The organism is Bacillus sp. DJP31 (genome assembly GCF_049310945.1).
GTDB lineage: Bacteria > Bacillota > Bacilli > Bacillales > SA4 > Bacillus_BS.
Genome location: NZ_JBMERO010000003.1, coordinates 111,236 through 167,492, shown reverse-complemented (window position 1 = coordinate 167,492; position 56,257 = coordinate 111,236). Strand labels below are relative to the sequence as shown.

Below are 56,257 nucleotides of genomic sequence, written 5' to 3'. Positions count from 1 at the left end.
TGAAATACTCGTTCATTAATTCCACCATCATCAAAATAATGTTTAGGCAACACCTTCATTAGCCATAGGTCAACGACAATAACGGCAATTCCCATCATTCCACCATAACTCACGATTTCTACTACGTTGAGATCCCAAATATCCATAAAGCTACGGATATCAAATAAGAAAAAACCAAGTATAGAGGCAATCAGTAACAAAGAGAGCTGAGTTAAATATAGATGAAATAAAACCTCTCGATCTGTCATTTGCTTAATTAGTTCAGACTGATCTTTCATGGTTTTCCACTCTCTTTTAGGAAAATGGCATGTAATTCTTGTTCCCAATTGGTAAGAACATTGTCTTGTAAGGTTTCATTTGTTTTTTCGAATAAACTGTAATCAACCAAACAGATGTCGCAGCATTGTTTTACTGGGTGAACTAGCTGCTCATTAAAGATAGTGAGATAAGCTGACCTTCTACAAGTTGGAGAGTGAATCCACCTTTTCATCTCATCTAGCTTCCCATGCTTATAGGCTAATCTCTCTTGGATAAAAAAGGAGATTTCTTTTTGAGTTTCGGCAACATTCAGGTTCGTTAGTAACCGATCTTGTTGTATCATTCCTCGTATTTCCAACTGATACTTAATAAATCGCCACATTGTGTCATTGATTGTTGAATGGGAGAGAAGCCATTCCTCGTTTATAAGTTGGTCTTCTTGAAAACCATCCTTGAGTAAGGTAAGTAAATGCTCTAACTCATCCTTTGATGGAAACTCCTGTTGGATTAAGGCTTCAGGTAATTCTTGATCAGTTGGAGAATAAAGGAGGATCCCAAGACTGTTTTTCCCGTCTCGTCCTGCTCTTCCAATTTCCTGAATGTACGATTCCATTTGGGATGGTAGATGGAAGTGAATGACATATCTGACATTCGGTTTATTGACCCCCATCCCAAAAGCATTTGTACAACAGATAATTTGTAATTGATTAGCCAAAAATTGTTGTTGGATAAGCATTCGTTGCTCCGATTCCATTCCTCCGTGATAGTAAGCCACACTACCTATACCTTCAGATTTTAAAAATGAACAAATGCTTTCTGCCCATTTTCTACTTGAAAAATAAATCATCCCTGGCCCTTCAAGTCTTTGGACCCATTGCAAAAGCTGATTCTTTTTATCGTTAATAGTCGCAGTCTTTTCAACATTTATTGATATGTTTGGACGATCAATGGAATAGAGGTGATATTTAACTTCTTCTACATGAAGAGATGCGACAATATCCTTGATCACCTTCTCAGTTGCTGTTGCCGTTAATGCTAAACATGGCGGATTTTTAAATTGTTTAATAATGCCACTTAGCTTTAAATAATCAGTTCTAAACTCATGCCCCCATTGCGAAATACAATGGGCCTCGTCCACTACAAATAATGAAATGTTGATTTTGCGGAGTTTATTGATTAGATGGGTGCTTTGAAGCATTTCTGGAGAGACAAAAATGAATTTATATTGATGTAGGGTATCGAAGGTCGAACGCTTCTCCTCAAATGATAGAAAGCTGTTAATAGCGACCACTCTTTTTTCGCCCATTATTTGTAGCTGTTGAACCTGATCCTCCATTAATGATAATAAAGGAGAAACGATAATAACTGTGCCTTCTTTAAGGTAACCTGGCAGAAGATAGCACAATGATTTACCTGCACCCGTTGGAAGCATGGCTACAACATTCTTTCCAAGGACAATGTCAGAAATTATCTCTCTTTGTCCCTCTCTAAACGTTGAAAAACCAAATTTTTCATACAATATTTGTTCAAGTTGCATAAGGAACACCTACTTTTGCTAAAACGAGTCTAATTTCAAAATAACTTGCCGGGACAAGTAAACTTTGTTTAATTAGCTTTAATTGGTTTGTATTTTCCCTTTTTATACACTCACTAATTGATCTAAATAAATCTATATGAACAAATGGAGACACATCAAAATGATCATCAATTAAGGCAATTTCCACAATGTGGTCTTCAATTGTGTTTTTCTTTAATGATCTGTTTTCAGCTATCTCGATGATCGACATTCCATCTTTCAGTAGTTCATACGTTTTCTGTGTAGAGAGTGTCAAAACACTTTGATGGTCCTGTTGATAAGCTAGTTGGCCTAAAAGAGGATATTCTTGTTGACTCTCCTCTAGTAGTGACAATAAGTGATGGAGTGTAGATAAGAAGCATACTCTAACCTCTAATGGATCCATTGCTAAGTGATCGGCAATTTGTTCGTTTGTAAGGCCAACACGTTGATAGCTCGTTAATTTTTGCACGAGAATGGTAGCTTGTCTCTCATCAACAAGCTTTAGAGCAGCCAGTAGTTCTCGGTGTAAAAGCTCTCCGATTTCATCTCGACTAGTAGGTTGCTTTTTTAAAAAGTTCTTAACCCAGTTTAAAGTTTTAGGATCCCTATTTATTGGGATAAACCGTGTTTCATAACGTATCACATTTGACAAACATTGAGTGGTTAACGAGAGCCTGTCCCAAAAAACAGGTGTCGAATTTGCGTATTTCCAGCCATTTAAAGATCCTGGAAAATGGAATTGGGCTAGACTTTTCTCACCCTTAACTGTTAATACATACATATTCTCTCCACTAGATTGAATATCATCTTGAGAACACAATCTAATAATGGCCCGCTCTATGTCTTTCCTTTCCAAAGTTGGCACAACTCCAAACAAATGGGACAACTGAAAAAGTTTTGCATCTTGAATGGTTTGCGAGGATCGCTTCCCTTTAAACAGGTGATATAGAGAGTAAATACTTCTTTCAGCTTTTATTTTGTTTAATCCATATAAAGTAACGAGTATAAGATATTTCATAGGTAAAGATCCCTTTCCTAAGTTCTTACTTCTATTTTAACAGTTTTTAAAAGAAAGTGGTCTAGTTTATAATAAGGTGGCTAGTGTGCAAATATAAGCTAAACCCTTATGTGATAAGCATTCTCAATGATTTTATAGTTGAAAAGTTGGCCAAACAGTTTTACAATAATGAATGAGGAATGCATTTCCATCTAAAAATGTAACCATACAATAAAGGTGGGTCACCAAAAAGCGGTATTCTAGCATAGACTATTTGTGTAATATCATTCAGGAGGTTTTTTATTATGGCAAAGTATACAATCGTTGACAAAGAAACTTGTATCGCGTGTGGAGCATGTGGAGCAGCAGCACCAGACATCTACGACTATGATGATGAAGGTATTGCATTTGTAACACTTGACGATAACCAAGGAATTGTTGAAATTCCAGATGTACTTGAAGAAGATATGATCGACGCTTTCGAAGGCTGTCCAACGGACTCCATCAAAGTTGCGGATGAGCCATTTGACGGAGATGCACTAAAGTTCGAATAGTATTGGATTAAAAATACTTCGAGATATTGAGGGCACTGCTAAAGGGAATGATTTTTAAATCATTCCCTTTTTTGTTTTATGTGTGTAATCCACAAGACACTGACTAATGTAGTCAAAAGTTTTATATTAGAGCCTGTTCAAAAAGGAGGACAAAAAGAGCAAAGAAGTTCAAGGAAGCGAAGTCTTGAGCTTCCTGCACGTATGTTTTGTATACGTGAGGAGCGGAAAGACGAGCTGACAAGAAATTCGAAGCTATTTTTGCCGGAATTTTTGAACATCCTCTATTAGTATCTTTTTATACCAATTAGAAGAAATACCACCTTTTAGGTTCCAACTAGGTTCATCTATGTACACTTATTAACATTTCATCTTTCCTATAATCTGATTATTGACAAACTAAAAAGAAGCATTTGTTTTGCCCGATTTTTAAATGCTACGTTTTTCAATAAGTCCATCCTCTAGATAGTTGAAGAGGTAGTTATCCAGATATTCAGTTGCTACTGCAAATCAAAAAAACTTCATTCCCTAAAATTAAATACATAAATTACCAATGAATTGAATATATTTCAATTTAAGAGTACAAAAGTTCACCTCTACTCCAAACAAATCCTAGTGTATGAGAAATTACCCTTATTTTACTCGTAGTACTTGATTTGGGAATACAGTAGATTCTGATAAATTATTGAGATCTTTTATAATCTCAATTGAAACACCGATCTCATTTGCAATTTCGGGTAAGGTATCTCCACTATTTACAATGTAGATCTTCTCAGAATCTGTTTTCAACTTTAGCTTTTGACCTATGTCGATAGTATCTGATGTGAGCCCATTCCAATCTTTTATGGATTGAATGGATACACCAAACTCCTGTGACAGACCCCAAAGAGTCATGTTCTTCTTCACTTCTACAACCATACTATTTCTCTGGATGTCTGTTTGTTCGCTTGAGTCTATCTTGCTTTCAACCTTACTGGAAGAAACGATAACAGAACTAGCTAATTGTTGTTCGGATTTATTTGAGACGTTCCAGTTTGATAGATCCTGTTCCTCAAACATTTCCTCCAACGCAGCAATTTGTATCTCATTCTTCTTTTCATCCATTTCTACCTGTGCTTTAATTGCCATATCAACAGGCTCTGCCATTCTATGTAGTTCTGCGTAACCATCTATAAGATTGCCACTTTCATCGGTCATTTCTAAATGTAGATGAGGTCCAGTACTTCGTCCTGTGTTCCCGAGTTTCCCGATTACATCACCAGCCATTACATTTTGGCCAATCATTAAGGTGTCTGTTGATCCCCTCATTAAGTGAGCATATCTAGATAAAGTATGATCAGAATGCTGAATCTTAACCGTGTACCCTGCACCTCCATTATTCTTCTCTAACTCCACTACGATTCCGTCCTTGATTACCAGTATAGGATCACCCATATCTGTGTATCCAGCTTTGCTCAGATCAATTCCATGATGAATCTTACTATGACCACTGAAAGGATCTTTTCTAGTACCATACCCTGAAGTTAGTTCATAATTTGCTAAATAATAATAAGCAATACTTGCCGTTTCCTTTTCCAATGGTTCACCATTTGCCGGCCAAACGATTACTTCTGCATCAACCTCTATAGTAGAAGAATTCTCTTCTGCATTCACTATTTTCACACTAAGAAACATGCATGCAATACAAAAGCCCATGATCAATACAATTAAGAGACGTTTCGATAAATCTAGCATGTTTGTCCTCCTCAGGAATTTAATCTTTATTACTTTATGAGGACGGGCAGAAAAGTAGACCAAAAAAATAGAGGCAAAAAGCCTCTAGTTATTAGTTGGTAATTCAATCGGGTTTGGAGCAACAGGAACATCTACCAGTTTAGGTTTCCCATTTTCTATTAAAACAATTCCTCCAATTTGTTCTGGAGTGTTAATAAATGTGACAGTGGTGTAACCGAATTCTTTGGCCGTTAATAAAATGGCTTCGATCATTAATCGATACTTCGGATCATTCTGATCAATAGCCTCTTTTTTCGCGAAGGTGACAGTAACACTAGGACCATTGTAATTTATATATTCAATTTCAATAGGAACTGAGGGTTCTAAACCATATTCAGTCATACGTTCTTGCATTTTCAATAAAGCTTCTTCAAAGCTTTCACTTGGTTCTTTCGATGGAACTAAATAGGTCTTACCATTTTGAGTAGTATAGGTATAGTAGCCTAGTTTCATTTGTGTAGATAATTGAAATGGTCCAAAAAGGCCAATCGGGTCTATAAAGACTTGTTCTCCTTCAGGTGTTTGAAATTCTACCTCTGTATAACCCATCCATCTAAAGGTTTCTATAAAAGAATTCGTGAAAGATCCAATTTGAGCACTTGTACTCCCGGTCGTGTAATTTGAAGGTATAGTAATCATAACTTTTTTACTATCCACTTCTTCGAACACAAGTCCTTCTAACTTATTAGAATATAAGCCTAAATCACCTTCATTAAGATTTCGAATTATATCTTCTAGTAATTCTATCTTTGTTTTTGTCATGTCGTTGGATACTATACTTAATGGAACAACGTTCGAAGCATCTGTATCTGGAATACCAATGGTTACTAATGTCTGACCCTCTCCAACTACTGCCACCATATTGCTGGTGTTAGCCATATCCATGAGAAACATCGAATTTTCTTCAGTACTTTCTTGTGTATTTTGTGATTCTGCGCTATCTTTAAACTCTCCAGCACGTTCCTCTTCTGCTGCAGAAGATGCAAAGTCTTTTTTCATATCACTACTTGATGTGTCAAAAGCACTTTCCTGATATGTTCCACCCCCACCCGACAAGTTCAGGAAAGAAGGACTAATTATAATAAATAGGAGCAAGGCCGCAACAGCTGCAATGCTTGGGAGGATCCATGTCTTTTTCTTCGTGTCACTAATTTGTTCATTTTGCATTCGAGAACTTATTTTTTGAAACAGTTCGTCTGGATCTTGTCTATCTTTGACAGTAGGTAAATGTTGAAGTAACTCTTCAAGTCGCTTATCGCTCCACTCTGATTTTTTCAACTGTACTTCCCTCCTTTACCATTGATTGCTCCATAATATTTTTCAAGTTTTTTAACGCTCTATGTTGTGTTGTTTTTACTTTACTTTCGGTCCAATCTAACGCCTCTGCCGTTTCAGCAATAGATAGTGATTGCATATATCTTAAAATAATGACGGCTCGCTGGTCAACCGAGACTTGATCCAAGCATTGATACATAAGTTTTATCTCATCGTTTTGTAGGGCAACTTCTTCAGGTATGGGATGGTGATCTTTAACTTGCTGAGTGTTCCAATCAAACGTTTCTAGTAGTCTCTGTTTCCAACCCTTTTGCTTACGAAAATGGTCGATTGCCACATGTCTTGCAATTGAGAACAGCCAAGTTTTTTCACTACTCTTCCCTTCAAAGCGTTCGTATGATTTTAGGACTTTTATATATACTTCTTGAACTAAGTCTTCTGCTTGTTCTCGATTTCTCACCATATAAAAAAGAAACTGAAATAAGTCCTGGTGATACTTTTCATAGAGTTCTTGAAACACGGCGTTCATACCTTGCCCTCCCCGTACATTAATGTAGTCGTTATGTATCTAAAAAAAGTTACATTTATCCACTAATTTCTTCATCCAAATTTATTGTAGCATCTACTTGGTTGTTGTTTCTATAAAAATTTTCTATATGTGAAAAAGGTCTTTAACCAAAAAAAAAAGGAGGCCAATCCCCCTTTTTAACTTTGTCTAATCTTATGGAAATGCGAGCCTGTAACTTTCTTAATCGATTCTTCCATTGGGAGATTATAGCTTATTAGAACAGAGGTAGCAGGCCCAGATGATTGAATTAAATTAAGAGTGTCGCTTACTATATCCGTTGTCCATAGGAGTTGATTCCGATCACATAATAACTTCCATTCTTGATAAATACCCTTTGAACCAATCGGCACGATTTCATAGATCCCATTTACAGAAAGCAATTCATGGAAAAGCGACAGTGGAAGCACTAGGTCTTTTCGGGTAAGAACTTCTTCCCCTACTAATGGTACACCAATCACAGCAAACCCCGCAGAATCTGGAGTATAAATTCTCTTCTTTTCTGTTCTACCTAACACGGTAAGACCAAACCCAGATTGATGCAAAGAAAAATTCGACTCACTACTTCCTATTAATGGTAGTGGTGGTAAATTTAGTTCGTTTACGGCTCTATCTACTCCCTGTTTATAGGATGTCCAAGCAGAATCACCTGTGAAATTTTGAATGATAAGCGCAAATGGATCCCCACCAACACTTAAATTTTCCATAAGTGCTACTCTAGCTGTGTAGTAACCCACTATTTCATCCGGAGCCTTTACAAGATCTCCATCCTTTAATCCTATCCCACCTGAACTATCTGTGGTTATGACGAGCTCTGTCTTTTCATCTAATAGATAAAACAGAACATCACGCATAATGTGCACTCTTTTTTAAAAAGTTTTGCAATGGCGTATGTATGAAAACAGCTATTCCTACGTTACATAACGAGCTAAGTAATAATGAGAGAACCAACGGCCAATAAAAAGCAGGACTTATCAAAAAATAAAATGGGATTGGAGCTAGAGCAGAATTACAGATGATAAAGAATCCTAAGCTAAAGATCGGTTTACAAAATTTGAATAATAATCCAAATAAATAGAGTATTCCTGCCATTTCTACTGCTATTAGTGCATGAAACGGTCCAAGTGGTAATCCACCAAAGAACGCTGACAGTAGGTGCCCTAATCCTCCTACTATTGCTCCATATATGGGTCCTAAAATAATGGCTGCAAGCAATGCTGGAGCACTATCCAAGGCAAGACTAGAGATTCCGAGCGGTATTTTGATTCCAGCTCCCACAACAGATAGTGAGAGAAACATCACTAAATAAGCATAAATTCTTGTCTTACTCATCTTTCTCTTTTCTTTTCCCACCTCGAAAGACAATTGCGCTTCTTTCATATTCAACATCCTTTACTCCTTGTCTAACATTTACGACACGTGCTAGGGCAAAGAAATAGTCAGATAAACGGTTTACATATTGTAGAGCGATTTCATTTACGCTTACTTCTTTCGCTAATGAAACAATATGACGTTCTGCTCTTCTTGTAATCGTTCGGGCAATATGAATGGTTGAGGAAGCAGGTGTTCCCCCAGGTAGGATAAACCTTTCAAGTTCAGGTGCCTCAGCGATGTAAGCATCAATTCGTTCTTCAAGGAATGTGACCATATCGTTTGTTACTTTGTAGGGATATTTTCCTGCTACGGTTGATAAATCTCCACCACAATCAAATAATTCATGCTGTATTTTTTCAAGTTCTGCTAAAACATCAGAGAAAACTTTTGGAGAGAGCTGTGTCATGGCTTGACCTACAAACGAATTGAGCTCATCAATCGTGCCATAAGCATGTACTCGAATATCATCCTTCTCCACTCGACCTCCTATTATACTCGTTTGACCCTTGTCACCTGTTCTTGTATAGATCTTCATTATTTTTCCTCCTTTAAGGTTTCTGCTAGTCCACACCAGACTCTTACAACTATGTCTGATTTGCCAGCAATGTCCTGATATACCCAACCAACTACATCTCGCCATAAACGATCTTCTTTGTTCATAGGAACTACGCCTAAGCCTATCTCACAACCGATAATAATTAGTTTATTCGTCTCATTTTGTTTTTCCCAGTTGCGCCACAATACCAGCATATGATTCCAATACTCTCTTGAATACCGATCCAATTGTTCACGAATTAAGTCTTCCATACCCTCAATGACTACAATATCCGCCATTTCAAACTGCTCAACAGAATAATCTTGCTGCCTATAACCATCTATCCATAAATGATTTCCTTTAGTATCCAAAAGTAGCTGTTTTACCCATTTTTGTTTACCTTGAAAGGCACCTCCAGTAACGAGATACACCGTTCATTCCTCCTTAGATGTTCTGTTGTGGTTTCTAATGTGAAGCCTGTTCCGTGAACAACCTCCCATTCCCAGAATTCTCTTTTTAAAGGAGCATAATCTGATAGTATTTTTCGAATCGGACCGCCATGAGTTATAATGACTATTTGATTGACCGTATCAGCTAAAAATAGCCTTGTAGCATGTTGCCAGCCAAGTAATACTCTGTCACTAAAGGTTGAATAATCCTCTCCGTTTGGTATCTGGGTAGTTTTCCAATCTTGTAGCCAGCTTTGATAGTTGACGTCCCCCATCAGTTCCTGGTGTGTCTTTCTTTCCCAGTCTCCAAAATTATTTTCTCTCCAATTGGTAGCGTACTCAATCGGGATCTTTTGATTATGACCAAATAAGATTTCACGTGATTCAGCGCATCTTTTTAAGTCACTGCAGATGATATAATCGGGTTCTAAGCTATGGCTTTTAAATAGATGAAGCTGTTCCCTTCCTTCTACACAAAGGTCGGAATCACTCCATCCAATGAATCTTTTCTCTTGGTTATCCTCTGTTAAGCCGTGACGAAGTAAAGTAATAGCCACAGTACGAACCATAAAAAAGTTTCTCCTCCTTCTAAAAGAGCTCCAAGCGTGTCTCCATTCATTCCACCGAACTGTTTTTTACAGAAAGAATAGAATCCAATCAGAAAAAGGATGGAAGCTACTAATAGGAGTATCGTAACCCCTATTTGGTGTAGGAAGAATCCTATACTAGCAGCGATTACAAGAGTAATAAGTGCTGATACCTTAAATAGATGTGAAGAAACTCCCTTTTGAAAAGCCGCTGCTAAGCCTGTGTCTTTTGCAAGCTTTCCCTTTATTAACATAAAAACAACCATACCTCTTGAAAGAACAGGTATGAGTAATACGGCTGAAAAGGTAAGGGCACGATTTAGCTGGATTAATTCATAGATAAATAGAAACCGAAACCCCAATAAAAACAGCACCGAAAAAACAGCAAAGGATCCCACTCTCGGATCTTCCATAATCTCTAGTCGCTTATCTTGATCGCGATACGAAAAATAGGCATCACTACAATCCATCCAACCGTCTAAATGAAGACCTCCCGAAATAGCTACAAAATAAAAAAGAATCCAGAATGAAACAAATAGAGAACTGAGAGGTGTGATGGTAGTCAAGCTCCAAAGCTGAATCCAACCTATAACTCCAATGATTAGTCCAATTAATGGAAATGTGAGCAAGCACCATTGAATCGTCTTTTTTTCCCATGGTATTTCTTTCTTATAAGGGATAATAGTAAAGAATTGAATACAAAGTAAGAGACCACTTTTCATTTCTTTTAACAAAGGAGTTTCCATTTCATCTCTTTTGGAATTCCATGTGTAACTTGGTAAGCAAGATCTGACATGTATACAATCTCTTGATGAAGATCTCCTAAAAGCTTCATGTAAGTGAAAGTGCCTTTATCTCTTGGAACACCATTCGAGAATAGATCATTTGAAACGATGACTAGTAGTTTTACATGCAGAAGCTTCTTTACGCCATGTACTATTTTTTTATGAGTCGTAACTTTATCTTGAAGTTGATTATCTTGAAAAAGCTCATTAGCTGTTAATATGGTTAAGCAATCAAGTAAAACCGTATCCTTGTCTGTGAAATGGTCCTTTAGTTTGTGAAGGTCTGAAGGTTGTTCCCATGTTATCCATTGATTCCCTCTACTTTTCTGATGGTGTGAAATTCTTGTTTTCATTTCAAAATCTGTTAGACGACTTGTAGCGATATAATGAAGTTTTCCACTTTTAGAGTTACTCTCTACCAAATGCTCTGCAAATGTACTTTTCCCACTTCTCGCTCCACCGGAAACAAAAATTAGCATGATTCTTTCCATCCCTTTAAATGCTGAAGTAATAGATTATTGGACTCATGATCCTTTACAGCTAAACGTATGTATTTCCCGTCCAAGCCTCTGAAATTATAAGTATGCCTAGGAACTATTCCTTTTAATAAAAGATACTGAATGAGTAAATCGATCTTTTCAGGGTTAGTAGGGTCACAGAGCAAATAAAAATTAACACTTGAGTTAGAAACATAGAAGCCTAATGACCTCAGTTCTTGGCTAATTCTATCTCGTTCTTGTTGAATATTCTTCATAATGCTTGCTGGATATTGTGGAATCGACAAGACATCAATTGCTAATTCTTGTGCGAAACGATTCACACTCCACGGTGGAGAAAATCTAGAAATCTCCTTAATGATTAAGGGTGAGGCCACAACATACCCGAGACGAATTCCCGCTAATTTATACATCTTGGTTAGAGAACGTAAAACGATCAGATGTTGATTTGTTTGGGCTAAATGCGCGACAGAACAAGGAACGGAACTAAAATCATAAAAAGCCTCATCAACAATAAGGTAGGTGTCGGCTTCTTTAGCCCATTGTATAATTTCTTTCATCGTGTCTAAGTTTAACACGATTCCAGTAGGGTTATTAGGGTTACAAATAAACACTACATCGACTTCTTCTAAAAATGCACGTATTTGTTCAGTACGAACAATCCAATCGTCATCCCTTGTCAATACTAACTCTTTTATAGTGCATCCGAATAATATAGAAGCTTCTTTATATTCAACAAAGGTCGGCTGGATAATCCCAACCGTCTTCCCACGAAAGTACTGTGCTAATAGGAAAATACATTGTGATGCACCGTTACCGATAAACAGATGATCCCTTGTAATAGCATTTGTAGAACAGATCACTTTATTAAGTTGAGTTATGTTAGGATCCGGATAGTGAGAAATCCATTCTTCAAACTGATCAGAGTAGCTTGAAATAGTGTAAGGAGCTTCAAATGGATTTACGTTTACACTAAAATCATTGATACTTCCAGGCATTTGAACCTTAAATTTTTCAAAAGTATATAAAGGATTTGCCCCATGTGATGGATAAAACATATAGAACACCCCCAAAGATAGCAGACAAAATAAGAAACAGATAAACCGTTCGATTCATAATCGATATAGAAGTAAGAATGTGCTCTTGTTGCAACAATCGGATAGAGACACCCATTTTAGGCCGATTGGAAACTAGCCCAATATATGTATTCATTCCACCAAGCTGAACCCCTAATAAGGCAGCCATTGCTGCTTCCCCCCAGCCACTATTTGGACTTGGATGGTTTCTAGAATCCCTAAAAAGAACTCTAAATGCCTTTCTTATTGGAAGTGCTGAAACATGAAGACTCCCAAGTATCATACATAAACCTGTTAACCGGCTTGGTATTAAGTTCATCCAATCATCCCATTTCGCTGAAGCTCTTCCAAATAACAAATATTTTTCATTTTTATATCCAAGCATGGAATCTAATGTGTTGACTGACCGGTAAAATATAGCTAAAGGGGCGCCACCGATCACGGCATAAAAAATAGGTGCCGTAATCCCATCACTCGTATTTTCCGCAACGGTTTCGACAACTCCACGGACAATTTCTCCCTCGTCAAGGTTCTCAGTATCTCTCCCAACAATCCAACTTAGCTTTTTCCTTGCTGTTTCAACTTCTCCGTCTTTTAATGGCAGGTAAACATCCATAGCCGCTTTGGCTAAGCTATTTTGAGCAATTGTTGTAAAAATAAGAAAAGCCTCAACAATAATGCCTGCCACGATATGAAATTGATAGGAGTAATGGGTGAGTAAAATTGCCATCATAAACGGAACAAGTGTAACGATAAACGCAGTACATGTTCCCTTAAGCACCTTTTGTGAGCCTTTGTTCAAAATTCTATCTAGTTTGCTTATCATCCACCCCATACCTCTAACAGGGTGAGGAAGCCATTGGGGATCACCAAGAAGCTTATCTATACCTATAGCCAGTAATACAGCTGTCAGATGAGCAATCATCATTCACCCTAGCTTTCTTTGTTTATAGTTTTGAATAGCCTCTCTTGTCGCTTCATATACTAATTTCCCTACCCATTTTCCAATGGGAGTGAGAGGTCCTCCGTATTCATAAGAAATTGAAGTTTGTGTCGCAGCGATGCAAATACTATCAGTAGAGGTTCCAGTTGCTGCATTTTTAGTTGTTACGTCGATAATTTTTTCCTCAAAGATTGCTCTCGTCTTTGCCTCAGTTGCAGTTGTTAGGATTTGGACGAATGCTGCATCTGTCAACTTCGCTTGTACAAGAACGAAAATGTTAATTGTACCAGGATTACTTGGGATATATTCGTGTTGATACGCATGAGCTGAATCAATCGCATTACCAGTTCCAGCTGTAACCATCACAAATACGGTCCCTTCAGGGTGCTTTTCTTTCTTCATTACTACATCTTCTAGACATACAGCTGTCATCATTCCGACGGTATTACTAGGATCTATTTCATTAGTAACAAGATACTCTGTCATCTCTGTTTTTGCATCCTCACAAGCATAATGAAGATCAACATGACGGTTCACAAAGGTGTTGCACCAACGAATTCCTCCACCGATTAATGAAGAAGATAGTGCTTTCATTTCAACACCCGAATGAATGATGATATGGTTTTCTGTTGAAGTAATAATAAGCTCATCTAAAATAGCTAGAACGTCTATTTCCTCTTTTTCTGGAATGAGGCCAATCATTGGCTTAGCTACCTCTGGATGCTCTTTTCTTACAATAGCTGTATCGTATACACGCTCTAATATGGCAGATTGCATCACTTGTTTTGGAGTACCTAACTGGGCAATCTTCCCTCCTTGCAGCAACATGATTCGGTCACAGTACAAGCTCGCTAGGTTTAGGTCATGAAAGATGGCAACAACCGTCAGCTGCTTTTCTCTTTTCCACTTTGTTAATCCGTCAAATAAACTCATTTGATGGGACACATCTAGATGATTGGTAGGTTCATCTAACAGCAGCAATTGTGGTTGCTGTGTCAGTGCTCTCGCCAAAAAAACTCTTTGAAGTTCTCCCCCACTTAGCTCTTGTAGGCTTTTGTTTTGCAAATGTTGAAGAGATGTTTCTTGAAGTGCGCTTTGAACTATTTGTTCATCCTCGTTAGACCATGTGGGAAAAAATCCTGATTGATGAGCATACCTTCCCATCTTGACCGTTTCTATTACACTATAGGAAAAGGTGGAATCGACTAACTGAGGCAATACACCCACCATCTGAGCATACTCTTTATTAGAAAAAGAAGACAATTGCTTTCCATTTATTGAAATTACTCCAGCTGGACTGGCTAACGTTCTTGATAATAACTTTAATAAGGTTGTTTTCCCACTCCCGTTTGGACCAAGGATTCCAAATATCTCACCTTTATTGATTTCAAAGGACAATGAGTGTAGTGTTGTTTCGTTGCTATAGGAAAAGGTTAAACCTTCAACCTGTATCATGTCATCACATCCTTGCTTTCTTTCGATAATAAAGAATAATCGCAAATACAGGTGCCCCAATTAGAGACGTAATCACACCGATGGGTAATTCTCTTGGTACAATAATCGTTCTCGCAAGAAGATCTGCCAATACAAGGAACGCTCCACCATAAAGCATAGACAAAGGTAGCAGACGAACATGGTTTGCTCCAAAAAGTAATCTCGTCAAATGTGGAATAACTAAACCAACAAAACCAATCGTACCTGAAACAGCAACAGATGCTCCAGTTAATAGGGAGGCACTGCTTAAAATCATAAACTTTCTGAACTGAACATTCATTCCCAAGTTTTGTGCAGCCTCTTCACCAAACGAAAGAAGATTTAACTCTTTACTTTGTGATAGAAGTACAAGTGAACCGACGATAAAGAAAGGTAGTAATAAGTAAACGTATTCCCACCCTCTCATAGATACACTGCCTAATAACCAAGTAATGATTTGACGAAGCTCTTCGCCTGTTAAAGCAATCATTAAGGAAATGAGAGAACCTAGAAAAGAACTAAAAATAATCCCCGTTAAAATGACAGTTTCAACCGACATACGTTTATCAACCATCTTTGCAAAGGCTACCACGATCAGTAAGGTGAGAAACGCTGCAAAAACACTAATGATTGGAAGTGTAAAGGCACCTAAGAAAGGAATTTGTATGGAGAAGAACAAGACTAAAACGGCTCCGACAGATGCTCCAGAAGAGACACCTAATGTAAAAGGATCAGCTAATGGATTTTTTAATAGTCCTTGAAATGCTGCACCTGAAAGAGAAAGTGATGCACCAATTAAGAACGCTAATAGGACTCGAGGTAATCGAATGGTCATGACAATATTGGTTAGAGTAGGGTCTACGGATACTGGAAGTGGTGACCCGAATAGATGGTGTTGAAAAATAGAGATAATAGCAGAAAAGGGAATCGATAGTGTACCTATCGATATCCCCATAAATAAGACCGTTAAACAGATTAAACTACTCAATACATATAAGAATAGTTCATTATTTCGCAAAGATTTCAGGGTAAACTGCTTTTGCAAGTTCCTCTACTCCTTCAATTAAACGAGGCCCTGAACGTGTGACTTTATCTGAATGGACATCATACACACGTTCATTTTTTATCGCTGTTACCTCGCTCCATGCTGCTCGAGCTAACACTTGTTGCTTTGGATTTTCTACATAATATCCATAAGTAGTTACGACAACATCTGGATTTAAGATAACCGCATCCTCTTCGGTAAACATAACCCATCCTTCTTGATCACCTGCAGCATTAGTTGCTCCTATTGTTTCTAATATTTCATGAATAAATGTACCTCTACCCGTTGTATAAATTTCAGGTGCTGGAGATACTTCCACCCATACGGTTGATTTTTCTGTTACAGCTGATGCCTTTTCTTTTATTTCTTCAAGTTTAATTTGCATATTTCCGACTATTTCTTTAGCTTTATTTAATGTACCTGTAATTGTACCAATTAATTTTATAGAATCATAAACTCCTTCAAATGATGTTGCATCCGGCACAACCACAACAGTAATTCCTGAACTACGAAGCTGATCTAAACCACCCTGCGCAGTTCCCGCACTTGATTCATGTGCTAATACTAAATCCGGCTTTAGAGATATGATTTTCTCTACATTAAATTCCATTCCACCAATTTTCTCTTTTGTCGTCACTTCTTCTGGGTAATTATCAAAATCAGATACTCCTACTAATTTGTCACCTGAATCTAACGCGTATACAATCTCCGTATTGCTCGGAATGAGTGATACGATTCTCTCAGGTTGATTTTCTATAGTTATCTCAATGTCTAGTGCGTCCGTAATGGTAACAGGGAAACCCGCTACTGTTACTTCCTCCCCTTGCGTTTCGGTCTTTGCAGGTTCTTTCGCCTCATCAGATCCACAAGCGGCCAATGTAAAAATGGTCATGATAGCTATCATAGATGAACATAAATAATGCTTCACTTTTTGCATGTTTTTTACCCCTATTCCTATTTTTTATGTAAAAGCATTGTGCTAGTTACCAAATAAAAAAACTCGCCCTATTATTGGGCGAGTTTAGAAGACGATCAAAAAAGAAATAGAACTTAGTACAATGCAAAAGCAAAGCTAGTTGACCGTTCCTTCTTCTCAGATCCCCGAAGATTCTTGAAACATAAATTAAAGGCAGGTCTACTGACTTGTGATCCTCCTACTCTGAAACCTTCCCATATAAAGAACAACAAGTCTGTCATCCAGTTATACAGTGGATATTTTCATTTCGTCAACACTTACAGTTGCGGGGACAGTTCTGGACTTTTACACCAGATTCCCTTTTAAGCCCATGATAGAAATCACTGAGCACCTTTAATTCTTGAAATATTAAATTTTCAATAGTAAATCCTTCTTCATCTTACACGGAGGACATTTTTAATTCAAGAACTTTTTTCATAACTCTTCAAATTGCATCAAAAATTGTTTCGTATGAAACAAGAAACTTCGGCAAAAATAGTGGGATTTTCGCTATTTTCGAGGTAAAACGAAGGAAAATGTCGTTCCTTCGTTTATTTTGCTATGAACAGAGATTTGCCCAAGGTGTGCATCAATAATATTTTTGACAATCGCCAAACCTAATCCAGTACCAGCCTTACCTCTTGTTCTTGCTTTATCTGCTTTATAGAATCGTTCGAAGACAAACGGTAGGTCTTCATTCGGTATTCCTGATCCAAAATCTTGTATGTCAACTTTGAGGCCATTTTCCAACATATGAACCTTTACCGCTACCAAACTTGAATTTTCTGTATGTCGAATCGCATTATCAATTAGATTGGTAAACACTTGCTCCATGCGGTCAGGATCAAAGGTGAAAAACTCATGGCAGTTTGTACAAGAATGTGTCAAAGTAATCGATTTTTCTTTTGCTAATCCTTGAAATTTACGAACAACTCGTTCAACGAATTCCTGAAGATTGACTGGCTCCTCACGAAGCTGAATGTGACCAGCCTCCATTCGAGCAATGTCTAGTAGTTCATTCACTAATCGTCCCATTCGTAACGATTCTTCGTAAATGACGCCTGTAATTTCTCTTTTTTCTTGTTCGGATCCTGCAATGTCATCTATGAGTGCTTCACTATAGCCTTGCAACATTGAAATGGGAGTTCTTAGCTCATGAGAGACATTGGCAATAAAGTCCTTCCGAAGCTTGTCCAGACGTCGTTCCTCTGTCATATCTCGAATGACTGCAACCGCTCCACGGATTAGGCTGCCGTTATATAGCGGACTCATCACAATGACCCATGTACGTCCTTGAAAACGCATTTCAATCATTTGTTCACTTTCAAACGAGACAACACGCCCAAAGAGCTCTCTCATTTCTACTGGAATTTCCTTGTCAAGACTTTGTTCCATTCCTTGCTCATAATACCAAGCCTGTAAAAATCGTTCGGCAGGAGGATTCGATACTTGCATGACTCCGTGGCGGTTTATAGTGATTACACCGTCTGCCATACTACTCAAAATGCTAGATAACTGTTCCTTTTCCTGTCTTAATTCATCAATATTAAGCTTTAGTTTCTTCCCCATTTTATTAAAAGCAGTACCAAGCTCACCAATTTCATCATGTGTTAAGACAGGAAGCTTTGTCTCGAATTTCCCCTCTGCCATTTGAAGGGCTGCTTCTCGCATTTTAATTAGTGGCGACGTTATACGTGAAGAAAGAAAAAAGGCAAAAAAAGTTGTCAGCATAAAGGCAATACCCGCGGCAAGGAAGATAAGATTGGTTGTTTGTTCAGTTGTTTTTTTGACAGCATCCAATGATTGGTACAAAAATACTGCATTTTGATCCCCAGCCGTTGAGGTAAAAGGAACACCTACAATAATGACTTCATTAAAGGAATCCTGGTTTTTCATGATAGATGAATATTCTATTTTCTTCATGATTGTTTCTTTATCTTTTAGTACTTTAGATAAATCCTCATCTTTTTGGATAAACGATAAAGGAATGTCAATCATGTCATTCTTTGAAGGTGAATACCAGTAATGTTGATTATCTTGAGCTATAAGTACCTTTGTCAAAGGATCTACAATCTCCCAAGAAATAGACCTAGCGAGCTGCAGGTCATCATGTTCTTCCATAATCTGAGCGATTTTATTTGCGACTTGTTTCAAGTCCCATTCAGCTTCATTTTCATGGTACTGTTCAAAAAACTCTAATAGCATAATGGTTAGGATTAAAAGCACGAAAGACACTAGAAATAGAATGGTCATCCATAGCTTTCCAACCACACTTCTCCAGAGCTTCATTATTCGACGACCTCAAATTTGTACCCTACTCCCCAAACGGTAATAATCATTTTGGCAGAAGTCTCTGATACTTTATTAAGCTTCTCACGTAAACGCTTTACATGAGTATCCACAGTACGAAGGTCACCAAAAAATTCATAATGCCATACTTCTTTAAGTAGTTGTTCTCTATCAAATACTTTATCAGGTGACTTTGCTAGGAAAAAAAGCAGTTCATACTCCTTAGGTGTCAAACCAACTTCAAGACCGTCTGCTGTCACACGGTGTGCATCATTGTCAATGGTTAAGTGCGGAAAAACTAGTACATCCTTCGTGTTCGTTTCTGTATGTAGATAAAGTGTTTTAGTGGATCTTCTAAGTAGTGCTTTCACACGCAATATAACTTCTCTTGGACTAAAGGGCTTTACAATATAATCATCCGTGCCGACCTCAAAGCCTTGAACACGGTTCACTTCTTCACCTTTTGCTGTAAGCATAATGATCGGAGTTGCTTTAAATTCTCGAAGCTCCTTACAAACTTCAATTCCATCTTTTCCAGGCATCATTACGTCTAAAAGAATGAGATCATAGTCCTTTGCCATAGCCTTGTCTAAAGCTTCTATTCCATCTTCAGCTTCTTCAGTTTGATAGCCTTCTCTCTCTAAATACATTCTTAATAATCTTCTAATACGTTCTTCATCATCTACTACTAGAATTGTAATTGCCTGATCCATTTAATGACACCTCATTATAGATTAGTTTTATTTTCAAAAAAGCCTTCACACATATGGTGAAGGCCTTTTTTTTACGCGTACGAGTGTAAGCCTGCAATCACTAGATTTACAACAACTAAGTTAAACATGATGATAGCAAATCCTAAAACGGCTAACCATGCAGATCTCTCTCCATGCCAACCTTGTGATAGGCGCAAGTGTAAAAATACGGCATAGAATAAGAATGTGATAAGTGCCCACACCTCTTTTGGATCCCAGCCCCAAAACCTAGTCCACGCAACCTGTGCCCAAATCATGGCAAAAATAAGTGCTCCAAGTGTGAATATCGGAAATCCAATTGCAACCGATCGATAGGTAATTTCATCAACAAGTTGTGGTTTTACATTTTTAAGAAGGGGTTGAATGGCCGCAGCAATTCGTTTTCTAAGTAGTAATCTTATTCCCCAGTAGAGGACTAGACCTGATAATATAGACCAAAGTAAAGTATTAAGCTTCTTCGGTGCATTTTCACCCTTCATCCATTTGGGTGCATCAAAGATAGGACTCATTTTATCCGTTGTGATTTCCTCTCCACCAGGTGGTCCAACGATTGGCGGGAGATTGTAAACAAGTTCAACTTGCTCCTCTAAATTCGGATCAACCCATTTAAACGTAGCTTCATAGTTTGAAGCTGAGAAACCGACTGTTACAGCAATAAAACCAACCACACTTAATAGACTATATAAAACAAATTCCAACCAAAATGTCCGCTTACTTTTAACAGTTTGATCAATAACACGAATAAGATAAATAAGTCCAGAGGCAAAACTTACAGCTAAGACAGCTTCACCTAATGCCGCAGTAGTTACGTGAATATGAAGCCAATAACTCTGCAGAGCAGGTATTAAAGGTGCCACGTCGCGAGGAAACATACTGGCATAAGCAATGACTAGCAAAGCAACAGGTAAAGTAAACAAGCCAAGTACACTACTTTTATACATAAAATAAATGACAATAAAAGCTAAAACGAGCATCATTCCAAAAAATGTAGTGAATTCGAACAAATTACTTACTGGAGCATGTCCAGAAGCAATCCATCTCGTAATAAAATAACCAAGTTGTGCTATAAATCCAACGATGGTAATGATAATTCCAATTTTACTCCATTTGTTAATGTTTGATTCACTTTGCTTATCTCGAATCGCTCCTCCAAAAAAGAAGGTCGCTATTAAATAAAGTACAAATGCAATAAAAAGTAAGTTACTACTAATTTCAACCATTTATATCCTCCTTTTTCACACAATTTCGGGCTCATCCGTTCGATCATCTGGTACAGAAATTCCTGTCCCGACAACAAGTACTTCTAGTTCTTTCTTAATTCCATACCAATTTTTATTCGTATGAGCCGCAACCCAATATCCATCCTCTTTTTTCTGAACCCAGATTCGACGATGATTCCAATACATTCCTTGAGTGACACCAATCATAAAGATGGCACCACCTAATGCTAGGATCCAAAGCGTATAATCTTTACGAACAGTCAAACCAGATACATTTTTTGTTTCAATACCCGCAAATTGCATCTTAAATTGATTCTCACCTAGAGGCTCAAAATTTTCTTTTATCGCCACAAAACTGACTTCACCATCTGGTGTATTTGGTGTAAACATTTTAAAGACAAATGCTGGATTATTAGGTACTTTGGACTTTGTTGCAGGATCTCCATCGTCATCAAAATAAAAGTCCGGAAAATAACTCATCAATTCAACTCGATAACCATTTCCAAAATCATAATCCGAAGCGGGATTTAATAAGTCGACTTTAAAATTCCCGAATTCATTTTCAGAAGTTTTTTCAATTAGATTAAATGACATGGTGTTGAATTCATTTAACTTATAGTCTACTTGATATAAAGCATATCCTTCATGCTTTATAGGTTCGTTTACACGAATGGGATGTTTTTTAATTTCTTCTAATTCAGGATCTGCTCCGTGAATAATTTCACCTTTACGCTCAAATAAAATAGCATTCGTTTGATAATTTTTCGCGACAGTTCCTACCTTATCAAGTGCTGCATTAAAGACATCTGCATCCTTTTCTTTATCATAAACCTCAAGTAAAAACGATTCATTTGTCAAATAGTATTGCCCTTCAGTTCCTGGGATTACTTTTGTTTCTCCTTCACGAATCCATAATACTTCATCCGTGTACATTTGTGGCACAAAACGAAGCATGGCTCCAATTAAAAAGATAATTAATCCAACATGATTAACGTAAGGGCCCCATCTTGAAAAGCGGTTCTTTTCAGCAAGCAAGCTTCCATTTTCTGTACGAACTCGGTATCTTCGCTTTTTTAAGTTCATTTGAAGTCTAGTAAAGGCTTCCTCTTTGTCTGAATGAAGAATAGTTACCCCATATAAACGCTGACGCTTCATAAAACCTTCATGACGAATAACACCTTGTTTTTTTAATGTTCGATACAAAGGAACGACTCGATCTAGAGAAGCAATAACTAAGGAGATTCCTATCGCTGCAATTAACAGCATATACCACCATGAACCATATAAATCATGGAAACCAAGTTCGAAGTACAGCTTTCCGCTCCAGCCATATTGCTCCTCGTAAAATTCACTTGGTGAGACAGTCTGTGGGATATACATATGCTGCGGATAGATGGTTCCAATTGCTGAAGCTGATAAGGTAAGGGCAATTAACCATACCCCTACTTTTACAGATGAAAAGAAGTTCCAGATTTTATCGACCATTGTTTTTTTATAAACCTGTGATCGTCTAGCACTCCCATCATAACGCATATCTGCTAATATTTTAGGTGCTTGTTCTTCTTGTTGAGGCTTTCCACATGATTCACATAAGATAGTACCTTGTGGATTTACGTGGCCGCATTCACATTTTACGATTTCCATTTCCCCTCACCTACTTGTACCTAAGGCTTGATCATATTCATATAATCATTGACCATTTTTTCTGTCATTGAGCCTGTTATAATTTTTAACACTTTTCCATCTTTATCAATTAAAAACGTAGCCGGTAATCGTCCTACATCATAGGCATTTAACACCTGCGAATCTTTGTCTACTGGAATAGGGAAAGTTAACCCATGTCGATCTGTGAATTTTTCTATAACTATCGGAGCTTCGTCCAGATTTATAGCCAGGATTTCAACACCTTGTTCTTTAAAATGCTTATATTGGTTTTGCATAAAAGGCATTTCCCTTTCACACGGCTTACACCATGTACCCCAAAAATTAAGAAAAACACCTTTTCCACGAAAACTCTCTAGTTCATATTCCAAGTCATCTAAATCCTTAAGTATAAAGTTTGGTGCTGTGCTGCCTACTCGTACTCTTTCTTTAGGAGAAAGGAAGTTTGCGTAAAGCGTGTAGCATACCGCACTGGCTAAAATAAGTAAGATGATCGTTCTCATCCATAGTCGTTTATTTTTCATGTCACTCTCTCCTTAGAAATAGGAAGAAAAGAACAGTAATAACCTATCATTCCTATACATTTAACTCCTTCATTATAGCACTCTAGTCTGAAGCTACTAAACGAAGAATATGAAACTTATGTGACATCTATTTATTTCTTATTGGTTAGCAATGATTGAGATCTGAGTTGCTTTACCTCATACGGGGTTAATTCCCTTGATTCACCTGCATTGAGTCCATGAAGTGTTAAAAATCCATATTGTTCTCTTTTTAACTTAATTACCGGACAATCAATAGCTTCAAACATTCTTCTTACCTGTCTGTTTCTACCCTCATGTATCGTAATCTGAATAATCGACGTATTCTTATTCTTATCTGAGGTGATCACCTTCGTTCTAGCAGGTGCTGTTACTCCATCCTCTAAGCGAATTCCTTTATCCAATAATTTTAATTGATCTCTCCTAGGAATCCCTTTCAATTTTGCAATATACACTTTATTCATTTCATGCTTAGGGTGCATAAGTAAATTGGCAAACTCTCCGTCATTGGTCATGATTAAAACGCCAGATGTATCATAGTCTAATCGACCCACAGGGAAAATTCTTTCTTTTCGGAGTGGAAAAAAGTCTGTGACCACTTTTCTACCTTTATCATCAGATACGCTTGAAATTACACCAGTTGGTTTATATAGTAAAAAATAAACAGGCTGTTCTCTTTGAAGAGGAATCCCATTCACTTCAACTCTTTCATTTGGCGACACTTTTGTACCAAGCTCCTTAACAACTATACCGTTAACTGTTACACTTCCTTGCACGATCAATTCTTCTGCTTTCCTTCTAGATGCAACTCCTGCTTGCGCAATTACTTTTTGTAAACGTTCCATTCTATTCACCTCACTCTACATATTAGCTTTTCCATCAAAAATAAACAAGAAACAAGAAATGTCAGTATACTGTAAAAACAAAAAAAAGCTCGGTAAGAATACGAGCTTTTACCCAAATACAATGGAAACCATAACTATTGCAACTATAATTCCGAAAACGTCAGCTAGCAGTCCAATCTTTAGGGCATCCCCCATTTTTTTGATCCCAACTGCACCAAAATAAACAGTTAATACATAAAACGTTGTGTCTGTACTCCCCTGTAGAACAGATGCTAATCTCCCGATAAAAGAATCGGGTCCATATGTGGCAATCAGATCGCTAGTCATCCCGAGAGCTGCCGTTCCAGAGATGGGACGAATTAAGGATAACGGAACAATTTCGACTGGAACTCCAATCATTAAAAAAAATGGTTTGATTAGGTTGGTGAATGACTCCATGGCCCCTGATGCACGAAAGATAGAGATGGAAACGAGCATACCTACCAAGTATGGAATAATGGAAAATGCGATTGTTATTCCCTCTTTCCCACCCTCGACAAAGCTTTCGTAGGTTGGTACCTTTTTTATGGTTCCATAGACTAAGACAAACCCTATTAGTAGAGGGATAAACCAAAGAGAGATCGTTGACAATAGACTCATTTTCGATTCCCCTCTCTTCTTACTCTTCTGTGATAATAATATCGGTCGATGAGAACGGCACCTATTGCCGATATCAAAGTTGTAATAAATGTAGTGCCTACTATTTCAGTTGGGCTAGCTGAGTCATATTGCATCCGAATAGCGATCACAGTTGTCGGAACTATGGTTAAACTTGCTGTGTTAATGGCCAGGAATGTAATCATCGATCGACTAGCCGTATCCTTTCCCCCATTTAATTCTTTCAACTGCTCCATAGCCTTAATTCCCATTGGGGTCGCAGCGTTGCCCAGACCAAACATGTTGGCGATCATGTTCGAGAGCATATAACCCATCGCAGGGTGCTTTACTGGAACCTCTGGGAAAAGTCGCCGAACAATGGGTTGAAAAGCTTTTGCCAAAATTTCTAGTAACCCAGCATTTTGTGCAATTCGCATGAGCCCTAGCCAAAAAACAAGGACACTTATTAATCCTATACAAATAGTAACTGCCTCTTTTGCACCACTAAACACAGCTTCGTTTACTTGTTCCATCGTGCCGTTTATCATTGCAAATATGATGCCTATTACTGTCAGAAGCATCCATATGATATTAACCATAGATTTCCATACCTAGAAAGGTGAAAAACAAGCTTTTGAATAGTTCAAGTAAGGATTTTTTTGGAGGTGAAATACTAGTTGTATCAAAGAAAACAGATTGTTCTCCAATTTTTTCATCATTCATATAGATGAACGCCTTCCCAACTGGTACAGGAACATCTTCTGGTGATTTCCACTTAGATTGATCGGCTTTCACTAAATTTATTTTGACACGGATCTTTTCCTCTTCCTTTTCAAGCAAAGGATAGAGAAAATCATGGTTATAATATACCTTGTCTTTATAGAAAGGGTCCTCCATTTTAGAAATGGTTCCTTTTCCTAGTACTTTTACAAGGTCAAATTGATTATAGGCAAAGTCAAACATACCAATATGATCGTTCCAATCGCCTGGAGCATTTAAGGTGACAGCAATTAAATCCATTCCATCCTTAGATGCAGTGGACACTAATGTTCGCTTCGCAAGCTTCGTGTACCCTGTTTTTCCACCTGTTGAATGAGCATAAAGCCCTGTTACTAATTTGTTTTTATTTTTCCAAACCCGATCCCACTTTCCATCAGGATGAGGAGCACGGTAGACTTTCGTACCTGAAATCTTTTGATATGTTTCATTTTGCATGGCGTATCTAGTCAAAATGGCCATATCATAGGCAGTTGAAAGATGAGTATTGTGAGTATCTAAGCCATGAGGGTTTGTGAAAAGAGTGTTTTTCATTCCAATTTGTTCTGCTTTTTGATTCATCATATAGACAAAGCCGTCTAGACTTCCTCCTACATGCTCTGAAATCGCAACCGCTGCGTCATTTCCAGACCTGAGCATAAGCCCATAGACCAAGTCTTCAAGCTTGATTTTCTCCCCACCAACTAAATAAAGGGATGAGCCTTCTGTTCCTTCAGCATTCTTACTTACTATTACCGTTTCATTTAATTTTTCAGACTCAACAGCCAATATAGCCGTCATAATTTTTGTAATACTCGCAATTTTCCTCACTTCATGCTCATTTTTACCAAATAGAACTCTACCCGACTCTTGCTCTATTAAAACAGCACTCCTAGCACTAACTCCAGGTGCTGCACTAGCATTGTTTACTGGTATGATCGAAATAAAAAAAGACAATAGCAATATGTATATGAGAGATATTCGGATCCTCATTCTGTGTCCCCCCGCTTCTTTTCCATGTTTTGTACAAGTTTATGCGGGACAATCACGCTTATGATTGAAAATTGATTTTTACTAGCAAAAGAATATGAGCCATAGATATAAAATCTAAAAATGCTTTTAGAGTCTGTTCAAAAAGGAGGACAAAAAGAGCAAAGAAGTTCGAGGAAGCGAAGTCTTGAGCTACCTGCGCGTATGTTTTGTATACGTGAGGAGCGGAGAGACGAGCTGACGAAGAAATTTGAAGCTATTTTTGCCGGACTTTTTGAACACCCTCTTTTAAGGTCTGAGTTTGAAAACATGGCGATTCTAATCAATATTGATGCGTTGTTCGCGAAAAGAAAAATGAGTATAACAGAACTATCCGAAAGAGTAGGGATTATAATGGCGAAACTCTCTATTTTGAAAAATGGAAAGGCGAAAGCTATTAGATCATCAACTATATATAAGGTTTATAAAGGAGAAAGGTTAATTAGTTTGAAGGTAAAACATTTATACAATCATTTATTTTTTAGTTTTTAGACTTATATTCTTATGTTATAGCATTTCACCATAAAATTTCTTGTAAAAAAAACTTAGACGGTCAAACTAACACAATTATTGGTTTAGTGATCGTTTAGAAGGTGTTAATAACAATAAGAAAATCCTACTAACTACAAAAAAGTTGATTGGAACGGATATGCTCGAACTCCTTGCTAAGAGCAGCGGGACAGGTGAGACCTAGGCTTTTTCACGGTAGTGAAAGCCTTCCATTCCTTTGCGCTTAAGGAGGCTCACCGCCCGCCCCGGGGAATGGTGCATCCTGGAGTGGAAATCAACAACCATTGTGTTTAACAATAAACCAAGGTACTGCGTTGTTTTTACCGTCTAAGAAAAAAAAAAAAACGCGACTCAAGTCGCGCCCCACCTTCAAATTTAATAAGACACCCATTTTAGTTTCGAGGCCTCATCAAATCTCATTTCAACTTCATCCCAGTTCACGACATTCCACCATTTTTCAATATACGTATCTTTGTCAGCTTTATACTGAAGGTAATAGGCATGCTCCCAAACATCTAAAACAAGTATCGGAATTGTATCCCATTGTGTCATGAGTTGATGCTTTTCAGTTTGCAAAATTTCTAACCGGTGTGATCTTGGTGCCCATACAAGTATGGCCCACCCCACACCTTCCACTTTCTTTGCAGCTTCTGTGAAGTGTTCCTTAAATTGTTCAAAGCTTCCAAAATCCTTTTGAATTTGACGCAATAAACCACCTATTGGTGTTCCACCACCATTTGGCTTCATGATAAACCAGAAAATCGTATGCAAGTAATGACCCGATCCATGGAATGCAGCTTCTCTTTCCCAATGCTTTAATAAATCATAGTTATTCGTTGTTCGCGCCTTTTCTAACATTTTCTCTGCTTTGTTCAAGCCATCCACGTAGCTTTTATGGTGCGTATCATGATGTAGCTTCATGATTTCCTCTGATATATATGGTTCTAGAGCATTATATGAGTAGGGTAATGGAGGCAAGACATGTTCTCCGATAGGAACTCTACGATTCGGACTTTTTCTACTTTCAATTTCACATGATACTATTTTGGCCTCATTAGAAATTTTTTCTGTCATTTGTTGAATTTCTTCAATACCTTCCACTGTTATAGGCTGATTCTCTCTTACCTCTTCCAACCTAACTAGTAAATTTAAAATTTCTTCATTCAAACTTTTCTCCTGTCTGTGCACAATTACTATTTGCTCCATTTTCCTTGCCCAATTATTCACTTCTTCCAAATACGAAAAATACATTCTCTGTTCCATTCAATCCCTCCTAAGTTGACGAGCGTCCTCACTATCCTATTCGTTTCTTAAGAAAGAGTGCCTATCTAACACGCTTAAGTGTTTCAGTCATTATAGATCAAAGTTGAAATCACCCTACTTTATTATCCGACGAATTCTTTAAAGAAATATAAGTATGCAAAAAGGGATGGCTTGTAGGCCATCCCTTTTACGATTGCAGCATCTTTGTTCGATAATCTGTTTCATAGTATTCAAGCTCTTCTCGAATTCCTTGGAATTTCCCTTCCAGCTTTGAAAATAGTAGCTGGATTGATTCAGGAGCTTTCTCAGAAAAGGTGATGGCATTTTTCCCAGTATAAGCAGCACGACTATTCTCAGCCCAAACATCACTCTTTGGTGAGAAGAACTCTTCTATACATTGATGGTAAATTCTATAAAGCGTTTTCTCAGCAACTGGTTTTAAGAATGAGTTGTTCAGCAAGACAACCTGACAGGCATCAAGTCCTTCTTCACAATTAACCACGAGTTTTCTAAGCCCAGATAAAAGTAATTTATAATACTTTTCTTGCTCTAGCGAACCCTCATTTTTCAAGGATGAGATTGTTGTCTCATTTAAAAAATCAGACACAAGAACGACTGTATCCTTTAGGAATTGTTCAACTTGTTCTATTTGACTGTGGACGATATCATTTCCCATTTCCTTGTTCCTCCCATTCACACCTTATCTGTATTATGTATGAGTTTCTACGGCTGTTCAATGAGTAAAAGTGGTGATGATAAATCATAGCTTCCATTTTGAGTAACTTGCTGTACTAGCTCCTGAAGCATTTCATAATTAATCCCAGAAAAATATTGTTCAAATTCTCTTTGGTTATTAATATATGCCCGTTTCCGATCACGAAAAGCAGGATTTTTGATCAAACAAACAATTCCTACTATATCCCGAAAAAATATTTCTTTCTCACCGAACTTGAAGATAGGATCCTGCTTAAATGGTGTAAACTGAGTAAACATTTCATCAAAATATCTAATGTACAAAAGGTGAAACGTTTTTTCAACACCATCTTCCACAAACCTTACAACAGATCGATTAAAAAAATCTTCAGAGGTATTAGGCTGTTCTTTTTCAAGCTCATGACCAATACATTCTATAATTTGCATACTCTCACCCTTCTATCTTTTCTTTCTTTCATAGTACCATACGTCTAAGGTAGATCCTCAAATGCTTCAACAAATTTCTCGAAAAATAAATCAGCTTCTTCTTGAACCGATTCTTCAGATGTATTTTCTGGAAGCTTAGGAAGCTCTTCTATAGATTTTAATCCAAAATAATCTAAAAACTCTTTTGTTGTACCGTAAAGTATTGCCCTTCCTGTCCCTTCAACTCTGCCCACTTCTTTAATAATTGTTTTAGTCACCAGCGTTTGGATCGGACGTTCTGTCTTCACTCCGCGAATATCTTCAATTTCAGCTCGAGTAATAGGCTGCTTATAGGCAACAATGGCTAATGTTTCTAGGGCTGCCTGAGACAAGGTGTTATTCATTGGGGTCTCCATTATTTTTTTAAAGTATGGAGCATGCTCTTTCTTCGTCGCTAGCTGATAGACCCCTGCAATTTCAATGATTCGTATCCCTCTACTCTCTGATTCATAATCCAACTTCATTTCATTAATAATATCATCAACAGTCTGGGCATGTAATTCGAGAACAGAACAAAACTGTTTACTCGTTAGCCCTTCATCTCCAGCTGCAAAAAGCAGTCCTTCAATAATTGCTTTCCAATTATGAATATTCATTACTTTATTCTTCTCCTTCCATTCTGTAACGAAGGCATAGTTTCTTGTTTTAGTTCGGTTTTAGCTTTGTGCTATGTCCACTATCCACCAAATATACTTCTCCATATCCATCCGTTTGTCTTTAACTAGGTCGGAGCGAAAGAAAGATATCCGAGAAATTGTCTTCTTGTTCCAGTAGGATCGTGTTCGTTTTCATTAATTCAAGTAATGCTAAAAAAGTAACCACAATATGATCTTTATCTTCATATGGGAAAAGATCCATAAAGTTCCTTCTCTCATTCGGTAGCAGGGAGACTAACTCCTCTAAGATTTGATCCATCCTGACGTCAATCGGTATCTCTTGCCTTGTAATTTTAGTCTGCAGGGGCTTTTGGAGCTTTTTCCGACGTAGTAGTTTTTGGAATGCACCCAGCATATCGTAAAGGTTGACATCTAATTCAACTTTTTCTGGTACATCTGTATTGAACTCGCTTAAATCACTTGGAGCTCTTGTAAACATTTGGCCCCGATCCTCTTCTAATTGCTTAAAATCTTGGGCTGCTTCCTTGTATTTGCGATATTCAATAAGCCTCTTCATTAGCTCATCACGAGGATCCTCGTCGATTTCATACTCTAGGTCATCATCAAATAACTCTTCCTCATGCTTAGGGAGAAGCATTTTACTTTTTATTTCTAATAGCGTTGCTGCCATTACTAAATACTCACTCGCATTATCGAGCTGTAATTCCTGCATCGCATAAATGTATAATAAATACTGCTCAGTTAACTCAGCCATAGGTACTTCATATATATCCACTTCATATCTATTTATCAAATGCAACAGCAGGTCTAAAGGACCTTCAAACGCATCTAGTTTTACATTGTATTGCACAATCATCCCACCATCTATACTTCTAAACTATCCTAAGTATAGTCGATATCCTAGTCTAGTCCAATAGATTTTTTGTAAGTAAATATTTCAATAAAAGGGCGTTAAAATTTCATTAGAGTAGACAGATGCCTATACGAGTTTTTAGTTGCCTGCATATGCTATCTATGTAATCAGGAAAATTAAAGGAGGAAAACAACATGAGTGAAACTTGTAACAACAACAATAGTGGTGGATTTGTTTTAATCGTAGTATTATTTATTTTATTAATTATCGTAGGTGCTTCTTGGTATTAAGCAACATCATGTGTGTCTAGCTTTCTGCTAGACACTTGTTTTATGATACACTTAAAGAATAAAAAGTAAGGGTGATCGTATGTATCCACAAGCTTACATAGATTATTTAGTTCATTTTCACGGTGATCGTGATTACTTTGAATGTCATGAGGTTCTAGAGGAATATTGGAAAGAGGATGAAACAGGGAATCGTAAAAAATATTGGGTTGCCTTTATCCAGATAGCCGTTTCACTCTATCATCAAAGAAGAGGAAACTATAAGGGTGCCTTACGTATGATGCAGAATGCTTCTTTAATTTTGAGAGAAGAAAAGAAAGCTGTTATTGAGCTTGGCCTAGACTACGAGGATCTGTTGGTAATCATACAATCCAGAGTTAACGAGATACTAAATCAACAACCCTACTCAAGCCTATTTCTACCGATTCAAGATGAGAATTTGTTGATAGAATGCCATAAAGGTTGCCAAGACAGGGGATTCATTTGGGGAACTGCTAGTAACCTAGCTAACGATTATTTGATAAATAAGCATACATTACGGGACAGAAATGAAGTAATTGCAGAGCGTCTTAGACAAAGTTTACTTAAGAATCGAATATCAAACAAATGAGTTATGATACTAAAAAGGCTGCCTTTATAAGGGCAGCCTTTACTTGTTAGTCTATTTATCTGTCTTATCTATATTTTCATCACAATTCTCTAAAGATTGATCGCATTTCTCGAAGAATGAAGCCGTTTGCTCTGTAGCAATAATATTCTTATCAAGCATTGCTTCTTTTACTGCTTTCACCATCTTCTTACCAATCCCTTGATGCCTATGAGATGGATTAACACAAATGTGGTGGATTTCAATATTGCTATCGTCCTTATTGAAAACTCCTATTATTCCGATAATGTCGTCGTCTTTCCAGAGAAATAATTGCCAATTTTCGTCAATTTCATATTGCTTCATTGATTGCTGCAGTTTCTTTAAATCCTTCTCTGTTGGCATAAACGAAAGAAGACCCATCGCAATTTTTTCAAAAGTTTTCTTGTATCGAATTAACATAGTAACCCCTCATTACCCGAAATAACTTTCCAACGTCAGTTTAGAAAAGCACAGTGTATTCATTCTTTTGGCCACTGGAACTAGACTAAGAACCAATCAGAGAAAACTCTTAAATAAAATATAAGAAGTATAAAAACATTACTTTTTTATATAAGATAATTGATTATTAAAATAAAACATCCTTAATATCCTAGTATAACTTTAAATGAACGTATTTATTCATTAAGATTGAAAAGAACGAGTTAGATTAGCCATTTCAATTGCAGAAACAGCTGCCTCCCAGCCTTTGTTTCCAGCTTTTGTTCCTGCACGCTCTACGGCTTGCTCTATTGTATCTGTAGTCAATACTCCAAAGATTACCGGAACACCCGATTGCATTGTAATCGAAGCCACACCCTTAGATACTTCGCTACACACATAGTCAAAATGTGGTGTAGAACCACGAATGACAGTTCCAAGTGTGATCACTGCATCATACTTGTTTGTCTCAACCATTTTTTTAGCAATTAACGGAATTTCAAAAGCACCTGGTACCCAAGCTATATCTACATCTTCTGCATCCAAACCATGTCTTCTAAGAGCATCCTCGGCACCACCAAGAAGCTTACCTGTAATAAATTCATTGAATCGCCCAACGACAATCCCAACCTTAAGTCCTGTTCCAATTAAATGTCCTTCAAACACTTTACCCATAATCTATGTTTCATCCCCTTAAAATGTGAATTGTCGAATGATGTATGTTGTTATCATACAAAATCCTTTCTAGTAACGCAATATCCAAGATTTCTTAAAAATGAAGCATATGCCCCAGTTTTTCATGCTTTGTCTTTAAATAGCTTTCATTTTCTTTCTTCGACGGCACTTGTATGGCTACTCTATCTATTACTTCTAGTCCATAGCCCTTTAACCCTGCTATTTTCCTAGGATTATTTGTTAATAAGTTCATTTTTGTAATTCCTAAGTCCTTTAAAATTTGTGCACCGATCCCATAATCTCTCAAATCAGGTGCAAAACCAAGCTTTTCATTCGCTTCAACGGTATCATAACCTTCTTCTTGAAGCTTATATGCTCTCATTTTGTTTAAAAGCCCAATACCTCTCCCTTCCTGGCGCATGTATAAAAGTACGCCCTTTCCTTCTTTTTCAATCTGAGCAAGGGCCGCATGTAATTGTGGACCACAATCACAACGATATGAACCAAATACATCCCCTGTTAAACATTCAGAATGAACGCGAACAAGTACGGTATCATCCTCAGTAATCTCACCTTTAACTAATGCAACATGTTCTTGATTGTCGATCACGTTTGAATAGCCAATTGCTCGGAATTCGCCGAATTCACTCGGTAGCTTAATATCTATTTCCCGATTGATTAGCTTTTCTTTTTTTCGTCTGTATGAAATTAGGTCTTTAATCGTCACCATCTTAAGGTCAAATTCGTCTGCTATTTTCCTTAAATCAGGCACTCGTGCCATTGTTCCATCTTCATTAATAATCTCACAAATAACACCTGCTGGCTCAGATCCACATAATCTCGCTAAGTCAACAGCTGCTTCCGTATGACCTGCTCTTCTAAGTACACCGCCATCTTTTGCAACTAAAGGAAAGATGTGCCCAGGTCGCTTGAAATCTCCCGCTTTTGCATGTAGGTCAATAAGTCTTCGTATTGTCTCAGATCTTTCATGAGCGCTAATTCCAGTTGTAGTTGTCTTATAGTCCACACTAACCGTAAATGCCGTTCCATGAGGGTCGGTATTCCGACTTACCATCGGTACTAATTCCAATCGTCTAGCTGTTGCTTCCGTAATAGGAGCACAGACGAGCCCTCTACCGTGCTTAATCATGAAATTAATGACCTCAGGGGTTGTCTTATCAGCTAAGGCGATAAAGTCCCCTTCATTTTCTCGGTCCTCATCATCACATACGATTACGATGTTTCCTTGCATTAGCTCATATATGGCTTCCTCTATTCGATCAAACATCTATACACCATCCCTTTTTCATACTTCTCAGCCATACAAGTTCATTACATGTATCCATTTTCTCTTAAGAAATTCTCCGAGAGACTTGTTGACTTTGTTTCTTTTTCTCTAATCATAACGAATTGCTCAATATATTTCGCGAGCATATCACATTCAAGATTTACGATATCTCCAGCATCCTTGTTGCCTAGGATGGTTTCTGAAGAAGTGTGTGGAATAAGTGATATTGTAAAGGTTTTTTCTGTCGTACCAAAAACGGTTAAGCTTGTTCCATCCACACAGATTGAGCCCTTAAGTAAGATATACTTTCTTAATGCTTCTGGTAAATCGATTTCAAAGTATACTGCATTGGAAACTCTTGTTTTTTTCATAATTGTCCCAACACCGTCAACATGACCAGATACGAAGTGACCGCCAAATCGTCCTTTTGCCGCCATGGCACGCTCCAAATTAACTTTTGAACCTACCCGCAAGGATTGTAGCGAAGTTGCACGAACAGTTTCAGGCATAACATCTAAGGAAAACTTATTGTTAGTAAATGAGGTGACGGTTAGGCAGACACCGTTAATCGCAATACTGTCACCAAGTTTGACATCTTCTATTACTGTGCTTGCTTGAATCGTTAGTTCAATGGCTTCACCTTGCTGAACCATTCGATTGACAGTGCCGATTTCTTCTATAATTCCTGTGAACAAACAATCACCTCTTTTTAACGACTGGAATTGCAATAATTTTTATATCTTCACCTAGTTGTTCCATAGATTTAAATGTAAGTTGTGTTGCTTCATTCATACTAGCAATCCCTTCCCCACCAATAAAACCTGGAGCAAGTCTTCCACCTATTAACTTTGGAGCGATATAGGTAATCACTTGATTAAAGGCATTCTCTTTCAAAAAGCTGCCGTTAACCTCGGAACCACCTTCAACCAAAAGGGACGTAATACCAAGTTCACCTAGCTTACTCAACACGTCTTGAATTTGAATGGTTTCCTCTTCAAACTGAATTAACTTTATTCCTTTTGAAAGAAAAGGAGCTTGTTTAGCTTTTGTAGCAGAAGAACTTATCACAATCCATGTTTCCGATAAATTGTCATTAACTATCTTCGAATGGAGCGGTGTTCTTAACTTATGGTCTAAAACAATTCGTATAGGGTGTATGCCACCGTTAGGTAAACGTGTAGTTAAGCTCGGGTTATCCTGAATAACTGTATTTACTCCCACTAAAATAGCATCATGGGACTGACGGTATCGGTGAACATCCTCTCTTGCTTTAACACCCGTAATCCATCGACTACTCCCTGTCCTAGAAGCTGTTTTCCCATCAAGTGTTACAGCTGTCTTTAAGGTTACATATGGTGTTTTCGTTGTGATGTAATGAAAGAACATTTCATATAGGTCATCTGCTTCTGATTGTAAAAGTCCAATCTCTACTTCAATTCCGGCATTTCGTAATTTGACAACCCCACCTCCAGCTACTAGTGGATTAGGATCAGTTGTAGCAATCAAGACACGGCTTACCTTGCTTTCGATTAATAGATCCGCACAAGGGGGCGTTTTACCAAAATGACTACAAGGTTCCAACGTTACATAAACAGTGGCACCTTCTGTTAACGTTCCCGCCATTTTAATCGCTTGTGCTTCTGCGTGTGCTTCCCCAGCTTTTAAATGAGCACCCATTCCAACAATTCGCCCATTCTTCACAACGACTGAACCTACTGGGGGATTAGGACTCGTTTGCCCTTTCACGCTTTTTGCGAGCACTAAAGCTAGATTCATGTATTCTATATCGGTCATATGAAAACCCCTTTTTAACTAAAAACCCCTTAGGAAAGAAGTCCTAAGGGGAGATATGCATTACACGAATAAAACAAGGACACTCCGAATCCGTTTGAATCGCCACTTTTAGAAGTAGACAAATAAACACCGAATTCCCAGTTTTAATATGGAAATTTGGACATACGGACAGAATTTGTTCTTTTTTTAAAAAAGAACAGCCTATTTCATTGTGCTCATACATCCTTCTCCCATCCAGACTATACTGTCGGCTTTGGAATCACACCAAATCAGCGATTTTAGAGTGAACTAAAAAGGCTCACGGGCTTTGAATCACTTCGGATCCATCACCGCCGGTAGGGAATTACACCCTGCCCCGAAGGAATAATAGTAAGCATTATTAATTTTTTTCCATTATACCATAGAACGAAGGTTTATTGTCTAGTTTGGAGATTCATTTGAATTCGTAGCAAAAAAAAAAGCCCTTAAAAGGCTTTTTTACTGATTGGCAACCCCTGTTGGACCTACTTGACGAATATGTTCGTTTTCTTTACTTGCCTTTTCGTTCACTAGCGCTTTTTGATCTACTTCTTTGGATGCTTTTTCATTTCGTTTTACCATTTGAGTTTCACTCCTTTTTGATTCATTCCTAAAGTAGTTTGTGCAACAACCGTTTAATTCACCCTTACAATTTTTGATTTTTTCATAAAAATGTTATGATGTAAGTTGGTTATGAATAGCTATCTAAAAGGAGATGTTTCAATTGTCGAAAAAAGGATATTTCTTAATGCAAAATGGAGAGAAAATTGAGTTTGAATTGTATCCAAATGAAGCACCAAACACTGTTTCTAACTTTGAGAAGCTGGCTAACGAAGGATTCTACAATGGCGTAACATTTCACAGAGTTATTCCTGGATTTGTCAGTCAAGGCGGCGATCCTACTGGAACTGGTTCAGGCGGACCTGGCTACTCGATTAATTGTGAAACAGTAGGAAATCCTCATAAGCATGAAGCAGGAAGTCTTTCAATGGCACATGCTGGAAAAGACACAGGTGGAAGCCAATTTTTCGTCGTTCATGAGCCTCAATCTCATTTAAATGGAGTACATACTGTTTTCGGAAAAGTTACTTCTGGTCTTGAAACAGCTAAAGCAATGAAAAATGGAGACACCATGGAGAAAGTCGAAGTTTTTGACGCTTAATCATTCTTTAAAAACAACAAGAGTCCTTACTATTTATCTAGTAAGGATCTTTATTTACCTTACCAAATACTAGGACATCTTCAAATCTTTTTATGGTATAGTAAATTATGGTTTATATTCTATCAATTTGGTGTATATAAAATTGGCATTATTAGTTGAAAGGAGAGATTTCCTTGAAAAAGCAATTTTCATTCGTTTTAGCATTGTTCACTTTATTACTTCTTCCCATTCAAGCACTAGCAGATGCAACTGTTGGGGATCGGATTGTCACTTTAGGAGAAAGCTTAACAGAAGAACAGAAGAAATCCATTTTAACCGAAATGAATGCACCTGAAGATGCACAAATAATTACTGTAGCAAATGAAGATGAGCATAAATATCTAGGTGAATTTATTCCGAAGGCTCAAATCGGGTCAAAGGCAATTTCGTCTTCGATCATTACGATTACTGAAGCTGAAAGCGGGTTAAAGGTTGAGACTACTGATAATATTACCTTTATAACGGATGATATGTACACAAATGCTCTTATTACAGCTGGCGTAAAAGATGCAACTATTTATGTTACTGCTCCCTATAAAGTTTCAGGAACGGCAGCATTAACGGGTTTAATCAAAGCGTATGAGCTATCATCCGATCAAGTCATTTCAGAGGATGTAAAAAAAGTTGCAAACGAAGAAATGATCAAAACAGCACAACTTGGTGAAAAAATTGGACCAGAAGAAGCATCTGCTCTAATGGCGCGCATTAAAGAAGAAATGGCAAAAAACACACCACAAACCGATGCGGATCTTCGCGCAATTATTGAAGCAGCCGCAACTGAGTTAGGCATTACTCTATCTGAAGAAGATATTACTAACCTGATTGCCCTTTTCAATAAAATGAAAGAACTAAACATCGACTGGAATCAGGTTGGTGAACAATTAAACATCGCCAAAGAAAAGCTTACAACCTTCCTACAATCAGAAGAAGGACAAGGCTTTCTAACGAAGCTTCAAGATTTTTTCGTTAGCCTAATCGATGCAATTAAGTCATTATTTAGTTAAGTCTATTTTATTTTAGTAAGATTACTTAGAGGTGTTGGGTTCCCTGCCACGAATAGGCTTCTCCCACTCCCCACTTGAATGGTACATTCAAGCGGGGAGTGGGAGTGGCTCTTATTTTTGTTGTATCATTTGCTTAAGTGGAACATCTAATTTTATTAAATCCTCATAGCTTTCCCTCTTTACAACCAACTCAACATTGCCATCTTCCACAAATAAAACCGGTGGTCTTGGAATACGATTGTAATTACTTGCCATCGAATAACCATAAGCACCCGTACAAAAAACAGCTAGTACATCGTCAGAAGAGCTTTTAGGAAGCGATATATCCCAAATGAGCATATCACCTGATTCACAGCACTTACCCGCAATGGACACAACCTCTTCATGATCATCGTTCACTCGGTTTGCCAAAACTGCTTCGTATTTAGCTTCATATAAGGCTGGACGAATGTTATCACTCATTCCACCGTCAACAGCTACATATTGGCGCACATTCGGTACTTCTTTTCTTGACCCTATCGTGTATAAAGTAGTTCCAGCATCTCCTACGAGTGATCTGCCTGGTTCAATCCAAATTTCAGGCATATCAATCTCTAATTCTTTAACCTTCACCTTGATCGTTTCTACTATCTCTATTACATATTGAGAAACTGGAATCGGGTCATCTTCAGCCGTGTAACGAATGCCAAATCCCCCTCCTAAATTAACAACTTTAGGCACATATTGGAGCTTATGTTTCCAGGACTTCATTTTTTCAAATAGCTTTTCTGCAGCCATGATGAAGCCAGTTGTTTCGAATATTTGAGATCCTATATGAGAATGAACACCTAACAATTCAATGTGTTCAAAGGTTTTAATGATTTTTATCGCTTCATCAGCTTGGCCACTTAGGAGATCGAAACCAAACTTAGAATCCTCTTGTCCTGTTAAAATATAATCATGTGTGTGTGCCTCAATACCTGGGGTCACACGGATAAGTATTTTAGCCCTTTTTTTTAGCTCGCGGCACATTTCTTCAAGTAGGTTTAATTCGTAGAAATTATCCACGACAAAACACCCTATCCCCGCATTCAACGCCATTTCAATTTCATAAGGACTTTTATTATTCCCGTGAAAATGAATGCGTTCCACTGGAAACCCCGCCGCAATCGCAGTATATAGTTCACCGCCTGAAACAACGTCTAAACTAAGACCTTCTTCTTCTATAAGCTGAAAAATTGCGATAGATGAGAAAGCCTTACTTGCATAAGCAACCTGTGCTTTAATATTCAGCTCTTCAAACGTTTTGCGGAACCCACGAGCACGCTGCTTAATTAAAGCAACATCATAAACATATAAAGGTGTTCCATATTCTTTTGAAAGAGTAATTGTATCTACTCCACCAATTTCTAAATGCCCTAGTTCATTAACTGTACTCGTTCCATGTAAAAACATTGTCCTCGCCTCGTCCCTATTTTAAATTACTCTAAAAAAATAGTTAATAGCTTGGCTGCTATTAACTGTCAACATTCATTTCACTTTATTTCAATAGAAAAACTTTATCACAGTTACTCTCCCCTTGCAATACTCACTAAGATGATCTTTTCCTATTTTGGGGATTAACAATACTCGGGCGAAGTTTTGATCCCGGGACACTTGACCTGATGACAATTTTAAGGAAACCGATCGGGTCAAATGGAATAAACGGCCATAAATAGGGGGTATTAAGCGATTTAATGCTAGCTAAGAATAATATATATAATGTAGACCCCACAATGAGGCCTGGCACATGGAAAATAGCGACTAATATGAGAATAAGGAGCCTGGCCATTTTATTAGCTATACTTAATTCATAGCTTGGTGTTGCGAAAGTACCGATTGATGAAACAGCAACATAAAGAATAACCTCTGGAACAAAGAGACCGACATCGATTGCAATTTGTCCAATTAAAGCTGCTGCTATTAGACCCATTGCTGTTGATAATGGGGTTGGGGTATGAATGGCAGCCATCCTTAAGAACTCAATCCCAATGTCTGCTAGAAAAATTTGTAAAACGACTGGTATATTGGTTTCTTCACTTGGGCCAATAAAGCTCAAAGCCTCTGGTAATAAATGGGGCTCTAATACGAATAAAAACCATATGGGTAATAGGAATAAAGAAGCCGCTATTCCAAGGAAACGAACCCATCTTACAAATGTCCCTACTGCTGGGGCCTGGCGATACTCCTCAGCATGTTGAACATGATGAAACATTGTGGTGGGTGTAATAATTACACTTGGAGACGTATCTACCAAAATTAATACATGTCCTTCAAGTAAATGTGAAGCTGCAACATCTGGTCTTTCCGTATAACGAACTAGTGGATAAGGATTAAATCCTTGTTTTACGATATACTCTTCTATTGTCTTATCAGCCATTGTTAATCCATCTGTTTCTATAGCTTTCAATTCTTTTTTTATTTTTTCAACTAACCCAGGGTCTGCTACATCTTCTAGATACGCGATACAAATATCAGTCTTGGAACGCTCACCGACTTGCATGATTTCGTGTCTTAATCGTTCATCACGTATTCGTCTTCTTATTAGGGCAGTATTTACAATGATGTTCTCAGTAAATCCGTCTCTTGATCCTCGGATAACCTTTTCAGTGTCAGGCTCTTGGGGAGACCTTCCTGGGTAGCTTCTTACATCAACAGCAATTCCTTTTTCTTCGCCTTCAATAAGAAAAACAACCAAGCCAGATAAAACTTGATCCACTACTTCATCTAGGTTTCTAACAGTGGAAACCTGTTGATGATTAATCCTGTTTTGAATAATTTCTATTGCATTTCCTTTAGCTTCTTCTTTTTCATTGAGATTGACCACTTCTCTCAATATAGTCGTGATGAATTGGGTGTCACATAACCCATTTGTAAATAGTAGGTAAACATTCGTTTTTAATATCTTAAACTTGCGAATACCTACATCAAAGCTAGTTCCAAATCCTACTCGATCCTTTAAAAATTGTTCGTTTTCTGCAAGACTTGGAGAGATCGGTTTCTTTTTACTCGTTTCTTCGGTCATGATATCCACTTCTTTCTAGAATAATCTCCACAGCCTTCATTGTAATAGGACACCCTACTCTCAAATCATCTCTGCCTGCCATTTTTCCAATATCTCCGATGCCTATAATAACTGGTACATCTAGTTGATCTAAGCAATACACTGTATCACCATTTATTCTTCCAACTTCTAGTTCTTGTAGTCCATATTTATCAATGCCAAACTCTGTTAATTCTCCAAACCGATCAATACAAACATCCACTTTAGCCCATTCTACTTGGTGAGAGTTCGAGGCAACTGCAATGACTCCTAAAACGTCTATTTTTTCATGTTTCGCAACATATAGTAGTGCTCGTTCTCCGGCCCCTTCCCCTATGTAGCCACAATCATCAAATAAGACAAACACAGGATCATTAGGAGTTCTTAAGATTAGGTTAACGAGGCTTTTTCCAGTTAGTAAAGATGGATTCCCTTGTGATTGCGAAATGCACCGTCCTCTTACTCGCTTTGCAGCAAGTTTAACAGCCTTTAACGCGTATTCGTCACCGTCCGTAACTAAAATAACCTGCCTCTTTTTCTCCATTGCTAATTATCCTTTCGGCTTAAAAATTAATGCTACAAGAAAAGCAAATAAAATTGCTGATGATATTCCAGCAGATGTGAGCTCAAAAATCCCCATTCCTATACCTATAAATCCTTGTTCATCTGCCTTTTCCATCGCTCCATGCAATAATGAATGACCAAAGCTAGTAATCGGAACCGTCGCTCCTGCACCTGCAAACTCAATGAGCTTGTCATATAACCCAAAGCCATCAAATACTGCTCCTGCGACAACAAATATGCTCATGACATGTGCGGGTGTTAACTTTGCAAAGTCTAATAATACTTGTCCAATCATACAAATGATTCCACCTACAACGAAGGCAATAACATACTCCATCAGTACTCACCTTCTTGAACAGATTCAAATACTACACCGTGAGCAATGGTAGGAATGGTTTCTTTCTGCTGGATCATGATTGGGCTCAAGAGCGCACCCGTTGCTACAACTAGAATCCGTTTGTACTTTTTTTCTTTCAAGTGATTCAGTAGGTAAGCAAATGTCACAACTGCAGAACAAGCACAGCCACTTCCACCTGCAAACACATCCTGTTCAGGGCTGAAAATCATTAATCCACAATCATTATGAACACTAGAAATGTCAATATTCTCCTCTAGGAGCAATTGTCTTGTAATCGGAGACCCTACAGTCGATAAATCACCCGTCACAATTAAGTCATAATCCTCTGGGGTCCGGTTTAAATCTTTTAAATGCTGACTAATTGTGTCAGCAGCAGCAGGTGCCATAGCACTTCCCATATCTAAAGGGTTTTTCACTCCGTAATCAACCACTTTTCCAATTGTTGCACTTGTGATTCGGATTGGGCTCTTCTCCTTACTTACAAAAATGGCTCCTGCTCCAGTGACCGTAAACGTAGCCGTATCAGGCTTTTGACCTCCATATTCAGTTGGATTTCGAAATTGTCGTTCTGCCGTGCAATTATGGCTACTAGTCGCAGCTAAAATAGTATTTGCAAATCCACCATCAATTAGGGCCGACCCTACCGCTATTGTTTCCATTGATGTTGAACAGGCACCAAACAGGCACAAAAAAGGAATCTGTTGTTCCCTAGCTACGTAATTGGCGGTAATATTTTGATTCAATAAGTCTCCTGCTAAAAATAGGTCAATGTCTTTTGATGTCTTATTGGCCTTAGCTAGACATGCTTCAATGGATTGGGACATTAGATGGCGCTCAGCTAATTCCCAATTATCTTGCATGCAATACAAATCAGTATGAGTCTTATCAAAATACTTCCCTAGTGGGCCTTCTGCTTCTTTAGGGCCCACTGCTGTTCCGACGGACTGAACATATAGCTTATTCTGAAATACCCATGTTTGGCTCCTAGTTAGTTTCGTTCGTTTCATGTGTATCCTCCTGACTTAGACCGAAATGAATAGCAATTGCATCTTTTTAAGTAAACACAAGCTTTAGAAGGTAGCGAATCACTCCCACAATGTAGGCTGCTACGACACCGAACACAATCACGCTCCCTGCTAGCTTGAACATATTGGAAGCAACACCTAGTACAATTCCTTCACTTCGGTGCTCTAAAGCAGCACTTGTCAATGCATTTGCAAAACCAGTAACAGGGACTGCAGAACCCGCTCCGGCAAATTGTCCAAGTTTATCATAGACTCCAATGCCTGTGAGGATGGAGGAAAGAAGAATTAAAGTCGCTACCGTTGGATTTCCCGCAGTTTTCTCAGTGAAATGGAATACATTTATGAAAAAATTCTGAATAACCTGTCCAAATGCACAAATAGCTCCACCTACTAAAAAGGCCTTGATGCAGTTCGAAATATATGGTGTCTTAGGCTGAAAGGACTTTATTTGATTCAAGTAATCCTTTTTCATTTTTGATTCTATTGCCATGCACATGACTCCTTTCTATAAGTCAACGAAGTAAACCCAATGAAAAATTGAGCCAAATACTTTCCCTAATACAATCGCCATTAAAAGGATGAGGATTTTTTCAAATACCCCTATTCGCTTTGACAATATCGGCAAGACGTTCAAGACCTCTGTTAATGCTGCAGCAAGCATCCCGATAAAGACACCGCAAAACAGACCCAGGGGTATTAGCCAATAAGGAGAGATTCCAAAGCTATAATCTCGTAAGCTTAAAATCCCTCCAGTTATGGAACCAAGTACGATTCCCCATTCATAGGGCTGAATGAACGAGGTTGTTTTTGTTAACTGAGTTAACCTAGGTATTAATCCTAAGACTGTTAAAAAGGCTACAAACCCTGCTCCCACAGCTAACCCACCTGCAACACCAATAAACATGACGATAACGGGCTTAATGATCATGAATCTTTTTCGTACTTTCTTTATTTTCGTTCAACATGACATATCGATCTAAATCTTGTTGATAGTTAAACATCTCCACTTCTAGTGGACTCGGTTCTTCATTAATCCGTTTTTTGAAAAGGTGATTAAAAAATAGAATCATTCCAAGCCCAAGTCCGATTGAATAGGGGATTTGAAGCAATAATGGCTTTTCAACGATATCTCCCGTAATAATGTAGTAAATTCTTTGATGTACTTCTCTCATACTAACGTCTTCGTGGAAATTCATAATGGCTAATGCAGCACCTATAAAGAGTAATAACCACACACCTACAAAATAAATAGGCGAGAAATTCCGTTTCTTATATTCAATTTCAACAATTGTCTGTGTAGCTCCCATCGTTTGAATATCAATATCCGAGGTTGTCGATCTTATATGTTCAATGACCGTCATGACATCGATTACAACGATGTTTTTATCACTCATATTGACATGGTAGACGATCTTTTTCTCAATTTTCTTCTTTAATTCTTCACCAGAAATTATTTGTGCAAGGTCACCAATGGAAACGGTATGATTTGGCAAAACTTGAATTTTATGGCGCATACGTAAATATAATTTTTCTTCCATCAATCTCACATCCTACACAAGAATTTCCTTGTAGATGTAGTATGCATGTTCCGTTCCACTCTAATTCTTTGTTCATCTGAACACCAGTAATTACCAAACTGATTTTTTTTATAAACACATGAAGCATATTCTTCTCGAATTGGGTACATTAAAGATAAAAAAGACCAAACAGGCTAAACGCCCATTTGGTCTTTCATTTGTTGCAATATTTTTTTCTCAAGCCTTGATACTTGAACCTGAGAGATCCCGAGCCTGGTGGCTACCTCGGATTGGGTTTGGTCTTTATAATAACGTAAGTAGACAATAAGTCGTTCACGTTCATCTAAGTCTCTAATGGCTTCTTTTAAAGCGATCTTATCAAACCAACCTGTTTCTGTGTCATCGGCAATTTGGTCGAGTAAGGTAATAGGATCCCCATCATTCTCATACACCGTTTCATGTATCGAGGATGGCGCCCGACTTGCTTCTTGTGCAAGCACAACGTCTTCTGGTGAAATTTCAAGCATAACCGCAATTTCTGAAATGGTAGGAACTCTTCCAAGTACTTTTGAAAGCTCATCTTTTGCTTTTCGGATTTTATTTCCCATCTCTTTCAGAGAGCGACTCACTTTAACGGTTCCATCATCACGAATAAAACGCTGAATTTCTCCAATAATCATTGGTACTGCATAGGTTGAGAATTTTACATCATACGATAAATCAAATTTATCAACTGATTTCAACAAACCGATACAGCCAATTTGAAAGAGATCATCCGGTTCATAACCTCTATTTAAGAAGCGTTGGACAACCGACCAAACGAGTCGCATGTTTCTTTGAATGATTAAGTCTCTAGCCGCTTGGTCACCCATTTGACTGCGTTTTATTAGCCCTTTTACCTCATGATCCTTTAAGTACGTCTCAATCTTCTCTTTTTTTACCTCCACATCCATATACAGTTCTCCCTTAATTACAAAGCGCTTTGCTCTTCGTTAGATGCTTAGTTAGACGGATGGTAGTACCCTTTAATTCGTTAGATTCGATCACACAATGATCCATAAAGTTTTCCATGATTGTAAAGCCCATTCCGGAACGTTCTAGCTCAGGTTTTGTTGTAAATAATGGCTGCCTAGCTTCCTCAATATCCTCTATTCCCATTCCTTCGTCTCGAATCATTAGGTGAACCGTACTATCATCCATAGTGACTGAAATATAGACGATACCCTCTGAATTGTTTTCGTATCCATGAATAATGGCATTCGTAACGGCCTCTGAAACAACGGTTTTAATTTCAGTAAGCTCATCCATTGTTGGATCTAATTGAGCAATAAAAGAAGCCACCGTTACCCGTGCAAATGACTCGTTTTGACTTAGTGCTGAAAATTGAAGGTGCATTTCATTTTTCATGCTACGCCACCCCCAATGTCTCAAGTGCAAATTGTTCGCTTTCTACAAGACGGATAATTTTAAATAATCCTGACATATCAAATAGACGCTTAACAGCAGGTGAAATGGAACAAACCACCATTTCTCCTCCACTATTTTTGATTTGTTTGTACCTGCCTAAAATAACACCAAGACCAGAGCTATCCATAAAAGCTAAATGCTCTAGATTCAACACCATATGATTGATTTTATTCTTCTCTAATGAAACTGTGACCTTTGAACGTAGTTCCTCCGCCGTATGGTGATCCAGCTCACCTGCAAGTCGGATAAAGAGTACACTATGTTTTATTTCTAAGTCGATAGAAAGACTCACTACTTATTCCTCCTTATTCTTAAGCTAGTGAGTCATTTCTCTATTTCTAAGGTGGATTCCTTCTTGGGTGACAAAACTAGTGTTTTTTCGTGTAAATTAGTCATCTTTCTACGCAGTCTTCGTGAATGCCCCAAACGTTCGTTTAAATAACTGCCACCAATTGGCCATCTCAATATCTTCAGCTGCGACAATTGGACTTTCGACAATACTTTTATCACTTCTCTTTAATCGAAGCATACCTACTTCATCGCCCTTTTTTACAGGCGCTTGAACATTGTCATTTAACACTACTTCTTGAGTAACATCATCAACTGTTTCACCCTTCTTCGTTAAAACAGAAATACTTTCAGAAGTTACAACATCAACAAATTTCTTACTACCTTTGCTAATTTTGATTTTCCCCACAATTGCCAATCGATCCAGCATAGGATGTGTTTTGTAATGACTAAATGCATAATCTAACATCTTTGAAACTTGTGCGTTTCGTTCCTTAGGCGTTGGTGCACCCATCACTACGGCAACTACACGCATGTTGTCCTTTTTAGCTGTGGCTGTTAAACAATACATGGCCTCTCTTGTAAAACCTGTTTTTAAACCATCGACACCAGGGTAAAACTTTACTAATTTATTTGTATTGACTAACCAAAATTTCTTATCTGTATCTTGACGAAGATAGTCTTCGTAAAGACTCGTGAATTTTGTAATTAATTCATATTTTAAAAGCTCCTTAGACATTAGAGCCATGTCGTGAGCCGTACTATAATGATTCTCTGCCGGAAGCCCAGTTGGATTAACAAAGTTTGTGTTTTTTAGTCCGAGATCCTTTACTTTCTGATTCATCATTTTTACAAATGCTTCCTCAGACCCTGCGATTCTCTCAGCCATAGCCACTGACGCGTCATTTCCAGATGCAATGGCAATTCCTTTTAGCATTTCTTCTACCGTCATTTCCTCGCCTGCTTCAAGAAATATCTGAGATCCACCCATGGAAGCAGCATACTCACTTGTTCTAACTTTTTCATCTAAAGTTAAGCTACCGTTGTCAATTGACTCCATTATTAAAGTCATCGTCATAATCTTGGTCATACTTGCAGGTGGTAGTTTCTCATCACTATTTTTGTCATAAAGAATTGTTCCAGTATCTCGTTCAATTAAAATAGCAGACTTTGCACTTTCAGCTAAATTCACTTGTGATTCTTCAGCCATTGCTAAAGTAGGCAGAAACAATGATATAGCAAGTGTTATATATACAATTCGACGTAAAGATTGTTTAATCATTACAAAATCCCTCCATTCTTTATAACTTACATATTTTCCATATTGAGGACATTTATACAAACTTCTTGGAAATAGAGGAAAATTTTTGTTAAGTGGATTGAAAGAAAGAGTGGGAATTCTACTTAAAATAGAGAATTAGTTGGTGGTAAGGTTAGCGGAAATGTAGCAATGTTTGGGGGGATTTGGCTTAACACTGATATATTTTATTATTGACACTTCCCCTAGCTAGAACATAAATCAATGAAAGCATTCTGTCCCAAATAACCGAGTATGTTCCCGGAAAATTGCACAATCAAAAAGGAAAAAAGCAAATCAATTGCAAAAAAACGATTTTCAACACTAAAAAATCGTTCACACATAAAAAACCGAGGATCTGCTTCATCCTCGGTTTTACTATTTAAGTAGGCTCTTTTCTAAAAGATTGTTGTTTTTGTAGTAGGTATTGAAAAGACAAACCTTATATAACATCGTTCATTCTCGCTGCAGGTGTGAGACTCCTGCTTAGAGCAGCGGGACAGGTGAGACCCCCAAGCCGAGGAGGCTCACCGCCCGCCCCGGGGAATGTGGCATCCTGGAGAGGAAATCAACCACTATTGTCAAAAGCAACAAAGTTTCGAAAACAGCCTTTAATTAAGATGTAATCGTATCGTAAATTAATGTTGGAGCTGCTACAGTCTCAGCTGAGACCGCTATTGAAGAATAGATTCTCTCTTTAATATCCTCCACTTTTTCTTTGTTGCTGTGGATGGTTACTAACGACTCACCTTTTCTGACTGAGTCACCTATTTTCTTGTTTAATACGAGTCCGACTGCCAGATCAATAATTGACTCCTTCGTCGCTCTACCTGCCCCGAGAATCATGGCTGCAGTCCCAATTTCATCAGCAATAATTTCTGAAACATAACCGTCTTGTTTTGCCTCTACCTCAGAAATATATGTTGCTTGTGGTAACCTGTTTGGATTGTCCACAACCGAGTCATCACCACCCTGACTCCGCAAAAATGTCTTAAATGTCTCTAGGGCCTTACCGTTGTTCATTACTTCAATCAATAGTTCACGTGCGTGTTCTAGAGAGTCAGCTTTATTGGCTAAATAGACCATATAACTTCCAAGTACGAGACAAAGCTCCTCTAAATCCTTTGGCCCCTTACCCTGTAAAGTATCAATGGCTTCTTTTACTTCTAGTGCATTCCCAATCGCAAATCCTAGAGGTTGGCTCATATCTGATATAACGGCCATTGTTTTTCTACCTACATTGTTTCCTATTTCAACCATTGCTTTGGCTAGTACCTTTGCATCGTCTATATCCTTCATAAATGCACCAGCACCTGTTTTCACATCTAAAACAACAGCATCTGCACCAGCAGCAATTTTTTTGCTCATAATTGAGCTCGCAATTAGTGGAATCGAATTCACAGTTGCGGTTACGTCTCGAAGGGCATAAAGTTTTTTATCAGCTGGGGTGAGATTTCCGCTTTGTCCAATTACGGCGATTTTATTGCGATTCACTAACTCGACAAACTCTTCACTTGTGATTTCAACTGTAAATCCGGGAACCGCTTCCAATTTATCAATGGTTCCACCCGTATGTCCGAGACCTCTGCCCGACATCTTCGCAACAGGGACACCAACGGAAGCTACTAGTGGACCTAATACAAGTGTAGTTGTATCACCAACCCCACCAGTACTATGTTTATCAACCTTTATACCCTCAATCATTGAAAGATCAATTTGGTCCCCTGATTCCGCCATGGCCATCGTTAAATGAGCTCGTTCTTCACTATTCATATCTTGAAAATAAACAGCCATTGAAAAAGCACTCATTTGATAGTCAGGGATATCACCCTTTGTATACCCTTGGATAACATGTTGTATTTCTTCCTTCGTTAAGGAACCACCATCGCGTTTTTTTTGAATTAAATCAACCATTCTCAAATGTATTCACCCTTTTTATAGTAGATATTAGTTTAGATCATCATCTTAATACGACAAAAAGGGCTCCAAAAGAAAGCCCTTTATGAGTTAGACAGCAGAAACAAATTCTTTGACAAGTTCAATAAACTTCGGTTTTGCACGGTTCGCAACCTCTACCACTTGAGCATGAGTTAGTGGTTCAAGTTCTTCACCGATTGCCATATCCGTTACACATGAGATCCCTAATACCTTTAGTCCCATATGACTAGCTACGATAACCTCTGGAACAGTTGACATGCCAATCGTATCCGCTCCTAAATTACGGAGCATAATCAGCTCAGCCGGTGTCATATATGTTGGACCCGTAATACCTGCATATACACCTTGTTGAATTTTAAGATTGATTGTTTCGGCCACTTTCTTGGCTGTCTCTAAATAGGATGGAGTGTAAGCGCGACTCATATCTGGGAATCGTGGACCAAACTCGGATTCATTTGATCCAATCAGTGGGTTTGCTCCCGTCATGTTTAAATGGTCCTCAATTAACATTAAGTCTCCTGGTTCGAATGCTTTATTCATTCCACCACATGCATTTGTCACTACAATCGAATGTACACCTAAACCTTTCATCACTCGAACTGGAAACGTAACCTCTTGCATGGAGTAGCCTTCATAGAAGTGAAAACGTCCTTGCATGGCAATCACATTCTTGCCTTTTAGCTTGCCAATTACAAGCTTTCCAGCATGGCCTTCTACTGTTGAAACGGGAAAATTAGGGATATCACTATAGTCGATCTTTACTGCTTCTTCAATTTCATCAGCAAGCTCACCCAGACCTGAGCCTAAGATTAAACCAAATTCTGGTTTCATACCACTTGTTTGACCTTCAATATATTTCACTGCTTCCTTCATTTTTTCTAATAAGTTTTCCATAATTAGTTCCCTCCAATTTCTTTTACTGTCCCTTTAACAAGCGAAAGAAAACTTGATTTTGCCATATCCGTTGTTTCCATAACCTCATCATGTGTAAGTGGTTGATCCAGTATGCCTGCTGCCATGTTGGAAATACAAGATATTCCGAGTACCTTTAAGCCTGCATGCCTTGCAATGATAACCTCGGGTACTGTCGACATCCCGACTGCATCTCCACCTAATTTTCGAATCATCCGAATTTCTGCTGGTGTCTCATAAGAAGGTCCTGTATTTCCGAAGTAGACACCTTCTTGGATATCCAAACCTAACTTTCCAGCTACTGATTTTGCTTTATCTCTTAACTTTGGACAATAGGCAGCAGACATATCAGGGAAACGAACACCCAGTTCTGAATCATTTGGACCAATCAACGGATTTTGACTCATATTGTTAATATGATCCGTAATTATCATTAAATCTCCGGGTTTAAAAGTTGTATTCACACCTCCGGCAGCATTTGTAACGATGACCGTTTCAACACCAATTTCCTTCATTACTCTTACTGGAAAGGTTACTTTATGTAAACTGTAGCCTTCATAGAAATGAAATCTACCTTGCATCGCAACAACTTGAACACCTTCTAATTCCCCAATCACCAATTGTCCTGCATGTCCTTCGACTGTCGAAACAGGAAATTCAGGTATTTCATGATAAGGAATTTTAATTGGATTTACAATTTCATCAGCTAAAACTCCTAGTCCAGAGCCTAAGATTAACCCGATTCTAGGTGTAGATGTAAGTTTCTCTTTAATAAAGTTAGCTGACCGCTCAATCATCTCTTTTTCCAAAGTGATACCCCCTATTTTAACTCTTTCAAAAAGCTTGTTCCATGTTGTGGCAATGGAAGTTGAAAATTATCGGCAATCGTTGCACCAACGTCTGCAAATGTTGATCTTACGTTAAGCTGATCGACATTTTTTAAGCTTGGACTGTACACAAGGAGAGGAACATATTCTCTAGTGTGATCTGTTCCAGGAAAGGTAGGATCGTTTCCATGATCGGCAGTGAGAATAAGTAGGTCCTCGTCATTCAATTGCTTGAGTACCTCAGGTAGCCTTGTATCAAATTCTTCAAGTGCCTGCCCATAACCATCTGGGTCTCTACGATGTCCATATACTGCATCAAAATCAACTAAATTCAAAAAACTAAGTCCAGTAAAGTCCATCATTAAAGTTTCATTTAACTTGTCCATTCCATCCATATTAGACGTTGTTCGGAATGTTTTTGTTACGCCCTCACCATCATAAATGTCAGATATTTTACCGATTGCTAAAACATCAAGCTGTTGATCCGCCAACTCGTTCATAACGGTACGACCAAAAGGTTTTAGTGCGTAATCATGGCGGTTTGAAGTTCTCTTGAAGCTCCCTAGTTCACCAGTAAACGGACGTGCGATGATACGTCCTACCATATATTTTTCAACTAAAGTAATTTTTCTTGCATACTCACATATTGCATATTGTTCTTCAATCGGAATTATATCTTCGTGAGCCGCAATTTGCAGAACTGAATCAGCAGAAGTATACACAATAAGTGCACCTGTCTCTATATGTTGGCTACCTAATTCATCAAGAATCTCAGTTCCAGATGCAGGTTTATTTCCAATAATTTTTCTCCCTGAAAAATTTTCTAGATCTTGAATTAATTCGTTTGGAAACCCATCTGGGAAGGTTTTAAATGGTGTTTCAATATGAAGACCCATAAGCTCCCAGTGTCCAGTCATTGTATCCTTACCATTAGACGCTTCTTGCATTTTCGTGTAATAGGCAAGCGGGTGTTGTGCGACTGGAATGCCCTTTATTTCTTTTATATTACTTAAACCCAGCTTTGCCATATTTGGCATATGTAAGCCATTTCTATGTTGTGCGATATGCCCTAAAGTATCAGATCCAATATCATTGAATTCCACTGCATCAGGAGCTTCTCCGATACCAACTGAATCTAAAACGACTAAAAACACTCGTTTAAAAGGGTAATTTCTCAACGTATTATGAACCTCCTTTGTTTCTTTCATATTTTATGTACTATTCCCAATCAAGAATACAATTAATTTTTTTATTAGTAAAAAACATTCGTCAGAGGTCAGACAACTTAAAGTATATCGTTTGAATACCTTTTCATCAATCTATAAAACTATTTATCTTGAAAAAAAAAACTTAGCATTAGCCAAGTTGAAATTTACTATTATCTCCGCATCTTCAAGCTCGCGGATGAAAGGTCTTATATACATCTTTTAATCTAGCTTTTGTTACATGCGTATAGATTTGAGTTGTTGAGATATCAGCATGCCCCAACATTTCTTGAACAGCACGTAAATCCGCCCCATTTTCTAGTAAATGAGTAGCAAAAGAGTGCCGTAACGTATGAGGAGTTAACTCCTTCTTTATACCTGCTTGGTTTGTTAGCCCTTTTAAGATTTTCCAATATCCTTGTCTCGATAATCGATTACCGTGGTGGTTTAAAAATAAGGCATCAGACCCCTTCTTGCCCACTAAACTTCCTCGACTACTTGCCGTATAGGACTCTAGAGCAGTTGTTGCTGCTCGTCCAATTGGAATAATTCTCTCTTTATTTCCCTTTCCAATACAACGCAAAAAGCCCATTGTCAAATGAATATCCCCTAGATTCAATCCAACTAGCTCTGAGACACGAATTCCAGTTGCATATAAGACCTCCAGCATGGCCTTGTCCCTCATTCCAAAGGCAGTATCTAGCTGAGGTGTTTCAATTAATTGCTCCACTTCTTTCATAGAAAGGATTTTAGGCAATGTCCTTTCAGGCTTAGGTGTCTCAACATGGACAGAAGGATCATGAGAAACGGCTTTATCTCTTAATAAAAATTGGTGAAAGGAGCGAATAGAAGCAATATGCCTAGCAATGGTCCTTGAGGAAAGTCCAGACTCTTTTATATGTTTTAAAAATCTGAGAATATGTAGTCTTGTCACATCTTGGTAGGTTTGTAGATGCTCCATTTGAACCAAATACAGTTTATATTTTTTTAAATCTCGTTCATATGAAGAAATTGTGTTTAAAGCCAATCCTCGTTCTACAACCAAATAGTGTAGGAAATCCTGTAGTTGATCATCCAATTTGTTCTACTCCCCAAAATGATAAAATATCCACAAGCGGTCAAACAAGCTTTGTTCAGTTTCAGAAACCATTGAACTTACTTTAATTGCTGAACCCTCTGGCTCATCGTACCGATGGTAGTTTTGATACTCTTGATTTACCCATAGAAGTCCATAATAAAATAAAATTGTACATCCTGTAAATAATACAAACACCTTAATTGTATTAAAGACTAATTGAAACCAAGTTTTCACTTTTGTTTACCCCTTTCTGAGCACACATAACCTTTACAGAGATCGTAATATTCCCTATTAGAAGGTATGCCAGTTCGGACAAACTTTATACTTTAAAAAAGAAAAAACCTTTCTTAGGGTTGAAAGGTTTATTCCTCCGTTGCTTCTTCTTTATCATGACAACGATGACAAATTCCGTGAAACGTCAATCGATGGTCTTTAATAATAAAATTCCAATCACGCTCTACGATTACTTCAACATCCCCAAGTAAGTCATCCTGTATCTCATCAACAGCTCCACATTCCATACAAACAAGATGATGATGAAAATGTGCTGCACCCTCTTGTCTTAAGTCAAATCTAGAGACTCCGTCACCAAAGTTAATTTTATCAACTACCTTTAGTTCGGTTAAAAGCTCTAATGTCCGATAAACAGTAGCTAGTCCAATTTCAGGTGACTTTTCCTTAACGAGGAGGTAGACATCTTCAGCGCTTAAGTGGTCTTCCTCATGCTCAAGAAGCACTCTAACAGTCGCTTCACGTTGTGGAGTAAGTTTGTAACTAGATGAGAGCAAATGCTTCTTAATCCGATCAATGCGATTCTCCATGAATAATTTCCCTCCCTCGCCATTCACTACCTAATTATAGCAAATGAGAGGAAACTGTCAAAATAAAATCATTATTATTTAATAGAAAAGATATATAAATAAATTATTAAGTAAGAATTACTATTTACTAATAGTCTCTATTACTTGTTTCATAAGCATAGGCGAGCTATATGCCTCAAAGGCCGAAGCAACGGCAATACAACAGCAAATGATAACAGCGACACCTGTATACCTTGAGAAGATTTGCATAAAGCGAAGATTTGTCCTTTTCATCACGATCTGTCCTATTAACCTAAGTGAGAACGAAACCGCAATCGTTCCAATGATAATAAAGGCTGGAATAATGATTAGGTTTTGTGGCAAGACAGAGACAAAAGACAACAGAAATCCTTGCCACCCAAGCTGATTTACGAGGAATCCCACTGTAAAACCTACCACTACACCTTTTAAAAAAAGTAAGATTAAGATGATTGGCAGTCCGATAATGGAGATACCTAATATCCACATCAAACCGATATATTTAATATGATGTAAATAACTTTGTGCAAATAGTTCATTTGAATTAGCAAATTCTCCGTCCATAACTTGTCCGAAAAAACGACTCAAATAAAGATATAAATCCTGTTTCTGACTAATACTTAAACTATTTACCACAATAGCACCAAAAATAATCCCCATCATAAACAGGACAGTAATAAATAAATAGATCGAGGAATGCTCTTTTATATGTATCGAAATCATGTTTTTCAAGGTCTGTTTCTTCATCATTTCTCCCCCTAACTCAGGCTCTTACTTGATTTTATGAGAGATTTCCAAATGTATGACAGATTACTAGAGAAAATATTTCCAATGTAAATCGGATGTGATATACTCTCAGGAAAGTTTAGGAGTGTGACTTAGATGAATCCTATATTACTAGATTTTCCAAACGAGTTTACAACTGAGAGACTCTTGATTCGCTCGCCTTTGCCTGGAGATGGCAAAGCTGTACATGAGGCGATCATGGTCTCACGAGCGGAATTGAAGAAATGGTTGCCCTTTGCAGTTAACGATCAATCAATAAATCAGGTTGAAGAAAATATTCGTGAATCACATGTAAAGTTTCTAAAGAGAGAGGATTTAAGAATGCTAATCTTCCATAAAGAGACAGGAGAATTCATTGGATCAACTGGGTTGCACAGGATAGACTGGGACGTTCCAAGATTTGAAATTGGGTATTGGTTGGATACTAGACATGGTGGAAAAGGGTATATGATAGAGGCGGCTGTTGGACTTACTAGCTTTGCTTTTAATGAATTGAAAGCGAGACGAGTCGAGATACGGGTAGATACCAGAAATGTGAAAAGCCGTGCGATTCCAGAGAAGCTTGGCTTTGAACTGGAGGGTATCATTCGGAATGATGGCTTAGCAGTCGATGGTTCTGGTTTAAGAGATACATGTATTTATGGGAAGATTAAGTAGGTTACGTTTAAAGCTAAAAATGAATTCAGCAAAAAGACCTCCTCTCTTCTAAGCATTTGCTAAAGAAAAGAGGGGGTCTATTCATTTACAGCACTGAATTGGCTAAAACACATCAAAAACATCTACTTTTCCATACTTTCCTCCACCACCCGATTGAAAGGATAGTGTTCCGTTCCTTGCCTTAATAATAGACTCCGCTATTCCTTTAGTAAGGATCGAACGAAGTGTTTCTTCTGGGGCCTCGTGTAAGATGGCC

66 protein-coding genes and 2 riboswitches (2 of these 68 cut by a window edge) are annotated in these 56,257 nt (G+C 37.9%); of the genes, 7 read left to right on the top strand and 59 right to left on the bottom strand.

Going from position 1 to position 56,257, the window contains the following annotated elements; translation table 11 throughout:
- The 3 genes in view from ACOI1C_RS04875 to ACOI1C_RS04865 are tightly spaced (each overlapping or abutting the next) and all read right to left on the bottom strand, a layout consistent with a single transcriptional unit that may run on beyond the window.
- Positions 1 to 278, bottom strand: the start of a protein-coding gene (locus ACOI1C_RS04875) for a CPBP family intramembrane glutamic endopeptidase (RefSeq protein ID WP_422508550.1). Its footprint begins 307 nt before the window's first position; the window shows 278 of its 585 coding nt (coding positions 1–278); its start codon is at positions 276 to 278; its stop codon lies off the left edge, out of view.
- Complete coding sequence (locus ACOI1C_RS04870) at positions 275 to 1,795, bottom strand: RecQ family ATP-dependent DNA helicase (protein WP_422508548.1); 1,521 nt, start codon at positions 1,793 to 1,795, stop codon at positions 275 to 277. Before ACOI1C_RS04870 ends, ACOI1C_RS04875 begins: the two co-directional genes overlap by 4 nt.
- A complete protein-coding gene (locus ACOI1C_RS04865) occupies positions 1,785 to 2,834 on the bottom strand; it encodes a helix-turn-helix domain-containing protein (RefSeq protein ID WP_422508546.1) in 1,050 nt (349 codons plus the stop codon). The genes ACOI1C_RS04870 and ACOI1C_RS04865 overlap by 11 nt, the downstream gene beginning before the upstream one ends.
- Before the next feature lie 284 nt (positions 2,835 to 3,118).
- Here ACOI1C_RS04865 and ACOI1C_RS04860 point away from each other — a divergent pair, with 284 nt between their 5' ends.
- Positions 3,119 to 3,367 (top strand): ferredoxin, encoded by a 249-nt coding sequence (locus ACOI1C_RS04860; RefSeq protein WP_422508544.1) that lies wholly within the window; start codon positions 3,119 to 3,121, stop codon positions 3,365 to 3,367.
- A 630-nt stretch (positions 3,368 to 3,997) separates the two neighbouring features.
- On the opposite strand, the gene ACOI1C_RS04855 is transcribed toward ACOI1C_RS04860, so the two are convergent.
- From ACOI1C_RS04855 to ACOI1C_RS04740, 24 genes are all read right to left on the bottom strand, one after another.
- Positions 3,998 to 5,098: a LysM peptidoglycan-binding domain-containing protein gene (locus ACOI1C_RS04855; protein WP_422508542.1), complete on the bottom strand. Its 1,101-nt coding sequence runs from the start codon at positions 5,096 to 5,098 to the stop codon at positions 3,998 to 4,000.
- Between the two features lie 84 nt (positions 5,099 to 5,182).
- Positions 5,183 to 6,415 (bottom strand): hypothetical protein, encoded by a 1,233-nt coding sequence (locus tag ACOI1C_RS04850; RefSeq protein WP_422508540.1) that lies wholly within the window; start codon positions 6,413 to 6,415, stop codon positions 5,183 to 5,185.
- A complete protein-coding gene (gene sigX / locus ACOI1C_RS04845; protein ID WP_422508538.1) occupies positions 6,390 to 6,941 on the bottom strand; it encodes an RNA polymerase sigma factor SigX in 552 nt (183 codons plus the stop codon). The genes ACOI1C_RS04850 and sigX overlap by 26 nt, the downstream gene beginning before the upstream one ends.
- Positions 6,942 to 7,117: 176 nt before the next feature.
- Entirely contained in the window at positions 7,118 to 7,831 is a 714-nt protein-coding gene (locus ACOI1C_RS04840; protein WP_422508537.1) for an ATPase, read from the bottom strand.
- Positions 7,824 to 8,309, bottom strand: a complete 486-nt coding sequence (locus tag ACOI1C_RS04835; RefSeq protein WP_422508535.1) for an ECF transporter S component — start codon at positions 8,307 to 8,309, stop codon at positions 7,824 to 7,826. The genes ACOI1C_RS04840 and ACOI1C_RS04835 overlap by 8 nt, the downstream gene beginning before the upstream one ends.
- A complete protein-coding gene (locus ACOI1C_RS04830) occupies positions 8,302 to 8,886 on the bottom strand; it encodes a cob(I)yrinic acid a,c-diamide adenosyltransferase (protein WP_422508533.1) in 585 nt (194 codons plus the stop codon). The genes ACOI1C_RS04835 and ACOI1C_RS04830 overlap by 8 nt, the downstream gene beginning before the upstream one ends.
- Positions 8,886 to 9,317 (bottom strand): bifunctional adenosylcobinamide kinase/adenosylcobinamide-phosphate guanylyltransferase, encoded by a 432-nt coding sequence (locus ACOI1C_RS04825; protein ID WP_422508531.1) that lies wholly within the window; start codon positions 9,315 to 9,317, stop codon positions 8,886 to 8,888. Before ACOI1C_RS04825 ends, ACOI1C_RS04830 begins: the two co-directional genes overlap by 1 nt.
- A complete protein-coding gene (locus tag ACOI1C_RS04820) occupies positions 9,269 to 9,904 on the bottom strand; it encodes a histidine phosphatase family protein (RefSeq protein WP_422508529.1) in 636 nt (211 codons plus the stop codon). Before ACOI1C_RS04820 ends, ACOI1C_RS04825 begins: the two co-directional genes overlap by 49 nt.
- Positions 9,862 to 10,668: an adenosylcobinamide-GDP ribazoletransferase gene (locus ACOI1C_RS04815; RefSeq protein WP_422508528.1), complete on the bottom strand. Its 807-nt coding sequence runs from the start codon at positions 10,666 to 10,668 to the stop codon at positions 9,862 to 9,864. Before ACOI1C_RS04815 ends, ACOI1C_RS04820 begins: the two co-directional genes overlap by 43 nt.
- Positions 10,650 to 11,186, bottom strand: a complete 537-nt coding sequence (locus tag ACOI1C_RS04810; protein WP_422508526.1) for a bifunctional adenosylcobinamide kinase/adenosylcobinamide-phosphate guanylyltransferase — start codon at positions 11,184 to 11,186, stop codon at positions 10,650 to 10,652. The genes ACOI1C_RS04815 and ACOI1C_RS04810 overlap by 19 nt, the downstream gene beginning before the upstream one ends.
- Entirely contained in the window at positions 11,180 to 12,262 is a 1,083-nt protein-coding gene (locus tag ACOI1C_RS04805) for a pyridoxal phosphate-dependent aminotransferase (protein WP_422508524.1), read from the bottom strand. The genes ACOI1C_RS04810 and ACOI1C_RS04805 overlap by 7 nt, the downstream gene beginning before the upstream one ends.
- Complete coding sequence (cbiB, locus tag ACOI1C_RS04800) at positions 12,219 to 13,202, bottom strand: adenosylcobinamide-phosphate synthase CbiB (protein ID WP_422508773.1); 984 nt, start codon at positions 13,200 to 13,202, stop codon at positions 12,219 to 12,221. Before cbiB ends, ACOI1C_RS04805 begins: the two co-directional genes overlap by 44 nt.
- A 6-nt stretch (positions 13,203 to 13,208) precedes the next feature.
- A complete protein-coding gene (locus ACOI1C_RS04795; RefSeq protein WP_422508522.1) occupies positions 13,209 to 14,678 on the bottom strand; it encodes an adenosylcobinamide amidohydrolase in 1,470 nt (489 codons plus the stop codon).
- 4 nt (positions 14,679 to 14,682) lie between these two features.
- Positions 14,683 to 15,741 (bottom strand): FecCD family ABC transporter permease, encoded by a 1,059-nt coding sequence (locus ACOI1C_RS04790; RefSeq protein WP_422508520.1) that lies wholly within the window; start codon positions 15,739 to 15,741, stop codon positions 14,683 to 14,685.
- Entirely contained in the window at positions 15,704 to 16,678 is a 975-nt protein-coding gene (locus tag ACOI1C_RS04785) for an ABC transporter substrate-binding protein (RefSeq protein WP_422508518.1), read from the bottom strand. Before ACOI1C_RS04785 ends, ACOI1C_RS04790 begins: the two co-directional genes overlap by 38 nt.
- Before the next feature lie 174 nt (positions 16,679 to 16,852).
- Positions 16,853 to 17,067, bottom strand: a riboswitch (cobalamin riboswitch).
- Between the two features lie 139 nt (positions 17,068 to 17,206).
- Positions 17,207 to 18,985, bottom strand: a complete 1,779-nt coding sequence (locus ACOI1C_RS04780) for an ATP-binding protein (RefSeq protein ID WP_422508516.1) — start codon at positions 18,983 to 18,985, stop codon at positions 17,207 to 17,209.
- Positions 18,985 to 19,698: a response regulator transcription factor gene (locus ACOI1C_RS04775; protein ID WP_422508514.1), complete on the bottom strand. Its 714-nt coding sequence runs from the start codon at positions 19,696 to 19,698 to the stop codon at positions 18,985 to 18,987. The genes ACOI1C_RS04780 and ACOI1C_RS04775 overlap by 1 nt, the downstream gene beginning before the upstream one ends.
- A 71-nt stretch (positions 19,699 to 19,769) precedes the next feature.
- Positions 19,770 to 20,957: a c-type cytochrome biogenesis protein CcsB gene (gene ccsB / locus ACOI1C_RS04770; RefSeq protein ID WP_422508512.1), complete on the bottom strand. Its 1,188-nt coding sequence runs from the start codon at positions 20,955 to 20,957 to the stop codon at positions 19,770 to 19,772.
- Positions 20,958 to 20,972: 15 nt separating this feature from the next.
- Positions 20,973 to 22,601 (bottom strand): cytochrome c biogenesis protein ResB, encoded by a 1,629-nt coding sequence (resB, locus tag ACOI1C_RS04765; RefSeq protein ID WP_422508510.1) that lies wholly within the window; start codon positions 22,599 to 22,601, stop codon positions 20,973 to 20,975.
- Positions 22,602 to 22,621: 20 nt separating this feature from the next.
- Complete coding sequence (gene resA / locus ACOI1C_RS04760; RefSeq protein ID WP_422508508.1) at positions 22,622 to 23,143, bottom strand: thiol-disulfide oxidoreductase ResA; 522 nt, start codon at positions 23,141 to 23,143, stop codon at positions 22,622 to 22,624.
- A gap of 131 nt (positions 23,144 to 23,274) precedes the next feature.
- Entirely contained in the window at positions 23,275 to 24,006 is a 732-nt protein-coding gene (locus ACOI1C_RS04755) for a pseudouridine synthase (RefSeq protein ID WP_422508506.1), read from the bottom strand.
- A 108-nt stretch (positions 24,007 to 24,114) separates the two neighbouring features.
- Entirely contained in the window at positions 24,115 to 24,645 is a 531-nt protein-coding gene (locus tag ACOI1C_RS04750) for a spore maturation protein (RefSeq protein WP_422508504.1), read from the bottom strand.
- Entirely contained in the window at positions 24,642 to 25,241 is a 600-nt protein-coding gene (locus tag ACOI1C_RS04745) for a nucleoside recognition domain-containing protein (RefSeq protein ID WP_422508502.1), read from the bottom strand. The genes ACOI1C_RS04750 and ACOI1C_RS04745 overlap by 4 nt, the downstream gene beginning before the upstream one ends.
- Positions 25,234 to 26,391 (bottom strand): serine hydrolase, encoded by a 1,158-nt coding sequence (locus ACOI1C_RS04740; protein WP_422508500.1) that lies wholly within the window; start codon positions 26,389 to 26,391, stop codon positions 25,234 to 25,236. The genes ACOI1C_RS04745 and ACOI1C_RS04740 overlap by 8 nt, the downstream gene beginning before the upstream one ends.
- Positions 26,392 to 26,697: 306 nt before the next feature.
- Here ACOI1C_RS04740 and ACOI1C_RS04735 point away from each other — a divergent pair, with 306 nt between their 5' ends.
- Complete coding sequence (locus ACOI1C_RS04735) at positions 26,698 to 26,919, top strand: helix-turn-helix domain-containing protein (RefSeq protein WP_422508772.1); 222 nt, start codon at positions 26,698 to 26,700, stop codon at positions 26,917 to 26,919.
- A 393-nt stretch (positions 26,920 to 27,312) separates the two neighbouring features.
- Here ACOI1C_RS04735 and ACOI1C_RS04730 read toward each other — a convergent pair whose 3' ends face one another.
- The 5 genes from ACOI1C_RS04730 to ACOI1C_RS04710 all read right to left on the bottom strand — a co-directional run bounded on the left by ACOI1C_RS04730 (position 27,313) and on the right by ACOI1C_RS04710 (position 30,852).
- Entirely contained in the window at positions 27,313 to 28,200 is an 888-nt protein-coding gene (locus ACOI1C_RS04730; RefSeq protein ID WP_422508498.1) for a superoxide dismutase, read from the bottom strand.
- Between the two features lie 187 nt (positions 28,201 to 28,387).
- Positions 28,388 to 28,876, bottom strand: a complete 489-nt coding sequence (locus ACOI1C_RS04725) for a DUF3907 family protein (protein ID WP_422508496.1) — start codon at positions 28,874 to 28,876, stop codon at positions 28,388 to 28,390.
- A 47-nt stretch (positions 28,877 to 28,923) separates the two neighbouring features.
- The gene (locus ACOI1C_RS04720) at positions 28,924 to 29,340 is read right to left on the bottom strand and encodes a hypothetical protein (protein WP_422508494.1); all 417 of its coding nucleotides are present in this window, start codon (positions 29,338 to 29,340) and stop codon (positions 28,924 to 28,926) included.
- 44 nt (positions 29,341 to 29,384) lie between these two features.
- The gene (gene scpB / locus ACOI1C_RS04715; protein WP_422508492.1) at positions 29,385 to 29,975 is read right to left on the bottom strand and encodes an SMC-Scp complex subunit ScpB; all 591 of its coding nucleotides are present in this window, start codon (positions 29,973 to 29,975) and stop codon (positions 29,385 to 29,387) included.
- Positions 29,976 to 30,096: 121 nt separating this feature from the next.
- Positions 30,097 to 30,852, bottom strand: coding sequence for a segregation/condensation protein A (locus tag ACOI1C_RS04710; protein ID WP_422508490.1), 756 nt, complete (start codon positions 30,850 to 30,852; stop codon positions 30,097 to 30,099).
- A 191-nt stretch (positions 30,853 to 31,043) separates the two neighbouring features.
- Here ACOI1C_RS04710 and ACOI1C_RS04705 point away from each other — a divergent pair, with 191 nt between their 5' ends.
- Complete coding sequence (locus tag ACOI1C_RS04705; protein ID WP_422508488.1) at positions 31,044 to 31,139, top strand: YjcZ family sporulation protein; 96 nt, start codon at positions 31,044 to 31,046, stop codon at positions 31,137 to 31,139.
- A gap of 79 nt (positions 31,140 to 31,218) precedes the next feature.
- Positions 31,219 to 31,746 carry a DUF309 domain-containing protein gene (locus tag ACOI1C_RS04700; RefSeq protein WP_422508486.1) on the top strand — a complete coding sequence of 176 codons (528 nt, stop codon included), beginning with the start codon at positions 31,219 to 31,221 and terminating at the stop codon, positions 31,744 to 31,746.
- 51 nt (positions 31,747 to 31,797) lie between these two features.
- Here ACOI1C_RS04700 and ACOI1C_RS04695 read toward each other — a convergent pair whose 3' ends face one another.
- The 6 genes from ACOI1C_RS04695 to ACOI1C_RS04670 form a co-directional block, all read right to left on the bottom strand.
- Complete coding sequence (locus tag ACOI1C_RS04695) at positions 31,798 to 32,184, bottom strand: GNAT family N-acetyltransferase (RefSeq protein WP_422508484.1); 387 nt, start codon at positions 32,182 to 32,184, stop codon at positions 31,798 to 31,800.
- Positions 32,185 to 32,406: 222 nt separating this feature from the next.
- Positions 32,407 to 32,877: a 6,7-dimethyl-8-ribityllumazine synthase gene (ribE, locus tag ACOI1C_RS04690; RefSeq protein ID WP_422508482.1), complete on the bottom strand. Its 471-nt coding sequence runs from the start codon at positions 32,875 to 32,877 to the stop codon at positions 32,407 to 32,409.
- Between the two features lie 94 nt (positions 32,878 to 32,971).
- Entirely contained in the window at positions 32,972 to 34,165 is a 1,194-nt protein-coding gene (locus ACOI1C_RS04685) for a bifunctional 3,4-dihydroxy-2-butanone-4-phosphate synthase/GTP cyclohydrolase II (RefSeq protein ID WP_422508480.1), read from the bottom strand.
- Between the two features lie 44 nt (positions 34,166 to 34,209).
- The gene (ribE, locus tag ACOI1C_RS04680; RefSeq protein ID WP_422508478.1) at positions 34,210 to 34,860 is read right to left on the bottom strand and encodes a riboflavin synthase; all 651 of its coding nucleotides are present in this window, start codon (positions 34,858 to 34,860) and stop codon (positions 34,210 to 34,212) included.
- Positions 34,861 to 34,864: 4 nt separating this feature from the next.
- Entirely contained in the window at positions 34,865 to 35,959 is a 1,095-nt protein-coding gene (gene ribD / locus ACOI1C_RS04675) for a bifunctional diaminohydroxyphosphoribosylaminopyrimidine deaminase/5-amino-6-(5-phosphoribosylamino)uracil reductase RibD (protein ID WP_422508476.1), read from the bottom strand.
- Between the two features lie 218 nt (positions 35,960 to 36,177).
- A riboswitch (FMN riboswitch) is annotated at positions 36,178 to 36,326 on the bottom strand.
- Between the two features lie 110 nt (positions 36,327 to 36,436).
- Entirely contained in the window at positions 36,437 to 36,559 is a 123-nt protein-coding gene (locus ACOI1C_RS04670; RefSeq protein ID WP_422508474.1) for a hypothetical protein, read from the bottom strand.
- A 133-nt stretch (positions 36,560 to 36,692) separates the two neighbouring features.
- Here ACOI1C_RS04670 and ACOI1C_RS04665 point away from each other — a divergent pair, with 133 nt between their 5' ends.
- A complete protein-coding gene (locus tag ACOI1C_RS04665) occupies positions 36,693 to 37,139 on the top strand; it encodes a peptidylprolyl isomerase (RefSeq protein ID WP_422508472.1) in 447 nt (148 codons plus the stop codon).
- 173 nt (positions 37,140 to 37,312) lie between these two features.
- The gene (locus tag ACOI1C_RS04660; RefSeq protein WP_422508470.1) at positions 37,313 to 38,182 is read left to right on the top strand and encodes a DUF1002 domain-containing protein; all 870 of its coding nucleotides are present in this window, start codon (positions 37,313 to 37,315) and stop codon (positions 38,180 to 38,182) included.
- Between the two features lie 111 nt (positions 38,183 to 38,293).
- Here the strand turns inward: ACOI1C_RS04660 and lysA are convergent, their stop codons facing one another.
- From lysA to spoIIM, 20 genes are all read right to left on the bottom strand, one after another.
- On the bottom strand, positions 38,294 to 39,616 hold the full coding sequence (lysA, locus tag ACOI1C_RS04655; protein WP_422508468.1) for a diaminopimelate decarboxylase: 1,323 nt from the start codon (positions 39,614 to 39,616) through the stop codon (positions 38,294 to 38,296).
- Positions 39,617 to 39,752: 136 nt separating this feature from the next.
- Positions 39,753 to 41,225, bottom strand: coding sequence for a spore germination protein (locus ACOI1C_RS04650; RefSeq protein WP_422508466.1), 1,473 nt, complete (start codon positions 41,223 to 41,225; stop codon positions 39,753 to 39,755).
- Positions 41,206 to 41,787, bottom strand: a complete 582-nt coding sequence (locus ACOI1C_RS04645; RefSeq protein ID WP_422508464.1) for a stage V sporulation protein AE — start codon at positions 41,785 to 41,787, stop codon at positions 41,206 to 41,208. The genes ACOI1C_RS04650 and ACOI1C_RS04645 overlap by 20 nt, the downstream gene beginning before the upstream one ends.
- 6 nt (positions 41,788 to 41,793) lie before the next feature.
- A complete protein-coding gene (gene spoVAE, locus ACOI1C_RS04640) occupies positions 41,794 to 42,144 on the bottom strand; it encodes a stage V sporulation protein AE (RefSeq protein ID WP_422508462.1) in 351 nt (116 codons plus the stop codon).
- Positions 42,144 to 43,172 (bottom strand): stage V sporulation protein AD, encoded by a 1,029-nt coding sequence (spoVAD, locus tag ACOI1C_RS04635; RefSeq protein ID WP_422508460.1) that lies wholly within the window; start codon positions 43,170 to 43,172, stop codon positions 42,144 to 42,146. Before spoVAD ends, spoVAE begins: the two co-directional genes overlap by 1 nt.
- 46 nt (positions 43,173 to 43,218) lie before the next feature.
- Positions 43,219 to 43,680: a stage V sporulation protein AC gene (spoVAC, locus tag ACOI1C_RS04630; protein ID WP_422508458.1), complete on the bottom strand. Its 462-nt coding sequence runs from the start codon at positions 43,678 to 43,680 to the stop codon at positions 43,219 to 43,221.
- 15 nt (positions 43,681 to 43,695) lie between these two features.
- Entirely contained in the window at positions 43,696 to 44,118 is a 423-nt protein-coding gene (locus ACOI1C_RS04625; RefSeq protein ID WP_422508456.1) for a stage V sporulation protein AB, read from the bottom strand.
- Positions 44,108 to 44,728, bottom strand: a complete 621-nt coding sequence (locus ACOI1C_RS04620) for a stage V sporulation protein AA (protein ID WP_422508454.1) — start codon at positions 44,726 to 44,728, stop codon at positions 44,108 to 44,110. Before ACOI1C_RS04620 ends, ACOI1C_RS04625 begins: the two co-directional genes overlap by 11 nt.
- 173 nt (positions 44,729 to 44,901) lie before the next feature.
- Positions 44,902 to 45,660, bottom strand: a complete 759-nt coding sequence (gene sigF / locus ACOI1C_RS04615) for an RNA polymerase sporulation sigma factor SigF (protein WP_422508452.1) — start codon at positions 45,658 to 45,660, stop codon at positions 44,902 to 44,904.
- Between the two features lie 13 nt (positions 45,661 to 45,673).
- Positions 45,674 to 46,114 carry an anti-sigma F factor gene (spoIIAB, locus tag ACOI1C_RS04610; RefSeq protein ID WP_422508450.1) on the bottom strand — a complete coding sequence of 147 codons (441 nt, stop codon included), beginning with the start codon at positions 46,112 to 46,114 and terminating at the stop codon, positions 45,674 to 45,676.
- A gap of 1 nt (position 46,115) precedes the next feature.
- The gene (spoIIAA, locus tag ACOI1C_RS04605) at positions 46,116 to 46,466 is read right to left on the bottom strand and encodes an anti-sigma F factor antagonist (protein WP_422508448.1); all 351 of its coding nucleotides are present in this window, start codon (positions 46,464 to 46,466) and stop codon (positions 46,116 to 46,118) included.
- 108 nt (positions 46,467 to 46,574) lie between these two features.
- Positions 46,575 to 47,744, bottom strand: coding sequence for a D-alanyl-D-alanine carboxypeptidase family protein (locus ACOI1C_RS04600; protein WP_422508446.1), 1,170 nt, complete (start codon positions 47,742 to 47,744; stop codon positions 46,575 to 46,577).
- A 630-nt stretch (positions 47,745 to 48,374) separates the two neighbouring features.
- A complete protein-coding gene (locus ACOI1C_RS04595) occupies positions 48,375 to 49,679 on the bottom strand; it encodes a pyrimidine-nucleoside phosphorylase (protein ID WP_422508444.1) in 1,305 nt (434 codons plus the stop codon).
- A gap of 87 nt (positions 49,680 to 49,766) precedes the next feature.
- Complete coding sequence (locus ACOI1C_RS04590) at positions 49,767 to 50,591, bottom strand: purine-nucleoside phosphorylase (protein WP_422508443.1); 825 nt, start codon at positions 50,589 to 50,591, stop codon at positions 49,767 to 49,769.
- Positions 50,592 to 50,593: 2 nt separating this feature from the next.
- Positions 50,594 to 51,418, bottom strand: a complete 825-nt coding sequence (locus ACOI1C_RS04585; RefSeq protein WP_422508441.1) for a purine-nucleoside phosphorylase — start codon at positions 51,416 to 51,418, stop codon at positions 50,594 to 50,596.
- 11 nt (positions 51,419 to 51,429) lie between these two features.
- Complete coding sequence (deoB, locus tag ACOI1C_RS04580) at positions 51,430 to 52,614, bottom strand: phosphopentomutase (protein ID WP_422508440.1); 1,185 nt, start codon at positions 52,612 to 52,614, stop codon at positions 51,430 to 51,432.
- A 214-nt stretch (positions 52,615 to 52,828) separates the two neighbouring features.
- Positions 52,829 to 53,719: a site-specific tyrosine recombinase XerD gene (gene xerD, locus ACOI1C_RS04575; RefSeq protein WP_422508439.1), complete on the bottom strand. Its 891-nt coding sequence runs from the start codon at positions 53,717 to 53,719 to the stop codon at positions 52,829 to 52,831.
- 6 nt (positions 53,720 to 53,725) lie between these two features.
- Complete coding sequence (locus ACOI1C_RS04570; RefSeq protein ID WP_422508438.1) at positions 53,726 to 53,953, bottom strand: YqzK family protein; 228 nt, start codon at positions 53,951 to 53,953, stop codon at positions 53,726 to 53,728.
- A gap of 128 nt (positions 53,954 to 54,081) precedes the next feature.
- On the bottom strand, positions 54,082 to 54,540 hold the full coding sequence (locus ACOI1C_RS04565; RefSeq protein WP_422508437.1) for a Fur family transcriptional regulator: 459 nt from the start codon (positions 54,538 to 54,540) through the stop codon (positions 54,082 to 54,084).
- A gap of 120 nt (positions 54,541 to 54,660) precedes the next feature.
- Entirely contained in the window at positions 54,661 to 55,305 is a 645-nt protein-coding gene (gene spoIIM, locus ACOI1C_RS04560) for a stage II sporulation protein M (RefSeq protein ID WP_422508436.1), read from the bottom strand.
- A gap of 135 nt (positions 55,306 to 55,440) precedes the next feature.
- Between spoIIM and ACOI1C_RS04555 the strand changes: the two genes are divergently transcribed.
- On the top strand, positions 55,441 to 56,001 hold the full coding sequence (locus ACOI1C_RS04555) for a GNAT family N-acetyltransferase (RefSeq protein WP_422508435.1): 561 nt from the start codon (positions 55,441 to 55,443) through the stop codon (positions 55,999 to 56,001).
- A gap of 102 nt (positions 56,002 to 56,103) precedes the next feature.
- On the opposite strand, the gene ACOI1C_RS04550 is transcribed toward ACOI1C_RS04555, so the two are convergent.
- Positions 56,104 to 56,257: the 3' portion of an endonuclease Q family protein gene (locus tag ACOI1C_RS04550; RefSeq protein ID WP_422508434.1), read on the bottom strand. It continues 1,022 nt past the right edge of the window; only the last 154 of its 1,176 coding nucleotides appear in the window; its start codon lies off the right edge, out of view — the gene reads right to left on this strand; the stop codon is at positions 56,104 to 56,106.

What these genes read in the sequence shown, in the direction of transcription:
- ACOI1C_RS04840 (WP_422508537.1), bottom strand. Translation starts at nt 7,831, where the DNA reads ATGCGTGATGTTCTGTTTTATCTATTAGATGAAAAGACAGAGCTCGTC.
- ACOI1C_RS04855 (WP_422508542.1), bottom strand. Translation starts at nt 5,098, where the DNA reads ATGCTAGATTTATCGAAACGTCTCTTAATTGTATTGATCATGGGCTTT.
- ACOI1C_RS04645 (WP_422508464.1), bottom strand. Translation starts at nt 41,787, where the DNA reads ATGGAGAAAAAGAGGCAGGTTATTTTAGTTACGGACGGTGACGAATAC.
- resB (WP_422508510.1), bottom strand. Translation starts at nt 22,601, where the DNA reads ATGGAAATCGTAAAATGTGAATGCGGCCACGTAAATCCACAAGGTACT.
- sigF (WP_422508452.1), bottom strand. Translation starts at nt 45,660, where the DNA reads ATGGATGTGGAGGTAAAAAAAGAGAAGATTGAGACGTACTTAAAGGAT.
- ACOI1C_RS04695 (WP_422508484.1), bottom strand. Translation starts at nt 32,184, where the DNA reads ATGTTAATTCGATACAAGAAAACTTTTGAAAAAATTGCGATGGGTCTT.
- spoVAE (WP_422508462.1), bottom strand. Translation starts at nt 42,144, where the DNA reads ATGGAGTATGTTATTGCCTTCGTTGTAGGTGGAATCATTTGTATGATT.
- spoVAC (WP_422508458.1), bottom strand. Translation starts at nt 43,680, where the DNA reads ATGGCAATAGAATCAAAAATGAAAAAGGATTACTTGAATCAAATAAAG.
- ACOI1C_RS04600 (WP_422508446.1), bottom strand. Translation starts at nt 47,744, where the DNA reads ATGATTAAACAATCTTTACGTCGAATTGTATATATAACACTTGCTATA.
- ACOI1C_RS04810 (WP_422508526.1), bottom strand. Translation starts at nt 11,186, where the DNA reads ATGCTAATTTTTGTTTCCGGTGGAGCGAGAAGTGGGAAAAGTACATTT.
- ACOI1C_RS04775 (WP_422508514.1), bottom strand. Translation starts at nt 19,698, where the DNA reads ATGGATCAGGCAATTACAATTCTAGTAGTAGATGATGAAGAACGTATT.
- ACOI1C_RS04780 (WP_422508516.1), bottom strand. Translation starts at nt 18,985, where the DNA reads ATGAAGCTCTGGAGAAGTGTGGTTGGAAAGCTATGGATGACCATTCTA.
- spoIIM (WP_422508436.1), bottom strand. Translation starts at nt 55,305, where the DNA reads ATGAAGAAACAGACCTTGAAAAACATGATTTCGATACATATAAAAGAG.
- ACOI1C_RS04625 (WP_422508456.1), bottom strand. Translation starts at nt 44,118, where the DNA reads ATGATCATTAAGCCCGTTATCGTCATGTTTATTGGTGTTGCAGGTGGG.
- ACOI1C_RS04730 (WP_422508498.1), bottom strand. Translation starts at nt 28,200, where the DNA reads ATGGAACAGAGAATGTATTTTTCGTATTTGGAAGAAGTGAATAATTGG.
- ACOI1C_RS04805 (WP_422508524.1), bottom strand. Translation starts at nt 12,262, where the DNA reads ATGTTTTATCCATCACATGGGGCAAATCCTTTATATACTTTTGAAAAA.
- ACOI1C_RS04830 (WP_422508533.1), bottom strand. Translation starts at nt 8,886, where the DNA reads ATGAAGATCTATACAAGAACAGGTGACAAGGGTCAAACGAGTATAATA.
- ACOI1C_RS04735 (WP_422508772.1), top strand. Translation starts at nt 26,698, where the DNA reads ATGGCGATTCTAATCAATATTGATGCGTTGTTCGCGAAAAGAAAAATG.
- ACOI1C_RS04740 (WP_422508500.1), bottom strand. Translation starts at nt 26,391, where the DNA reads ATGAGGATCCGAATATCTCTCATATACATATTGCTATTGTCTTTTTTT.
- spoIIAB (WP_422508450.1), bottom strand. Translation starts at nt 46,114, where the DNA reads ATGAAAAATGAAATGCACCTTCAATTTTCAGCACTAAGTCAAAACGAG.
- ACOI1C_RS04820 (WP_422508529.1), bottom strand. Translation starts at nt 9,904, where the DNA reads ATGGTTCGTACTGTGGCTATTACTTTACTTCGTCACGGCTTAACAGAG.
- ACOI1C_RS04750 (WP_422508504.1), bottom strand. Translation starts at nt 24,645, where the DNA reads ATGAGTCTATTGTCAACGATCTCTCTTTGGTTTATCCCTCTACTAATA.
- ACOI1C_RS04725 (WP_422508496.1), bottom strand. Translation starts at nt 28,876, where the DNA reads ATGGGAAATGATATCGTCCACAGTCAAATAGAACAAGTTGAACAATTC.
- ACOI1C_RS04815 (WP_422508528.1), bottom strand. Translation starts at nt 10,668, where the DNA reads ATGGAAACTCCTTTGTTAAAAGAAATGAAAAGTGGTCTCTTACTTTGT.
- resA (WP_422508508.1), bottom strand. Translation starts at nt 23,143, where the DNA reads ATGAAAAATAAACGACTATGGATGAGAACGATCATCTTACTTATTTTA.
- ACOI1C_RS04785 (WP_422508518.1), bottom strand. Translation starts at nt 16,678, where the DNA reads ATGCAAAAAGTGAAGCATTATTTATGTTCATCTATGATAGCTATCATG.
- ACOI1C_RS04870 (WP_422508548.1), bottom strand. Translation starts at nt 1,795, where the DNA reads ATGCAACTTGAACAAATATTGTATGAAAAATTTGGTTTTTCAACGTTT.
- ACOI1C_RS04685 (WP_422508480.1), bottom strand. Translation starts at nt 34,165, where the DNA reads ATGTTTGATCGAATAGAGGAAGCCATATATGAGCTAATGCAAGGAAAC.
- ACOI1C_RS04650 (WP_422508466.1), bottom strand. Translation starts at nt 41,225, where the DNA reads ATGACCGAAGAAACGAGTAAAAAGAAACCGATCTCTCCAAGTCTTGCA.
- ribD (WP_422508476.1), bottom strand. Translation starts at nt 35,959, where the DNA reads ATGACCGATATAGAATACATGAATCTAGCTTTAGTGCTCGCAAAAAGC.
- ACOI1C_RS04710 (WP_422508490.1), bottom strand. Translation starts at nt 30,852, where the DNA reads ATGATTGTGCAATACAATGTAAAACTAGATGCGTTTGAAGGTCCTTTA.
- ACOI1C_RS04865 (WP_422508546.1), bottom strand. Translation starts at nt 2,834, where the DNA reads ATGAAATATCTTATACTCGTTACTTTATATGGATTAAACAAAATAAAA.
- ACOI1C_RS04745 (WP_422508502.1), bottom strand. Translation starts at nt 25,241, where the DNA reads ATGGTTAATATCATATGGATGCTTCTGACAGTAATAGGCATCATATTT.
- ribE (WP_422508482.1), bottom strand. Translation starts at nt 32,877, where the DNA reads ATGGGTAAAGTGTTTGAAGGACATTTAATTGGAACAGGACTTAAGGTT.
- ACOI1C_RS04755 (WP_422508506.1), bottom strand. Translation starts at nt 24,006, where the DNA reads ATGGAACGTTTACAAAAAGTAATTGCGCAAGCAGGAGTTGCATCTAGA.
- lysA (WP_422508468.1), bottom strand. Translation starts at nt 39,616, where the DNA reads ATGTTTTTACATGGAACGAGTACAGTTAATGAACTAGGGCATTTAGAA.
- ACOI1C_RS04670 (WP_422508474.1), bottom strand. Translation starts at nt 36,559, where the DNA reads ATGGTAAAACGAAATGAAAAAGCATCCAAAGAAGTAGATCAAAAAGCG.
- scpB (WP_422508492.1), bottom strand. Translation starts at nt 29,975, where the DNA reads ATGAATATTCATAATTGGAAAGCAATTATTGAAGGACTGCTTTTTGCA.
- ACOI1C_RS04665 (WP_422508472.1), top strand. Translation starts at nt 36,693, where the DNA reads ATGTTTCAATTGTCGAAAAAAGGATATTTCTTAATGCAAAATGGAGAG.
- ACOI1C_RS04700 (WP_422508486.1), top strand. Translation starts at nt 31,219, where the DNA reads ATGTATCCACAAGCTTACATAGATTATTTAGTTCATTTTCACGGTGAT.
- ACOI1C_RS04795 (WP_422508522.1), bottom strand. Translation starts at nt 14,678, where the DNA reads ATGATACAGGTTGAAGGTTTAACCTTTTCCTATAGCAACGAAACAACA.
- spoVAD (WP_422508460.1), bottom strand. Translation starts at nt 43,172, where the DNA reads ATGAAACGAACGAAACTAACTAGGAGCCAAACATGGGTATTTCAGAAT.
- ACOI1C_RS04705 (WP_422508488.1), top strand. Translation starts at nt 31,044, where the DNA reads ATGAGTGAAACTTGTAACAACAACAATAGTGGTGGATTTGTTTTAATC.
- ACOI1C_RS04835 (WP_422508535.1), bottom strand. Translation starts at nt 8,309, where the DNA reads ATGAGTAAGACAAGAATTTATGCTTATTTAGTGATGTTTCTCTCACTA.
- ACOI1C_RS04720 (WP_422508494.1), bottom strand. Translation starts at nt 29,340, where the DNA reads ATGCAAATTATAGAATGTATTGGTCATGAGCTTGAAAAAGAACAGCCT.
- ACOI1C_RS04860 (WP_422508544.1), top strand. Translation starts at nt 3,119, where the DNA reads ATGGCAAAGTATACAATCGTTGACAAAGAAACTTGTATCGCGTGTGGA.
- ccsB (WP_422508512.1), bottom strand. Translation starts at nt 20,957, where the DNA reads ATGGTTGAAATTAGTAGTAACTTACTTTTTATTGCATTTGTACTTTAT.
- ACOI1C_RS04565 (WP_422508437.1), bottom strand. Translation starts at nt 54,540, where the DNA reads ATGGAGAATCGCATTGATCGGATTAAGAAGCATTTGCTCTCATCTAGT.
- sigX (WP_422508538.1), bottom strand. Translation starts at nt 6,941, where the DNA reads ATGAACGCCGTGTTTCAAGAACTCTATGAAAAGTATCACCAGGACTTA.
- ACOI1C_RS04590 (WP_422508443.1), bottom strand. Translation starts at nt 50,591, where the DNA reads ATGGAAAACTTATTAGAAAAAATGAAGGAAGCAGTGAAATATATTGAA.
- ACOI1C_RS04555 (WP_422508435.1), top strand. Translation starts at nt 55,441, where the DNA reads ATGAATCCTATATTACTAGATTTTCCAAACGAGTTTACAACTGAGAGA.
- ACOI1C_RS04620 (WP_422508454.1), bottom strand. Translation starts at nt 44,728, where the DNA reads ATGGAAGAAAAATTATATTTACGTATGCGCCATAAAATTCAAGTTTTG.